This window comes from Pseudomonas sp. TE4620 (genome assembly GCF_056279045.1).
In genome coordinates this window covers 5,722,508-5,777,814 of record NZ_JBWBQO010000001.1, presented here as the reverse complement: position 1 = coordinate 5,777,814, position 55,307 = coordinate 5,722,508, and the positions used below count along the sequence as shown (strand labels likewise).

Below are 55,307 nucleotides of genomic sequence, written 5' to 3'. Positions count from 1 at the left end.
GCGGGAAAGAGGCGCACCGATCGTGATCAAGGCCGACGGCCTGGCCGCCGGTAAAGGCGTGATCGTCGCCATGACCCTGGGCGAGGCCGAAGACGCCGTACGCGACATGCTCGCCGGCAACGCCTTTGGTGACGCAGGTTCGCGCGTGGTGATCGAAGAGTTCCTCGACGGCGAGGAAGCCAGCTTCATCGTCATGGTCGACGGCCACAACGTGCTGCCAATGGCTACCAGCCAGGACCACAAGCGCGTCGGCGACGGCGACACCGGCCCCAACACCGGCGGCATGGGCGCCTACTCGCCAGCGCCAGTGGTCACCGCCGACGTGCACCAGCGCGTCATGGACCAGGTGATCTGGCCGACCGTGCGCGGCATGGCCGAGGAAGGCAACGTCTACACCGGCTTCCTCTATGCCGGCCTGATGATCGATAAAGCCGGTAACCCGAAAGTCATCGAGTTCAACTGCCGCTTCGGCGACCCGGAAACCCAGCCGGTCATGCTGCGCCTGGAGTCGAGCCTGGTGCTGCTGATCGAAGCCGCTTTCGCCAAGGCCCTGGACAAGGTCGAAGCGCAGTGGGATCCGCGTCCGAGCCTGGGCGTGGTGCTGGCTGCTGGCGGCTACCCTGGCGACTACAGCAAAGGCGCGGTCATCCACGGCCTGGATGCTGCAGCGCAGATTGAAGGCAAGGTGTTCCACGCCGGTACCGCGCTCAAGGACGGCCAGGTAGTTGCCACTGGCGGCCGCGTACTGTGCGCCACCGCCATGGGCAGCAGCGTCGAGTCGGCCCAGCAACAAGCCTACCGCCTGGCAGCCGAGATCAACTGGGATGGCAGCTTCTACCGCAAGGACATCGGCTACCGTGCCATTGCCCGCGAACGCGGTGAACACCAGGAGTAAACCGGTGCCTGGTGGCAGCGGCGCGACGAGCGCCCTGCCCCCGGCTCGTCGACAGGGCCCGCCATGGGCCTTGCCTTCGGCTTGGCGCGCCGCGCATAGTTACCATCCGGCATTTGGCTAAGAAGGGATTTCGTCTTGCGTTGGCTCAGGATTGCCATTGGTCTCACCGTCAGCTTGCTGACCCTGCTCTGCCTGTTCCCGGCCGTGGCCGAACAGGGCAGTGGTTGGGCGGTATTGCTTGACGACCAGGCCAGCCTGCAATTGAGCGATGTACGTTCCGAACGCTACCGCAACCAGTTCAGTCCCCTCGAACTCAACGAACTCAACGCTGCCACGCCCGACCAGGCGTTGTGGCTGCACTATCGGCTGGAACCCGGACAGCAGGAAAAACTGCTGCGGGTGTTCGCCCCCGACCTGTCACGGCTGGACCTCTACGCCCTGCAAGGCGACCGGCTGATCAAGCAGATCCACAACGGTCGCCAGAGCGACAGCGGCGACCCTTACCTGCGCAGCAGCGACCATGTCCTGGCCCTGCCCAACAGCACGCAACCGCTGGATGTGTACCTGCGCCTGGTGTCGGAACACCAGCTGCGTCCGGCCATCAGCCTCGAGCCTGCCGCCCAGGCCGCCGCCGACCAGCGCCAGCCGCTGTTCTTCGGCCTGTTGTTCGGCTGCCTGCTGATGCTGATGCTGCACAACCTGATCCGCTTCGCTTACTCACGCTCCAGTACCAGCCTGGCCCTGGCGGTCTACCACGCGCTGATGCTGCTCAGCGCACTGATTCTGCTCAACCTCAGCGGCCCCTGGTGGAGCCTCTGGCATTCGGCACAAACACCGGCGGCCTACCTTACTGCCCTGCTGGCATCGCTGGCCGGCCTGACCTTTACCCTGCGCTTCTTCACGCCTTGCGAGCAACCGCGCCTGAGCCGCCTGCTGCAGGGCGAGATGCTGCTGATCGCGCTGTGCGGCCTGTTGCTGTTGTTCGTCGATACCTTGCCGCTGAACCTGATGACCTATGCGCTGATGGCCGTCGGTAGCCTGAGCATGCTGCTGGTGGCCAGCTACCACTGGTACAAGGGGTATGCCCCGGCGCGGCTGTTCGCCCTGGCCATGCTGGCGTTCAACATCGGTTGCCTGGTGGTGTTGCCGGCCCTGCTCGGCCTGACCCGCACGCCGACCCAATGGCTGCTGTTCATTCTCCTCGGGCTCACCAGTTTCAGCGGCCTGCTGCTCAACCTGGCCGTCAGCGAGCGCTTGCGGCGCATCAGCGAAGAGCGCTTCAGCGCCAGCCGCGAACTGGCCGCCAGCAACGCCGAGATCAACGCCAAGGCCGAGTTCCTGGCCAAGATCAGCCATGAGATCCGCACGCCCATGAACGGCGTGCTGGGCATGACCGAGCTGCTGCTCGGCACCCCGCTGTCGGTCAAGCAACGCGACTACGTGCAGACCATCCACAGCGCCGGCAACGAGCTGCTGACCCTGATCAACGAGATTCTCGACATCTCCAAGCTCGAATCCGGGCAGATCGAGCTGGATGACGTGCAGTTCGACCTCAATGCCCTGATCGAGGATTGCCTGAGTATCTTCAGGGCCAAGGCCGAGCAGCAGAACATCGAACTGATCAGCTTCACCCAGCCGCAGGTACCGCGGGTCATCAGTGGCGACCCGACGCGTCTGCGCCAGGCCTTGCTGAGCCTTTTGGAAAACGCCCTGAAGAAAACCGACCAGGGCGAGATCCTGCTGGTGGTCGCCCTCGACCAGCGCGGCGACAGCCCGCGCCTGCGCATTGCCGTGCAGGACAGCGGCGAACCGATCCCGCCGGGCGAGCGCGAAGCGCTGCTGCAGGCAGAGCTGCACAGCAAGCACTTCCTCTCCAGCAACAAGCTCGGCGGCCACCTGGGGCTGGTCATCGCCAAGCAACTGATCACCCTGATGCAGGGCGAGTTCGGCATCAAGACCAGCCACAACATGGGCAACACCCTGTGGATGACCCTGCCGCTCGACCCGCACCGCCTCGAACAGCCACCCACCGACCTCGATGGCCCGCTGCGCGGCGCCCGGGTGCTGGTGGTGGACGACAACGACACCTGCCGCAAGGTCCTGGTCCAGCAGTGCAGCGCCTGGGGCATGAACGTCAGCGCCGTGCCGTCGGGCAAGGAAGCCCTGGCCCTGTTGCGCACCAAGGCGCACCTGCGCGATTACTTCGATGCGGTGCTGCTCGATCAGAACATGCCGGGCATGACCGGCATGCAACTGGCGGCGAAGATCAAGGAAGACCCGAGCCTGAACCACGACATCCTGCTGGTGATGCTCACCGGTATCAGCAACGCGCCAAGCAAGGTCATCGCCCGCAATGCCGGGGTCAAGCGCATCCTTGCCAAGCCGGTGGCCGGCTACACTCTCAAGACCACCCTGGCCGAAGAGCTGTCCCAGCGCAGCAAGGGCCAGCCGAGCATCCCGGTGCAGACCGGGCTGTCGGCGCCACTGAACCTGCCCAGCGATTTCCGCATCCTGGTGGCCGAGGACAACAACATCTCGACCAAGGTGATCCGTGGCATGCTCGGCAAGCTGAGCCTGGAGCCGGACACCGCCAGCAATGGCGAGGAAGCCCTGCAGGCGATGAAGGCCAACCATTACGACCTGGTGTTGATGGACTGCGAAATGCCAGTGCTCGATGGCTTCTCGGCCACCCAGCAACTGCGCATCTGGGAAGTCAGCAACCAGCGCCGGCGCACACCGGTGGTGGCCCTGACCGCGCACATCCTCGCCGAGCACAAGGAACGCGCACGCCTGGCCGGCATGGACGGGCACATGTCCAAACCGGTGGAACTGTCGCAGTTGCGCGAGCTGATCGAGCATTGGGTGGCGCATCGCGAAGCCGAATCAAGTCAGATTCCAACCCCGTAATTCGCATACACTTGCTCCACATCACCCTTGCCGCGAGCCTCGACCATGCTCCATGAGTTGTTCAGCGTCTACCTGAAAATGCTCGTGCTCTACAGCCCGTTCTTCGTGCTCTCGTGCTTTATCAGCCTGACCCGCGGCTACTCCAGCAAGGAGCGCAAGCAACTGGCCTGGCGCGTGGCAATCGCCGTGCTGATCGCCAGCGTATTGCTATACCTGTTCGGCAGGGTGATCTTCGGCATATTCGGCATCACCGTGGATGCATTTCGCATCGGTGCCGGCAGCGTGCTGTTCATTTCCGCGCTGGGCATGGCCCAGGGCAAGTCGGCGGTGCAGACCGACAACGTGCAGCAGGATGTAACCATCGTGCCGCTGACCATCCCCCTGACCGTCGGCCCCGGTACCATCGGTGCACTGCTGGTAATGGGGATTGGCCAGCCGCACTGGGACGACAAGCTGCTGGCCATCGTCAGTATTGCCATGGCCAGCTTTACCGTCGGCCTGGTGTTGTACCTGTCGAACCGTATCGAGCGGATTCTCGGCGACCAGGGCCTGCAGATTGTCAGCCGTTTGATGGGGTTGTTTGTCTGCGCCCTGGCGGCGCAGATCATCTTTACCGGAATCAAGGGTTACCTGGTGCCCTAAAGCTCCAGTTCAAGGATTTCCCGCAGGGCGATAGTCGCCAGGCTCCGCTCCACCTTGCTTCTGAACTGTTGATCGAACAGACGGGTGTTAAAGCGCACCAGCTCGGCCCTGACCTGCTGGTGCCGGCGTTTACGAAACAGAAAGCCGGCGGTGATTTGCGATTGCTCAAGCTCTTCGTAATACAGCACCATATCCACCGAGCCATTTCGGCCCGGCGCACACGGCAACAACTGAAACACGCCCTGCTCACGCGTACGCCGCTCAAACTGTACCAAGGCCCTGGCGTCCTGCTTGAGCCCCCGCATGGCCAATTCCGTCGAACTTGCATATTGGCTGCCGGCGACGGCCGAGATGGCCTTTAGCGCGCTATCGACAACATCCGAGCGCTCGTTGCCCGGCCAATGGACCTCGCTAGGCGGCACCGCGTCCCAGCCGTAGAACTTCAGTTTGTTCTTGTAATAGCTGAACCAGTCCTGAACCTGGCCCTGCTCGTGGACAAAGCGCGTTTCCTGCTCGGCCTGCAGTATTGCCAGCTGTACCGAGCTGCGCTGCCCCGGCGACAGGCCGGGCATGAACGACATCAGGCTTGCGCCCACTACGGCTACCTGTTGTTCACTCATGGATGCCTCCTGGCAGATTCCTGGTCAACGAAGGATGCTCTTGTTGCTTACGCTCGATCAAAGCTCGCAACTGAACACGCTGCGGCTCGTACTGCTGACCATCCAGATGCGCCACCAGCCCTTTGACCAACACCTCCCCCTGAAACCCCTTGGCAAGCAACGGCCCCTCGATACTGACCTGCTCTACCGGCTCCGACGCATGCAAGGCTATGCTGCACAGGCTGATGACAGGCCCTGGATGAACCAGGCCAATCTCAAGGGCAATACGCGTGCCACACTCGCGCCCCTCGAAAGTGAAGTCGCGAAATTCATCCAGGCTGCTCTGCGTGCCGTTGAGCCTGCCCAAGGCCGCTTCAATGATGCCGTCCGCCGTCTCGTACTGGCTGTCCAGCCACAGGCGCAACGGCTGAATGGGCGCCAGCAACGAGCCGGCGCTTGCAGACTGCGTATCGTGGTAGAACTGGGTGATGATCCACCCCCGCGCCGAGAGTTCCTTTCGGTAACTTCCAAACCAGGCTTGATAGTGCTCGAAGCGCGACCCGGCCAGCTTGTTGGCCCGTAACTGCGAATACAGCAGCGAGTCGAACACCGCCTGGCGCTGGGCAGGCGCCACTTGCGGGGCAATCAACAGCAAGGTGCCGCCCGCCGTGCATACCGAATAGTCATCCGTTTCCATGGTCTTTGCTCCTGCAAAGGCAGGATGGCCCGCCTGACGAGCCATCCCGAACAATCAGATCTCGTAGTCCAGTACGTTATTGATGCTGCGCTCGCCGAGTCTCCCTTCAATGGTGGCGCGTACGCCCTCATACACTGACTTGTTGAACGACAGTGCTGCAGAGCCGGTGTAGAACTCGGCAGAGCTGCTGTTCCATTCCAGAACGAAGACATCCAGGTCCTTGGCAGAGGTGTCCGAATGTAGGCAGCTCATGGCCAGGACCACTTCACCCTCAGAGGTTTCGATACAGGAGGCCAGACCGATGGTGGCGGTTTTTTTGTTTTTGACGTTGCGATCAAACAGCTTCTGCGCCTGCTCGACCTGCCCCAGCTTTGCCAGCGCATCGCCAGTCAGCTTTTTCAGCGCCACACCGACGGGGCCGCCCATCACCGCAGTGCCTATCGCGCCCAGCGCCTTGGAGGCGACGGCACCGACAGTCAACGTCTTGGAGGAAGTAAATTCGCGCTCATAGCTACGACGTGCGGTGACCCAGCCGCAGTCCTGCAGAACTTTAAGAAACTGCTTGAACCAGGCTTCACCCTGGCCTTCCTGGTCATACAGCTTGCTGGCCACCAGCGATGCGAACTGGTAAGAGTTTTTCACGTCGGTGCGGCTTTGCACGGACATGCCGGCACCAAACGCCATCAGCGATTGTTCCAGAACTGCAGCGGTATTGGTGCTCAGAATTTCGGCGGTGTCGTTCATCTCGAATAGTCCTTTTCATGAAGCCCCGGTCGCTATCGACGGGGGGCTTCACGCTATTCGAGACGGCCGCTTCAATCAGGATCGAAAGCCTTCCACGGCAGCATCAATGCTGCGGTGGATACCAACGCGGGGTATAGACCCACTGACCACCGTCTGCGCGGGCAAACTCGCAGGTCGTCGAGGATCCGACCAGCACCATGGTGCGCATATCGACCATGTCCGTTTGCAGCTCACCGAGACTGACCACCCTCAGTGTCTGACCCGGCCTACCGATGTCGCGGCCAAGGACTACAGGAGTCAGCTCGGCTCGATGCTGGCGGACAATTTCCAGGGCCCGCCCGAGCTGCCACGGCCGCGAGCGCGAGATCGGGTTGTAGAAGGCCAGCGCCAGGTCGGCCTGGCAGGCCAGGTCCAGGCGCTTCTCGATGATCGACCAGGGCTTGAGGTTGTCCGACAGCGACAGCACGCAGAAGTCGTGGCCCAAGGGAGCGCCGGCCTGCGCTGCAGTTGCCAGGGAAGCGGAAACGCCGGGCAGCATTTCCAGCTCCACTGCGTGCCAATCCGGATCGTTCGACTCGTGCAGCGCTTCGAGCACCGCCGCGGCCATGGCGAACACACCAGGGTCGCCCGAAGACACCACCACTACCGAACGCCCTTGCGCCGCCAGCTCGAAGGCATGCCGGGCACGCTGCATCTCTTCGCGGTTGTCGGTGCAATGTAGCACCTGATCGGCACGGAACGGCCCGGCCATGCGCACATAGGTTTCATAGCCGAGCACATCGTTGGCTCGAGCAAGCTCGGCCTTGACCGCAGGCACCATCAAGTCGGCAGCGCCAGGGCCGAGACCGATCACCGCCAGGCGACCGCGGGCGCGACCGATCTGCTGCGGGTCGATCGGCTGGTTCGAGACCACGATGGCCAGGCCGTCAGTCACTGGCTGCGGTGGCAGCAATTGCGGCATTACCTGAGCCGCCAGGGCACTGGCATCGCCGGCACCCGGGGCAAAGCGCAAGTCCACGCCCAGCTCGGCAGCAGCCGCGTGCAGGGCCGGGTTGGCCATGTGCTGCTCTGCGGCCAGCAGGCAAGCCAGCGCCGGCTCGGCAATCCGCGCCGCCTGCAGGGCATCGCGAATGGCCTGGGCCAGTTCCGGCAGCACTTCGCTGACCGCGACCATGACACAACGCGGGTAGATCACCAGCTCATTGGCCGAGGCTGCACGGGCATCACAACCAACATGAATCGCCAGGTGCGCCTGCTCGCTTTGCGGCAGCTGCGCCTGTTCAAGCCAGGGCGCAGCGCCGTCGATACGCACGCTTTCGCCGGCCAGCAGGTCGGAGACGAAACGCTTGCCCAGCTCAAGGTCGGCCAGGGCATAACCGCTGGGCGGGTTGAGCAGGCAGGTACCGAAACGTAGCTCGCCACTGGTGGTGATCGCCGCCGCCACACCCAGACCGGCGCCGATTTCCCGGGCCATGCGATTGACCCCGCCGAGCCCGCCGAGCAGCGGCACCACAGCGCTGCCATCCTCGGCCACCGCCAGCACCGGCGGCTCGGCGCCCTTCTCCAGCAACAGGCCGGCCAGGGTGCGGATGACGATACCGGCAGCGCACAGGGCGATGATCGGCGTGTCTTGCTGATAGAGCTGGCGCACGGTGGCGCCGAATTCCTGGTAACTGCGGTCGGCGCCTTCGACCCGGCCCTCAAGGCCATGGATCAATGCGTCCGGGTACAACTGCTGGATCTTGCGGGCAGTGGCCAGGCTGCCGTTGCCAAGGATGACAATGGCCGGGGCTTTACGGGTCATCAACCTTGCCACCTTTCACCGGGCACGATGATCAGCGAGAAGTACGGCGAGGACTGCGGATCGACCTGGTCCAGGGCGACGATCTTCTGGTTGGCCATGGTTGCCCGCTCCACATACAGGGCACGCTCGGCCAGGCCGAGCTCGGCCAGCACATCGCGAACCTTGGGGAAGTTACGCCCAAGTTTCATGATCACCGCGGCATCGGCATCGGCCAGGCGGCGCTTGAGTTCGTCATACGCCAGCACGCCGGAGAGTACCGACAGGCTCTGGTTGCGATACACCAGCGGCGCACCGAGCACAGAGGCGCCGCCGAGCATCGAGCAGACCCCCGGGATCACTTGCGCATCGTAGCGCTCGGCGAGGCGGTCGTGCAGGTACATGTAGGAGCCGTAGAAGAACGGATCGCCTTCGCAGATCACCGCCACATCGCGGCCGGCATCCAGGTGCGCGGCAACCTCGAGGCTGGCGGCATCGTAAAAGTCGCTGATGACCTGTTCATAAGACAACGGCGCCGGCAGCACCTCGGTGGTCACCGGGTACACCAGCGGCAGCAAGGTCTGGGCTTCCTGCAGATGGCTTTCGATGATGCCGAAGGCGTTGCCGCGCTTGCCCTTGGCGACAAAGTAGGCCACCACCGGCGACTCGCGCAGCAAACGCAGCGCCTTGACGGTAATCAGTTCTGGATCGCCGGGGCCAACGCCCAGGCCCAGCAAACGTCCACGAGCCTGCATCATTCGACCTCCGTGGCCAGGGCATTGACCGCGGCGGCGGCCATGGCGCTGCCGCCCAGGCGCCCTTGCATGATCACGAACGGCACGCCACGGCTGTCGGCAGCGAGCATCGCCTTGGACTCGGCGGCGCCAACAAAGCCCACCGGGAAGCCGAGAATCAACGCCGGTTTAGGCGCGCCAGCGTCGAGCATTTCCAGCAGGTAGAACAGCGCAGTCGGCGCGTTGCCGATAACTACCACGCTGCCTTCCAGGTGCGGCCGCCACAGCTCCAGGGCCACCGCCGAGCGGGTGTTGCCCAGCTCGCGGGCAAGTTCCGGCACCTGCTCGTCGCGCAGGGTGCAGATCACCGGGTTGTTGGCTGGCAGGCGTGCACGGGTAATACCCTCGGACACCATCCGCGCATCGCAGAGGATCGGCGCGCCGGCGGCCAGGGCATCACGCCCGGCCTTGCCGGCACCCGGGGAGAACTGCAGGCCATCGATTGCATCGACCATGCCGCAGGCGTGTATCACGCGGACCGCAAGCTTTTCCAGGTCGGCCGGGATGCGATCGAGCCGGGCTTCCTCTCGAATGATCGCGAAGGAATTGCGATAGATCTCCTGACCATCGCGGATGTAATCAATCATCAAGGGTGCTCCGTGAGCAGGCGTCTAGCAGTGCGCCGGCTTCTTTTAGTGTGAGGTTGCGTGCGCGCAGGCGGCCGAAGCCAGGCTCGGTTGCGTCACGCAGGTACAAGTCGTAGTGGCCCGGGCTTTGCGCCAGCAAGGTGGCGGGCGCCACGTGGGCCATGGCGCACGAGCGCAGGCAGCCGCTCAAGTGCACGCTGGCCGGTGCTCCGGGCGCCAGCATGGTGGCCAGCAGGCGCGCATCGCCCTTGGTTTCGGCCTGGCCTTTGGCGCAGCCGGCGCAACCGGTGCAGGCGACCAGGCGCGCCAGTCGATCATGGGTCGAGACCAGCAGCCCCAATCGGGCCAGGCCGTCGACCACCTGCCCGGCATGATGCTGGCCAATGTTGGGCAGCAGCACGCCCTGCCAAGGGGTCATGCGCAAGGTGCCGTCGCCCTGCTCCCGGGCCAGCCGGGCCGCAGCGCGCAGCATCGAAGGGTTCAGACGCCCCAGGGGCGCTGCCGAACCGACGGCGCTCAGGCCGTGTTGCAGCTGTGGATAAATCCCCAGATAGCCCGCCGTTACCGGCGAGCGACGCCACTGGCAAACCGCCGCATCCGCCCGCACCGGCAAAACCAGCCCGGCGATAAACGCCTCGGGCGTATGTTCGCTGAGCAACTGGCGCATCCGCGTCTGCTCTGGCCGGGCCAGATCGAGAAAGCGCTTGAGTACCGCCAGTACCAGTTCGTGCCCGCGCGTCAGGGGTACAGCACCCAACGGCGCATCCGCGGCCGGGCAACCGGCAAGGCCGAATGCCAGCCACAGTTCGTCGTCAAGCTTCAGCGGGCTGAGCCACAGGTCATGGGGGTGTTCAAGCATCGCCAGGGCCTCGCCGCCATCCAGCTGCACGGCGAACTTGGCCGAGAGCTGATGAAAACGCGGGGTGGTTTCCAGCGACTGCAGCACCTGCTGCGCCAAAGGACGGGTATCGAACAGCATCTGCCGATCAAGGCCGGCGACGGGACTGAGCATCAGGTTGCGCACATCGTCGCCGGCGGCCTCGCGCGGGCCCAGGCCTGCGGCCAGCAGCCCTTCGATCAGCCCGGCGTGGTCGCCGCCGATGCCGCGAATCTGCAGGTTGCCACGGTTGGTGACTTCGATTTCACCACCGGCATAACGCTCGGCCGCAGCGCCCACGGCCTCGGCCTGAGCCGCCGTCAGCGCCCCGCCGGCCAGCTTGATCCGGCAGATGCCGCCGTCCAGCGCCTGGACGATGCGCCACAACCCCGGACAGGCCGAGGGACGCAGCGAAGCTTGGGGCTGGTGGGCCGATACAGGCTGGTTCAAAAGGTCACCCGGCAATCGTGAAAAGGCACTTCAGTGTAGAAGGCGCGGTATTATGCCTGCTTTGTCCGAAGGCATGAAAAGCCTGCCGGTCGGATTGCGTTGAATTGAGGAAATCCATGTCGCCCTGGCTGACAATAGTAGGTATCGGTGAAGACGGCTTCAGTGGCCTGGGCAAGCAGGCCCGGCGCGCGCTGCTGGGCGCTTCACGGGTGTTTGGCGGCCAGCGCCAGCTGGACCTGCTGCCGCACTGCATCAGCGGCGAACGCCTGCTGTGGCCCAGCCCGTTTTCCCTGGCGCCGGTACTGGCCCTGCGCGGCGAGCCGGTGTGCGTGCTGGCCAGCGGCGACCCGATGTTCTATGGCGTAGGCGCAAGCCTTGCGCGCCAGCTCGATGTCAGCGAAATGAACGTGTTGCCGATGCCCTCCTCTTGCGCCCTGGCCGCCGCCCGCCTGGGTTGGCCACTGCAGGAGGTGCTGACGCTCTCGCTGGTGGCGCGGCCGATCGCTGCACTCAACGCCCACCTGTACAGCGGCGTGCGCCTGCTGGTGCTGAGCAACGATGGCAGCAGCCCGGCCGCGATCTCCGCCCTGCTGCGCGAACGCGGATTCGCGCTGAGCCGCCTGCAGGTCTTCGAGCACCTGGGCGGCAGCGCCGAGCGTCGACTCGAGGGCACTGCCGCGCACTGGCCGCACCCGCAAGTTGCCGACTTGAACCTGGTCGCCATCGAATGCCTGGCCACGCCCGATGCACCGCGCCTGTCGCCGCTTGCCGGTCTGCCAGACAGCGCCTTCAGGCACGACGGCCAGCTGACCAAGCGCGATGTGCGCGCCATCACTCTGGCGCGCCTGGCCCCGCAGCCGGGCGAACTGCTCTGGGATGTCGGCGCCGGCAGCGGCTCGATCGGTATCGAGTGGATGCGCGCCCACCCCAGTTGCCGGGCGTTGGCGATCGAGTCAGACGAGGGCCGCCAGCAACTGATCGAACACAACCGCGATGCCCTTGGCGTGCCTGGCCTGCAGTTGATTCGAGGTCGTGCGCCGATGGCCCTGCAGGGCCTGGAACGCCCGGATGCGATCTTCATCGGTGGCGGCGTGACCCGCGAAGGCGTGCTGCAACACTGCTGGCAGCAACTGCGCCCGGGTGGCCGCCTGGTGGCCAATGCCGTGACCCTGCAAAGTGAACTGGCGCTGGTCAACTGGCGCGAGCAGCATGGCGGCGAGCTGACCCGCATCCATATCGCCCAGGCCCACCCCCTGGGCGAGTTCGACACCTGGCGCCAGGCCCTGCCGATCACCCTGCTAGACGCGGTCAAGCCTGCCGATGCGTGACGAAACCCGCGAACAACCCGCGCCACTGCGCAGCGGCCTGACCACTGGCAGTTGCGCCACCGCCACTAGCCTGGCGGCGGCGCGGCTGCTGCTGGGCGGCCAGAGCAACGATGCGGTGCAGATCACCTTGCCCAAGGGCAAGGTGGTGCAGATGCGCCTGGAGTTTTGTCGCCTGCACGAGAACGGCGCCGAAGCCGGCACCCTCAAGGATGCCGGCGATGACCCGGACGTGACTCACGGCGCCCTGCTCTACAGCCGCGTGCGCCTGCAGGCCGAACCCGGTGTGCGCTTTGTTGCCGGCCACGGCGTCGGCACGGTGACCCGCCCAGGCCTGGTGCTCGGCGTGGGTGAACCGGCGATCAACCCGGTACCACGCAGGATGATGACCGAGCACCTGCTGCGCCTGGCCGCCGAATTCGCCTACAGCGGCGGCTTCGAGGTCACGGTAAACGTGCAGGACGGCGAAAGCCTGGCGCTGAAGACCATGAACCCGCGTCTGGGCATTCTTGGCGGCCTGTCGATCCTCGGCACCAGCGGCATTGTCCGGCCGTTCTCCTGCTCGGCCTATATCGCCTCGATCCACCAGGGCATCGACGTGGCCAAGACCAACGGCTACCAGCACATCGCCGCCTGCACCGGCAATGCCAGCGAAGACACCATGCGCCGGGTCTACAACCTGCCGGAAATCGCCCTGATCGAAATGGGCGATTTTGTCGGCGCGGTGCTCAAGCACCTGCGCAAGGTGCCTGTGGATAAACTCAGCCTGTGCGGCGGCTTCGGCAAGATCAGCAAGCTGGCCGCCGGGCACATGGACCTGCACAGCCGCCATTCGAGCATCGACCTGCCGCAACTGGCCGACTGGGCTGCAGCCATTGGTGCCGACCCGGCGTTGCAAGACGCTATTCGCCAGGCCAACACCAGCCAGCAGGCCCTGGCCCTCGCCAGTGCCGCCGGCATTGCCCTGGGTGATGCGGTCTGCGCCCACGCCCTGGCCTTTGCCCGCAGCGTGGTGCCGGCGCAGGTGCAGGTGGAAGTGTTCGCCATTGATCGTCAGGGCGGCATCGTAGGCCATGCGGGGGGCTTTGCATGACGCGCATCCTGTTGCTCGGCGGCGTCACCGAGGCGCTGGCCATTGCCCGCACCCTGGGCCCACAGCACGTCTACAGCCTGGCCGGGATCGGCCGGGTGCCTACTAACCTGGACTGTCAGGTACGGGTCGGCGGGTTTGGCGGCGCCGAGGGCCTGGCCGCTTACCTGCGCGCAGAACGCATCGACCTGCTGATCGACGCCACCCACCCCTATGCCGCCCGCATCAGCGCCAACGCCGCCCACGCCGCGCAACTCACCGGTGTGCCGTGCTGGGCGTTGCGCCGCCCGGCCTGGCAAGCCCAGGCCAGCGATGACTGGCGCGAGGTGAGCGACTGGGCCGAACTGATCGACGCCCTGCGCCCGTTCCAGCGCCCGCTGTTCACCCTCGGCCGTGAGCCGTTGCAGCATCTGCACGAAATTCCCGCCCATCAATTCTGGACCTTGCGCGCCCTCGAAGCCTGCCCCGGCAATGCACGCTGCGAAGTGATCGGCGCCCGCGGGCCATTCCACCTGGAAGACGAACGCACGCTGTTCGAGCGTCGGCAGATCGATGTGCTGATCAGCAAGAACAGCGGCAGCGGGGCGACCGAGCCTAAATTGCAAGTGGCACGTGAGCGCAGCCTACCGGTACTGGTGCTTCGCAGGCCTGACCTCCCTCCCGCCACTCGCAGTTTCTCGACGGTTCAAGCACTGCTGCAAGCACTTCAGTGAGTATTTTCCAAGGGCAAAGGCATATCCCGTTGACAGATGTCGGCGCTCTTTTAAACTTGGATATACATTTGGCATATACAACGAGGTGGATCATGGAGCAAGGTGCCGTCTTCAAGAGCAACCGCAGCCAAGCTGTGCGCCTGCCCAAGTCCGTAGCCCTGCCAGAGGATGTCAAACGCGTGGATATAGTCGCAGTGGGGCGAACCCGAATTATTTCTCCCTCCGGTGAAGCCTGGGACAGCTGGTTCGAAGGTCAGGATGTCAGCCCGGACTTCATGGCCGAACGTGAGCAAGACACCGATCAGGAGCGTGAGGGGTTCTGATGCTCAAGTACATGCTCGATACCAACATCTGCATCTTCACCCTCAAGAACAAGCCTCTGGTCGTACGTGAAGCATTCAATCGCCATTACGGCCAACTGTGCATCAGCACAGTGACGCTGATGGAATTGATGTATGGCGCTGAAAAATCCGCTGCACCTGAACGCAATCTTGCCGTAGTCGAAGGATTCGCCGCACGCCTGGAGGTCCTCAGTTACGATGACCGTGCTGCGGCTCACAGCGGTCAGTTGCGTGCAGAGTTGGCCCGAGCCGGAACACCGATTGGCCCCTATGACCAGATGATTGCCGGACATGCGCGTTCATTGGGGTTGCTACTGGTAACCAACAACATCCGCGAATTCCAGCGTGTTCCTGGGCTGCGCGTGGAAGACTGGCTCACCCCCGCTCAATAGCCCATCGCCCTCTGAGTGCCTTAAACTACCCCCTCCTCCCCCCGGAAGACCTCACCCATATGGAAATGCAATGGTGGATCTGGCTGGTATTCGGTTTCGGCCTCGTAGTGCTCGAACTGGTCCTGCCAACCTTCTTCATCCTCTGGTTCGGCATTGGTGCCGTGCTGGTTTCGTTCATTGCCTTCCTGGCGCCGAGCCTGCAGCTCGATATGCAGGTGCTGCTGTGGGTGGTGTTCTCGTCGATCACCACGCTGCTGTGGTTCAAGGTGTTTCGCAGGAAGCAGCCGGACACCCGCTGGACTGCCGATAGCGTGATCGGCGAAGTCGGCCTGCTCACTGCCACGGTTTCCGAATTCCACAAGGGCCGCGTGCGCTTTCAAAAGCCGATTCTCGGCAATGAAGAATGGGTGTGCGTCGCCGATGCCGAGATCCCGGCCGGCGAGCGCGTGCGCCTCACTGCCATCGAAGGCAATACCGCCCGGGTTGCCCGGGCCTGATCAGTAAAAGGAAGCATTGACTCATGACCAGCCTTATCGTCGTCGGCACCATCGCCGCATTCGCCCTCATCACCCTGTTCAAGGGCGTGCGCATCGTGCCCCAGGGCGAGGAGTGGATCGTCGAGCGCCTGGGCCGCTACCACAGCACCCTCAAACCGGGCCTGAACCTGCTGATCCCGTACATGGACGTGGTCGCCTACCGCCTGCCGACCAAGGACATCATCCTCGACGTGCAGCAGCAGGAAATCATCACCCGCGACAACGCGGTGATCGTCGCCAACGCGCTGTGTTTCGCCAAGGTCGTCGACCCGCAAAAAGCCGCCTACGGCGTGCAGGACTTCAGCTTCGCGGTCACCAGCCTGACCATGACCTCGCTGCGTGCCATCGTTGGCGCCATGGACCTCGACGAAGCGCTGTCGAGCCGCGAGCAGATCAAGGCGCGCCTGCGCGAAGCGATGTCCGAGCAGACCGAAGACTGGGGCGTGACCGTGCGCTCGGTAGAGATCCAGGACATCAAGCCGTCGCAGAACATGCAGGCGGCCATGGAGCGCCAGGCCGCCGCCGAGCGTGAACGCAAAGCCGACGTCACCCGCGCCGAAGGCGCCAAGCAGGCCGCCATTCTCGAAGCCGAAGCGCGCCAACAGGCGGCCAAGCTCGACGCTGAAGCGCAGATCAACCTCGCCGAAGCCTCGGCGCGTTCCATCACCCTGGTTCGGGACGCGGTCGGCACCGAAATCACCCCGGCCATGTACCTGCTCGGCGAGCGTTACATCGGCGCCATGGAAAGCCTTGCCAGCAGCGACAACGCCAAGGTCGTGGTGCTGCCGGCCGACCTGCAGGAAACCGTGCGCGGCCTGATGGGCCGCAACAAACAGGCCTGATGCGAACCGGGAGTGCGGCACTTCACCGCACCCCCGGTAATTTTTCCTATACTGGGCGCTACAATAGCCACCTCTGATTCCTGACCGGATCTTTCCATGTCCCCATATCGGCCCGCCATCGCCTGGATCGCCTGCTTCGCAGTGCTGTTCAATCTGCTGGCCATGCCGTTGGCGTCCGCAGCCCCCAAGGGCCCGGCCGAACAACTGCTGTGGGGGGCCTTCTGTTCGAGCGTCGGGGCCAAGGCCAATCCGGCAATCATGGCCCTGGGCAAGATCGACCTCGGCCAGCAAGGCGATGACCATTCGAACATGCAGCACTGCTGGTGCTGCTCGGGCGCCGCGCCGTTGCTGGCGCTTCCCGGGCATGCGCCGCAACTGAGCAAACCGCTAGCCCTGTCGATCGGGCTCGAACCGCTGCTCACCGCCTATCAACCCACGCCACGCCAACAGTGGCCGGCCCTCAACCCCCGCGCCTCCCCTCTGGTCTGAGTTCACTACGCTACCTGTTGCGAACCTGAATCGACTGGAGAATCACCATGTTCAAGAACGCCCTGCTGCTGGCTGCGCTGATGCTGCCGGCGACCTTTGCCACTGCCCATGAATACACCGTTGGCGAGCTGCATATCGCTCACCCGTGGTCGCAGGAGTTGCCGCCGAACGCGCCCAACGTTGCCGCCTATTTTGTCGTGCATAACAACGGCAAGAGCGCCGACACCCTGACCGGCGTCGACAGCCCGATCAGCGACGATGCCCAGCTGCACGAGCATGTGCACAAAGATGGCCTGATGAAAATGCAGCAGGTAATGAGCGTCGAAGTGCCTGCAGGCGGCGAGCTGAAATTCGCCCCCGGCGCCTACCATGTGATGCTGATGCAGCCCAAGGACCGCAGCCTGCTGGCTGATGGCAAGCGCTTCCCGCTGACCCTGCATTTCAAGCACGCCGGTGACATCACCGTCGAGGTCGCGGTGCAGAAACAGGCACCCGACGAGGCAGCCGCTCACAATCACTGATCGCTGAAGGCTGCCCGGCGTGACTAGCGCCCGCAGCAGGTTCACCCGCCCCGCACGTCCTGGTTCCAGGACGCTTCGCGGCAGCTGGCTGAGCCTGTTTGCCATGTTGATGATCTTTATCGGCCCACTGGTTTCCCAGTCGATGCCGATGGATCACCGTGCCATGCCGCCAGGCATGAACATGAGCATGGCCATGGACAGCGCCGCCGATTGCCATGCCGACAACCATCACGGCGGCAGCCCGGCGCTGAAGGTGATCTGGGAGAAGTGCGGTTACTGCAGCCTGTTCTTCCATTGCCCGGCGCTGCCCCAGGCCCTGAGCCTGCTCAACACCGAAGCCGTACCCGCCAGCAACCGGCTGATCGTCTACCCGCGCCAGGGCCATGCCCGGCAAACGGTATTCCCCGGCGCCCGCAGCCGCGCGCCGCCACCCTTCATCGTCGTCTGAGTTCACTCCCTGCGCCCGAAGTCCGGCATCAGCCGTCGACTGCGCGCCCCCTTATGACTGATCGATGTTGGAATCATTATGTCCGGCTGCACCGCTGTTTTTCGTCTGTCCCTGCAAGGGACCATCGCCGTGATCTGCGGCACCCTGCTCAGCCCTCTGGCCCTGGCCGCAAGCCAGGCCGAAGACGCACATGTCCATGACCAGGCCGAGCTGAGCCCGACGGTGATCACCGCCGTGGCCCCGAGCTCGCCGCTGACTATCGTCACCAACCCCAAGGACCCACGCCAGCCGGTGCCGGCCAGCGATGGCGCCGACTACCTGAAAACCATCCCCGGCTTCTCGGCCATCCGCGCCGGCGGCACCAATGGTGACCCGGTGCTGCGCGGCATGTTCGGCTCGCGCCTGAACATCCTCACCAACGGCGGCGTGATGCTCGGCGCCTGCCCCAACCGCATGGACGCCCCGACCTCGTACATCTCGCCGGAGACCTACGACCGCCTGACCGTGATCAAGGGCCCGCAAAGCGTGATCTGGGGCCCGGGCGCATCGGCCGGGACCATCCTTTTCGACCGCGAGCCGGAAAAATTCGGCGAGCTGGGCAGCCGCGTCAACGCCAGCCTGCTGGGCGGTTCCAACGGCCGCTTCGACAAGGTTCTGGATGCCGCCGCCGGCAATCGCTACGGCTATGCGCGCTTCGTCGGCAACCAGTCGCGCTCGGACGACTATGAGGACGGCAATGGCGACACCGTGCCGTCGCGCTGGGACAAGTGGAACGGTGACGTCGCCCTGGGCTGGACCCCGGACGCCGACACCCTGGTGGAACTGACCGCCGGCAAGGGCGACGGTGAAGCGCGTTATGCCGGGCGCGGCATGGACGGCTCGCAGTTCAAGCGCGAAAGCCTTGGCCTGCGCTTGGAGAAGTCCAACATCGGCGAGGTCTTCGACAAGCTCGAAGCCCAGGTCTACTACAACTACGCCGACCACGTGATGGACAACTACAGCCTGCGCACGCCCTCGGGCATGGGCATGATGGGCATGCCGATGGTCAGCAACGTCGACCGCCGCACCCTTGGCGGGCGGATCAAGGGCACCTGGCGTTGGGATGACCTGCAACTGATCAGCGGCATCGACGCACAAACCAACGAACACCGCCAGCGCAGCGGCATGGGCGTCGATGTGCACAAGCACATGGCCTGGACCAAGGACGCCGACTTCCACAACTACGGGGTGTTCGGCGAGCTGACCTGGTACGCCGCCGAACAGGACAGGCTGATCACCGGCGCGCGCCTGGACCGCGCCTCGGCCAAGGATTACCGCGCCACCAGCGCCACCCGTGGCGACACCCGCGCCGATACCCTGCCCAGCGGTTTTATCCGCTACGAGCACGACTTGGTAGATGTCCCCGCCACCACTTACGTCGGCCTCGGCCACGCCCAGCGCTTCCCCGACTACTGGGAGCTGTTCTCGCCCAAGTCCGGCCCGGCAGGTTCGGTCAATGCCTTCGACAGCATCAAGCCGGAGAAAACCACCCAGCTCGACTTCGGCATCCAGTACCAGACCGAAACCGTCGACGCCTGGGCCTCGGGCTATGTCGGGCAGATCCGCGACTACATCCTCTTCGACTACCGGCCGGGGATGATGGGCATGCCAAGCTCCCAGGCGCAGAACATCGACGCGCGGATCATGGGCGGCGAACTGGGCGCGGCGTACAAATTGACCAGCAACTGGAAAGCCGACGCTACCCTGGCCTACGCTTGGGGCAAGAACAGCAGCGACGGCAAGGCACTGCCGCAGATGCCACCGCTTGAAAGCCGCCTGGGCCTGACCTACAGCCGTGATGTGTGGAGCGCCGGGGCCTTGTGGCGCCTGGTGGCGGCGCAGAACCGCATTGCCGAAAACTCCGGCAACGTGGTGGGCAAGGACTACGAGAAGAGCGGCGGTTTCGGCGTGTTCTCGCTGAACGGCGCCTACAAGGTCAGCAACAACCTCAAGCTCAGCGCCGGGGTCGACAACCTGTTCGACAAAGCCTACGCCGAGCACCTGAACCTGGCGGGCAACGCCGGCTTCGGCTACCCGGCCACCGACCCGCAGCCGATCAACGAGCCGGGGCGTACGTTCTGGACCAAGGTCGACCTGAGTTTCTGATCCAACCCGGGCGCGATCGTTGATCGCGCCTTACCCAGGCAACACGGGAGCGCTGCATGAGCAAACCGCACATATCCTTCTACAACCTGGCGTGGCGCTGGCATTTTTACGCCGGGTTGTTCGTCGCGCCGTTCATGATCCTGCTGGCGATCACCGGGATCATCTACCTGTTCAAACCGCAGCTAGACCCATTGCTGTATCGCGACTTGATGGTGGTCGAGGCCGGGCATCACCGGCACAACGCCGACAGCCTGCTGCAACAGGTGCAGCAGGCTTACCCCAAGGGCCAGGTCAGCCAGTACCTGCCGGCAATCGCCAGTGATCGCAGTGCCCAGTTCGTGGTGCACAACGCTGGCCGTGAATTGAATGTGTTCGTCGACCCCTACAGCGGCCAGTTGCTCGGCGAACAGGACGCGAAAAACAACCTGCAGGCCGTGGCCCGTGCGCTGCACGGTGAACTGATGATCGGCACCACTGGCGATCGCCTGGTGGAACTGGCCGCCGGCTGGGGCGTGGTGCTGGTGGTCTCGGGCCTGTACCTGTGGTGGCCGCGCGGCAAGCGCAGCGCCGGTGTGCTGTGGCCGCGCCTGAACGCCCGTGGGCGCCTGCTGTGGCGCGACCTGCATGCGGTCACAGGCTTCTGGGGCGCGGCGCTGTTGTTGTTGATGCTGCTCAGCGGCATGACCTGGACCGGCTTCTGGGGCAAGCAGTACGCCGACCTGTGGAACCGTTTTCCGGCGGCAATGTGGAACGACGTGCCGCAGTCCGACCAGCAAGCCCGGGCGCTCAACAGCGCCAGCCGCCAGACCGTGCCCTGGGCCATGGAAAACACACCGATGCCGCAATCCGCCGCCCACGCCGAGCATGCCGGCCACAGCATGGGCTCCAGCGCCCCGGCGGCGCCGCAGGTCAGCCTGCAACAGATCGAAGAGCTGGCCACTACCCGCCGCGTCGAACCTGGCTACAGCATTACCCTGCCAACCAGTGCCGAAGGCGTGTACACCATTGCCGTGTTCGCCGACGACCCGCGCAACGACGCCACCTTGCATGTCGACCAGTACACCGGCCAGGTGCTGGTGGACGTACGCTGGCAGGATTACAGCAACGTCGCCCGCGCCACCGAGCTTGGGGTGATGCTCCACGAAGGCAAGATGTTCGGCACACTGAACCAGCTTATTGTCCTGCTGATCTGCCTGATGATCCTGCTCGGCTCGGTCAGCGGCCTGGTGATGTGGTGGAAACGCCGCCCCGAAGGTGGCCTCGGTGTACCGCCGCTGCGCCATGACCTGCCGCGCTGGAAGACCGCGACCGTGATCATGCTGATTCTGGGGGCGGCCTTCCCGCTGGTGGGCGGCTCGATGCTGCTGGTGTGGCTGGTGGATCGTTATGCACAACCGCTGGCGCGGACAAATCCGCTAACATGAGCGCCCGTTTTCGATACGGGCCTGTTTTTGGCGTCATCGCCCGCAGGCCCGCAGGACCTTGATGAGCACCCTGAGTATCAGCGACCTGCACTGGTCGCCCCTGGGCCACGGCCATTGCCACCACCAGTTCCAGCTGCGCGACGTCGAGTTGCAGGTCGGCGCCGGCGAGTTCGTCGGCCTGATCGGCCCCAATGGCAGCGGCAAGACCAGCCTGCTGCGCTGCGCCTACCGTTTCAACAAGCCGGAACGCGGCCAGGTGCGCCTGGGCGAGCATAACCTGTGGCAGCAGTCGCCGCGCTGGTGCGCCCAGCGTATCGCCGTGGTGCTGCAGGAGTTTCCCGATGCCTTCGGCCTGAATGTCGAGGAAGTCGTGGCCATGGGCCGCACGCCGCACAAAGGCCTGTTCGACGGCGACAGCCCGGCCGATCGCCAACGGGTCCAGGACGCCTTGCAGGCAGTCGGCCTGCAGGGCTTTGACGACCACACCTTCGCCAGCCTGTCCGGTGGCGAGAAACAGCGGGTGATCCTAGCCCGGGCTCTGGTCCAGCAACCGCAGGTGCTGATCCTCGACGAGCCGACCAATCACCTTGACCCGCGTTACCAGCTGGAGCTGCTGCAGCAGGTGCGGCGCCTGGGCATCGGCACCTTGGCGAGCATCCATGACCTGAACCTGGCGGCGGCCTTTTGCGATCGCCTGTACGTGCTCGACCACGGCCGCATCGTCGCCAGCGGCACGCCAGACCAGGTGCTGACCGCCGAATTGCTGCAGGCGGTGTTCGGCGTACAAGCGCTGATCGACCGCCACCCTCTGGCTGACCACCCTCGCCTTACCTGGATAACCCAGCGATGATTCGATCCATCCTGTTGCTCGGCCTGGCCTTGCTGCTGGCCAGCCCCGGCGCTTTCGCCGAGGCCACCCAATACCCGTTGACGGTGCAAAGCTGTAACCGCCAGGTGACTTTCACCAAGGCCCCGGAGCATGCCCTGAGCCACGACATCAACATGACCCAGATGATGCTCGCCCTCGGCCTGCGTTCGCGCATGGTCGGCTATAGCGGTGTCAGCGGCTGGAAGGCGGTCACCCCGCAGCTGCGCAAGCAACTCGACGGCCTGCCGGAACTGGCGGCCAAGTACCCGTCGGTGGAAACCCTGCTCAACGCCAATGTCGACTTCCTGTTCGCCGGCTGGGACTACGGCATGCGCGTCGGCGGCGACCTCACCCCGCAAAGCCTGGCGCCGCTGGGCATCCCGGTGTACGAGCTGACTGAATCCTGCGCCTTTGTCATGAAGCGCCCGGCAGCCAGCCTCGATGACACCTACACCGACCTGCGCAACCTGGGCAGGATCTTCGACGTGCAGGCGCGTGCCGAGCAGTTGATCGGCGACATGCAAGCGCGCGTTGCCGTGGTCCAGCAGCAGTTGCCGGCCGAGCGTCCACGGGTGTTCCTCTACGACAGCGGTGAAGACCGGGCCATGACCTCCGGGCGTCTGGGCATGCCCGAGGCACTGATCGCCGCCGCCGGCGGGCGCAATGTGCTCAATGACATCGAAGCCAGCTGGACCCGGGTCAACTGGGAGAGCGTGGTCGAGCGCAACCCCGAGGTCATCGTCATCGTCGACTACGGCGAAGTCAGCGCCGCGCAGAAACAGGCGTTCCTCGAACAGCATCCGGCCCTGCAATCGGTGGAGGCGATCCGCAACAAGCGCTTCGTGGTCATTCCCTACGTGGCGGCCACGCCGAGCCTTGAGAACGTCGAAGCCATCGAGACCATCGCCAAGAGCCTGCACGGCGCATGAGGTCGGCAAACTCCCGGCAGCGGTTGTTGCTGCTCACGCTGCTGGCCCTGCTGCTGGTGTCCTGCGTGGTGTCCCTGGGCTTTGGCTCGGCACCGGTGCCGGTCGAGGTGGTGTGGCGCGTACTGCTGTTCAAGCTGTTCGGCGTTACCCCCGAGACACCGGCGTGGACCACGGGCCAGGAACATATCGTCTGGCTGATCCGCGTGCCGCGCATGCTTCTGGCGGCGCTGGTGGGCGGAGGGCTGGCGATGATCGGCGCGGTGCTGCAGGCGGTGACGCGCAACCCGCTGGCCGACCCGCACTTGCTCGGCGTCACTTCCGGGGCAACCCTGGGTGCGGTGCTGGTGGTGCTGCATATCGGCGAGCTGCTCGGCGTGCTGACCTTGCCCCTGGCCGCCTTTATCGGCGCGCTGTGCAGCATGCTGCTGGTGCTGGCCATTGCCAGCCGCCACGGCCGCCTGGACAGCGACCGCCTGCTGCTGTGCGGCGTGGCCGTGGCTTTTGTGATGATGGCGGCGGCCAACCTGCTGCTGTTTCTCGGTGACCACCGGGCAAGCTCGGCAGTGATGTTCTGGATGCTCGGTGGCCTGGGCCTGGCGCGCTGGGAGCTGCTGCCGATTCCGGCGATCAGCGTATTGCTCGGCCTGGCCTTGTTGCTGGGCATGGCCCGCTCGCTGAATGCGTTGATGGCCGGCGAGCAGACCGCCGTGACCCTTGGCCTGAACGCGCGCAAGGTGCGCCTGCTGGCGTTTCTGATCTGCTCGCTGCTGACCGGCGTGCTGGTGGCGATCAGCGGCTCGATCGGCTTTGTCGGCCTGATGGTGCCGCACATCGCCCGGCGCCTGGTCGGCGCCGAGCATAGCCGCCTGCTGCCGGTGTGCCTGCTGCTGGGCAGCCTGTTCCTGATCTGGGTCGACGTCGCCGCACGTACGCTGATTTCGCCCGAGGACCTGCCGATCGGCATCGCCACTGCCGCCATTGGCGGTCTGTTCTTTATCGGCCTGATGCGCCGACGTTGACCACGGTCAACACCGCCCCCGCGTTGAGACGTATTGTCGCGCTAGCGCCAGGAAGGCGCGTGTTAGCCTAGCGGCGCACAACAAGACTGAACTCAACGGAATGCCTGCCTATGACCGCGAACCTGCCCCCGCAACACCCCACGCCGGAAAACCATGACCACCTGCAACGCAGCCTGTCCAACCGCCATATCCAGCTGATCGCCATCGGTGGCGCCATCGGTACCGGGCTGTTCATGGGCTCGGGCAAGACCATCAGCCTTGCCGGCCCGTCGATCATCTTCGTCTACATGATCATCGGCTTCATGCTGTTCTTCGTCATGCGCGCCATGGGCGAGTTGCTGCTATCGAACCTCAACTACAAGTCGTTCATCGATTTTTCGGCCGACCTGCTCGGGCCCTGGGCCGGCTACTTCACCGGCTGGACCTACTGGTTCTGCTGGATCATCACCGGCATCGCCGACGTCATCGCGATATCGGCCTATTCGCAGTTCTGGTTCCCCGACCTGCCGCAGTGGGCGCCGGCGATTGCCTGTGTCGGCCTGCTGCTGTCGCTGAACCTGATCACGGTGAAGATGTTCGGCGAGATCGAATTCTGGTTCGCCATGATCAAGATCATCGCCATCGTCGCCCTGGTCGGCACCGGCCTGTACATGGTCATGGCCGGCTTCCAGTCGCCGGCCGGACGCACCGCGGACCTTGCCAACCTGTGGAACGACCAGGGCATGTTCCCCCATGGCCTGATGGGCTTCTTTGCCGGTTTCCAGATTGCCGTGTTCGCCTTTGTCGGCATCGAACTGGTGGGCACCACCGCCGCCGAAGCGAAGAACCCGGAGCGCAACCTGCCACGGGCAATCAACTCGATCCCGATCCGCATCATCGTCTTCTACGTGCTGGCGCTGATCACCATCATGGCGGTGACGCCGTGGCGTGACGTGGTGCCGGGCAAGAGCCCGTTCGTGGAGCTGTTCGTGCTCGCCGGCCTGCCGGCGGCGGCCAGCATCATCAACTTCGTGGTGCTGACCTCGGCGGCCTCGTCGGCCAACAGCGGCGTATTCTCCACCAGCCGCATGCTCTTCGGCCTGGCCCAGCAGGGGGATGCACCCAAGCGTTTCGAGCAGTTGTCCAAGCGCAGCGTGCCGGCCAGCGGCCTGCTGTTCTCGTGCACCTGCCTGTTGGCCGGGGCGCTGCTGATGTACGTGATTCCGGACCTGGTCGAAGCCTTCACCCTGGTGACCACGGTGTCGGCGATCCTGTTCATGTTCGTCTGGTCGCTGATCCTGCTGTCGTACCTGAACTACCGCAAACAGCGCGCCGCGCTGCACCAAGCCTCGAAGTACAAGATGCCTGGCGGGCGCCTGATGTGCTGGGTGTGCCTGGCGTTCTTCGCCTTCATCCTGGTGCTGCTGAGCCTTGAGCACGACACCCGCCAGGCGCTGATCGTCACGCCGTTGTGGTTCGTGCTGCTGACCGTCACTTACCAGTTCGTGCGGCGCAATCGCGCGCTGCTGACCGCCAACGCCGACAACTGATCAGTCGAACTTCAAGCCTTCTTGTTCGTACGCCGACGCCGCACGGTCCCACTGCTGTTCCAGTGCGGCGTCGGCTTCGGCTCGTTGCGCCTCGCTCGGGCCGTCGATGAACACACTGCGGCCCTGGCCAAGGCTCAGGCAGGCATTGATGTCACCTCCCCAGATGTAAGGAAGGATAACTAGAAAACTGTCCGAGTCGACTTCGGCGTAGTGCGCCAGTTGCCGCAGCGGCGCCAGCAGTTGCAGCATCTCGCCATAATTGTCGGTGAACTCCAGCACGGCGAACGTCCACACCCCAGCCTGCTCATCGTAATGACTGCTGTTGCCCGCAGAAAACTCAACCCAGCCTTCGATCAGATCACCCAGGCTGCAGGAGGCGGTACGATCCAGGTCCTCGGCGGGGAGTTCGCCCGGGCCGTACGCGTCTTTGCTGTCATACCAGCATTGCCAGTCGTCGAACTGCCGCGGGTTGGCTACCGGCGCGCTCATCGCGGCCTGATAGGCAGCGGGGTTGAGGTTACAGCGAATGTACAGCGACGAAGCTTCCATCGGGTCTTTCCTTGTTCCGTGGGTGAATACTGATCAAACCGAGCTCAGAGAGGCTCAGCCTTCTGCTGCCTTGAGCAGTTCGGCCAGCACGGCATCGGCCTCGGCGCGTTGCGCTGGGGTCGGTGCCTCGGCAAACTGGCTGCGGCCGTTGAGGGTCAGGTAGGCGTTGTCGCCGTCACCCCAGATGTACGAATAGACCAGCATGAAGCTGTCGGAGTCGGCGGCGCAGTACGGCGCGACACTGCGCAGTGGCGCCAGCATGGAGATCATCGCCCCGTAGTTTTCGCTGAACTGCAGCAGGGCGAAGCGCCACACGCCGGTTTTTTCGTCGTACTCCGATAGCGAGCCGTAACGGCTGCCGCCGGCGATCTGGCTAAGGGTCTCGGCCGGCATCGGCCGCAGGTCGTCTGTATCGACCTTGCCGCCACCGTACATTTCCTTGCTATCGAACCACTGCTGCCAGTCAGTGAATGCCGCGGCCTCGCCCGGCCGGGCGGCCATGACCGTGGCGTACTGCGCCTTGGTCATGCTGCAGCGAAAATACAGCGAGGACGGCTCACTGGCCTGTACCTGCCCCATCGCGGCCCACACGCCGGCCATCACCATCCCTGCACGGGCGAATCTGTTCACTGTCGTCATCCCTGAACTGCGTTCAAAGGCGGCGATGATACCTGCACGAACCAAAGCTGTGCAGACTTGTTTGCCGCGCACCGGGCACAGCGCCATCACGGTGCAAGCATGCTCGCCCGCCATCGCCAATCGCCGTGCAAACCCCGCCCCAGACAGCTGCGCGCCACTCGGCACAGCCCTTGCTAACGCTCTTGGGCGAAGTCGCCATCTGCCCAACAGAACATCCGATTCCATGGAGAGAGCACTATGAAGCGTCGCAGTCTGATCAAGGCCTTTACCCTCAGCGCGTCCATCGCGGCGATGGGCCTGAGCTGGAGCATCCAGGCCGCCGAGACCATCAAGGTCGGCATCCTGCATTCGCTGTCGGGGACCATGGCGATTTCCGAGACTTCGCTCAAGGACATGGCCCTGATGACCATCGAGCAGATCAACGCCAAGGGCGGGGTCAACGGCAAGCTGCTGGAACCGGTGGTGGTCGACCCGGCGTCGAACTGGCCGCTGTTCGCCGAAAAGGGCCGCCAGTTGCTGACCCAGGACAAGGTCGCGGTGGTATTCGGCTGCTGGACCTCGGTGTCGCGCAAGTCGGTGCTGCCGGTGTTCGAAGAGCTCAACGGTCTGCTGTTCTACCCGGTGCAGTACGAAGGCGAAGAGATGTCGCCGAACGTCTTCTACACCGGTGCCGCGCCCAACCAGCAGGCGATCCCGGCAGTGGAGTACCTGATGAGCGAAGACGGCGGCGCCGCCAAGCGCTACTTCCTGCTCGGTACCGACTACGTCTACCCGCGCACCACCAACAAGATTTTGCGCGCCTTCCTGCACAGCAAGGGCGTGGCCGACAAGGACATCGAAGAGGTGTACACGCCGTTCGGCCACAGCGACTACCAGACCATCGTCGCCAACATCAAGAAGTTCTCTGCTGGCGGCAAGACCGCGGTGATCTCCACGGTCAACGGCGACTCCAACGTGCCGTTCTACAAGGAGCTGGCCAACCAGGGCCTGAAAGCCACCGACGTGCCGGTGGTGGCCTTCTCGGTAGGCGAGGAAGAACTGCGCGGCATCGACACCAAGCCGCTGGTGGGACACCTGGCGGCGTGGAACTACTTCGAATCGGTGGATAACCCGGTCAACAGCCAGTTCGTCGCCGACTGGAAAGCCTACGCCAAGGCCAAAAACCTGCCGGGCGCCGACAAGGCAGTAACCAACGACCCGATGGAGGCCACCTACGTCGGCATCCACATGTGGGCCCAGGCGGTCGAGAAAGCCAAGTCCACCGATGTCGACAAAGTCCGCGAAGCCCTGGCCGGGCAGACCTTCAAGGCGCCATCGGGCTACACCCTGACCATGGACAAGAGCAACCACCACCTGCACAAGCCGGTAATGATCGGCGAGATCCAGGATGACGGCCAGTTCAGTGTGGTCTGGGAAACCGAGCAACCGCTGCGAGCGCAGCCGTGGAGCCCGTTCATTCCAGGTAACGACAAGCGGCCGGATTATGCGGTGAAGGGCAACTGAGCCCATCGCGGGTCAAGTCGGGGCGTCGCACCGCCGCTCCCACTGTAGGAGCGGCGGTGCGACGCCTCGACTTGACCCGCGATGCGGCCGTACAGCACACCACAAGGAAACCGTCATGTCCAAGGCCCTCCTGTGCCTTTTCCTCAGCCTCCTGCTGTTGCCCCTGACTGCCCAGGCCAGCGACGCAGACTACTTCATCGCCGCCAAGGCCAATGAGCAGGCGCGCCTGCTCCAGGACTGGGCGGCGCAACCGGACCCGGCCCGTCTTGAGCTGCTAAGCGCCCTGCAACAAGGCCGCATCGCCGCCGGCGACACCCGCAAGCTGCGCCTGAACAACCGCCTGCGCGGGCTTGTGGATAACGCCCTGGCCAGCCATCAGTTGCTCAGCGCAGATAGCACAGTGCGCCTGGCGGCTGCCCAGCAACTGCAAAAAAGTGCGCAGCCGGCCCAGGTCGCCTTCCTCGACCGGCGCTTCGCCAGCGAAGCAGACGCCGCCGTGCATGCCGCCCTCGGCCTGGCCCTGGCCAACCTGCAACTGGTCGACAGCGACCCGGCGGTACGCCTGGCCGCGGTGCGCCTGCTCGGCGAAACCGGCGATCCCATGGCCCGCACGCGCCTGGAGGCCTTGCTCACACCCGGTGTCGAAAACAACGCTGGGGTGCGCACCGCCGCCGAAACCAGCCTGGCCCAGGTCAAGCGCAAGCTGTTGTTCGGCGAGTTGCTCGGCCAGGCCTTCAGCGGCCTGTCGCTAGGCTCGATTCTGCTGCTCGCGGCCTTGGGCCTGGCGATCACCTTCGGCCTGCTCGGGGTGATCAACATGGCCCACGGCGAGATGCTCATGCTCGGCGCCTACGCCACTTACGTGGTGCAGATACTGGTGCAGCGCTACGCCCCCGGGGCCATCGAGTTCTACCCGCTGATCGCCCTGCCGGTGGCCTTCGCTGTCAGCGCCGGGGTCGGCATGCTGCTGGAGCGCACGGTGATCCGCCACCTGTACGGGCGGCCGCTGGAAACCCTGCTGGCGACCTGGGGCATCAGCCTGATCCTGATCCAGGCCATCCGCCTGCTGTTCGGCGCGCAGAACGTCGAAGTGGCCAACCCGGCCTGGCTTTCCGGTGGCCTTCAGGTGCTGCCTAACCTGGTGCTGCCCTACAGCCGCCTGGTGATCATCGCCTTCGCCCTGTTCGTGGTGCTGCTGACCTGGTTGCTGCTCAACCGCACGCGCCTGGGCCTGAACGTGCGCGCGGTCACCCAGAACCGCAACATGGCCGCCTGCTGCGGGGTGCCCACCGGGCGGGTGGACATGCTCGCCTTTGGTCTCGGCTCGGGGATCGCCGGGCTCGGCGGCGTGGCCCTGAGCCAGATCGGCAACGTCGGTCCGGACCTGGGCCAGAGCTACATCATCGACTCGTTCCTGGTGGTGGTGCTCGGCGGCGTCGGCCAGATGGCCGGCAGCCTCTGGGCGGCCTTCGGCCTGGGCATCGCCAACAAGCTGCTGGAGCCGCAGATTGGTGCGGTGCTCGGCAAGATCCTCATCCTTGCGCTGATCATTCTGTTCATCCAGAAACGCCCGCAAGGCCTCTTCGCGCTCAAGGGACGGGTAATCGACTGATGAACCAGCCTCTGCTTGTAACCGCCAGCCAGAAGGCCGGCCCGCGCTGGACCCTGGCCATCGGCGCCGCTGTGCTGCTGGTGCTGCTGGCCCTGCCCTTGTTGTCGCTGCTGCCCGCCGGGCACAGCCTGCAGGTCTCGGCCTACACACTGACCCTGGTCGGCAAGATCCTCTGCTACGCCATCGTCGCCCTGGCCCTGGACCTGGTCTGGGGCTACGCCGGGCTGCTGTCGCTGGGCCATGGCCTGTTCTTCGCCCTCGGCGGCTATGCCATGGGCATGTACCTGATGCGCGAAGCGGCCGCTGATGGCTTGCCGGCGTTCATGACCTTCCTGTCGTGGAGCGAGCTGCCCTGGTACTGGGCCGGCACCCAGCACTTTGCCTGGGCCCTGTGCCTGGTGGTGCTGGCGCCCGGTTTGCTGGCGCTGGTGTTCGGCTTTTTCGCCTTCCGCTCGCGGATCAAGGGCGTGTACTTCTCGATCATGACCCAGGCCCTGACCTTCGCCGGCATGCTGCTGTTCTTTCGCAACGAAACCGGCTTTGGCGGCAACAACGGCTTCACCAACTTTCGCAGCATCCTCGGCTTTGAAATCACTGCGCAAAGCACCCGCGCAGTATTGTTCCTGCTTACCGTCGCCTTGCTGGTGGCCAGCCTGTACCTGGGCTGGCGCCTGGCCCGGAGCAAGTTCGGCCGGGTATTGACCGCGCTGCGCGATGCCGAGAACCGGCTGATGTTCTGCGGCTACGATCCGCGTGGTTTCAAGCTGTTCGTCTGGGTCTTGAGTGCGGTGCTGTGCGGCCTGGCCGGGGCCCTGTACGTGCCGCAAGTAGGCATCATCAACCCCAGCGAAATGTCGCCGACCAACTCCATCGAAGCTGCGGTGTGGGTGGCCCTCGGCGGGCGCGGCACGCTGATCGGGCCGCTGCTGGGCGCCGGGCTGGTCAACGGCATGAAAAGCTGGTTCACCGTGGCCTTTCCCGAGTACTGGCTGTTCTGCCTGGGTGCGCTGTTCATCCTGGTGACCCTGTACCTGCCACGGGGCGTGGTCGGTCTGCTGAAGAAAAGGGGCGAACAATGAGAGCCATCCCGCTAGCGCCGGTGCACCCGGAATTCATGCTCGAACCGATCCTCGACGCCGGCAGCGGCCGCGATGCCATCGGCCTTGGCCAGCGCCGCGGCGAAGGCCTGGATGTGCGTCACGGCACGGTGCTGACCCTGGAAGACATCAACGTCAGCTTCGACGGCTTCAAGGCGCTCAACAGCCTCAACCTGTACATCGGCGTCGGTGAACTGCGCTGCATCATCGGCCCCAACGGCGCTGGCAAGACCACGCTGATGGACGTGATCACCGGCAAGACCCGCCCCACCAGCGGCAAGGCCTGGTTCGGCGACACCCTGGACCTGACGCGCATGAGCGAAGTGCAGATCGCCCAGGCTGGGATCGGCCGCAAGTTCCAGAAGCCGACAGTGTTCGAGGCGCTGAGCGTGTTCGAGAACCTGGAGCTGGCGCAGAAGGCCGACAAGTCGGTGCTGGCCAGCCTGGTTGCGCGCTTGAGCGGCGAGCAGCGCGACCGTATCGACGAGATCCTGCAGACCATTCGCCTGAGCGGCTCGGCCCAGCGCCAGGCCGGGTTGCTCTCCCATGGCCAGAAGCAGTTCCTCGAGATCGGCATGCTGCTCATGCAAGACCCGCAATTGCTGCTGCTCGATGAGCCGGTGGCGGGCATGACCGATGCTGAAACCGAGTTCACCGCCGAACTGTTCAAGCGCCTGGCCGGCAAGCATTCGCTGATGGTGGTCGAGCACGACATGGGCTTTGTCGGCAGCATCGCCGACCACGTCACCGTGCTGCACCAGGGCAGTGTGCTGGCCGAAGGCTCGCTGGAGCAGGTACAGGCGGATGACCGGGTAATCGAGGTTTATCTCGGACGATGAGGCCAACACAGGACGACAACATGCTGAAAATCGATTCCCTGCACCAATACTACGGCGGCAGCCACATCCTGCGTGGCTTGTCGTTCGAGGCCAAAGTTGGCGAGGTCACCTGCCTGCTCGGGCGCAACGGCGTCGGCAAGACCACCCTGCTGCGCTGCCTGATGGGCCTGCTGCCCACCCGTGAAGGCAGCGTGCACTGGGAAGGCCAGGCAATCACTACGCTCAAGCCGCACCAGCGGGTGCACGCCGGGATCGCCTACGTGCCCCAGGGCCGGGAGATCTTCCCGCGCCTGACGGTCGAGGAGAACCTGCTGATGGGCCTGTCGCGCTTCGGCGCCGGCCAGGCCAAGAGCGTGCCGGCGTTCATCTACGAGCTGTTCCCGGTACTGGAGCAGATGAAGCAGCGCCGTGGCGGCGACCTCTCCGGCGGCCAGCAACAACAACTGGCCATCGGCCGTGCCCTGGCCAGCCAGCCGCGGCTGCTGATCCTCGACGAACCCACCGAGGGCATCCAGCCTTCAGTGATCAAGGAGATCGGCGCGGTGATCGCCAAGCTGGCTGCCCGTGGCGACATGGCGATCCTGCTGGTCGAGCAGTTCTACGACTTTGCCGCCGAGCTTGCCGACCAGTATCTGGTGATGTCACGCGGCGAAATCATCCAGGCCGGGCGTGGCGAAAATATGCAAGCCGAGGGTGTGCGCGGCCTGGTAACCATTTAACCTGAGCCGATCACTGTGCCCCTGTTCGAGACCCTGCCATGACCTACCTGCTGCGCGATGCTGTGCCTGCCGACCTGCCGGGCATTCGCGAGATCTACAATGATGCCGTGCTCAACACCACGGCGATCTGGAACGAGCAAGCGGTCGACCTCGCCAACCGCCAGGCCTGGTTCGACGCCCGCCAGGCCCAGGGCTACCCGATCCTGGTGGCGGTCGACGCTGGCGGGCAGGTACTGGGCTATGCTTCGTTTGGCGACTGGCGGCCGTTCGAAGGCTTTCGCCATACCGTCGAGCACTCGGTGTACATCCGCAGCGACCAGCGCGGCAACGGCCTGGGCCCCAGGCTGATGCAAGCGCTGATCGAACGGGCCCGCGCCTGCAACAAGCATGTGATGGTCGCCGCCATCGAAAGCGGCAACAGCGCCTCGATTCGCCTGCACCAGCGCCTGGGCTTCACCCTCAACGGGCAGATGCCCCAGGTCGGGGTGAAGTTTGGCCGCTGGCTGGACCTGACCTTCATGCAGTTGATCCTCAACCCCGATGCCCCGCCGCCGACAATGGAGTGACGCCTGTGAATGCTGCGCAGCTCAACCGTGTAACCCATGAAAGCTTTGCCTATTACCGCGACGGCCTGGTGGCGTTGCTGCTCGATGCCGTGCAACACGGAGCTTCGGTGGGGTTTCTGGCGGATATCGATGCGCAGCAGGCCGAGCACTACTTCGAAGAAGTGCGCCAGCGCCTGGTCAGCGGCGAGCTGTTGCTGTGGGTGGTGGGCAAGGACAAGGAAGTGCTCGGCAGTGTGCAGTTAGGGCTGTGCCTGAAACCCAACGGCTTGAACCGCGCCGAAGTGCAAAAGCTGCTGGTGCACAGTGCCGCGCGGCGTCGCGGCCTCGGCCAGCAACTGATCCAGGCGCTGGAACTGACGGCGCGGCAAAAGCAGCGCGGCATGCTTTACCTGGATACCGAGGCCGGCTCCGGGGCCGAGGACTTTTACCGCTCGCTGGGGTACAGCAAGGCCGGCGAGCTTCCCGACTACGCCTGTGGGCCGGATGGGGTTTATCGGGCGACGGCGTTGTACTACAAATTGCTTTAGGGACTCATCGCGGGGCAAGCCCGCTCCCACAGAGATTGTGTGATCCTGTAGAAGCGCCCCGCGATCAGCCCTGCACAAACCGCCCCAGGCGCTGCCTGAGCATGCTGTTCTCGCTGCGCAGCTGCTGCACTTCCTCCAGCAGCTCCAGCGCCAGCGCCACCCCTTCCCACTCCAGTTGCAAATCGTGATGCAGTTTGGCCGCGCGCTTGGCCAGCACCGGCGCCTGATCGTCAAACAGCCAGTCTTCCGGCGTTCGCCCGGAAGGCTCGACAATGCCGTGTTCGACGATTTCGATCACGTAGGCCGCCGGCAGATCGGCTTCCTGACAGAGGGTCTGCATGTCCAGTTGAACGATCAGGGTACTGCTCATGATCAGCTACTCCATTGTGTCCTCGGGTTGAACGCAGCCTTTTCCGACAACTTGCTCCACAGCTCACGGGCAGCGGCATCGGACTGGCTCGGCATCACCACCTTCAATTGCGCATACAGGTCGCCACGCTGGCCCTGCTTGTTGCTCAGGCCCATGCCCTTGATCCGCAGGCGCTGGCCGTTCTGGCTGTCCGGACGGATGGTCAGGTTGACCTTGCCGGTCAGGGTCGGCATCTCGACCTTGGTGCCCAATGCGGCTTCCCACGGTGCCAGCGGCACGGTGATGATCAGGTCATGACCTTCGACATCGAACAGCGGGTGCGGTGCCATGCGAATGGTCAGGAACAGGTCGCCATTGGCGCCGCCACCAACGCCCGGGGCACCCTGGCCCTTGAGGCGGATCTTCTCGCCGTCGCTGACGCCGGCCGGGATCTTCACGTTCAAGGTCTTGGTGGTGAAGCCGGTGCGCTGGCCGCTGGCGTTGTGCTGCGGCACCTGGAAGCTGATCTGCTTGGATTCGCTGGACAGGGTTTCCTCAAGGAAAATCGCCAGTTCCATTTCCACGTCCTGCCCCCGCCGTCCGGCACTGCGTTGCTGGCCGCGGCCAAAAGGATTGCCGTTGCCACCGCGCGAACCGAAGATCGAGCTGAAGAAATCGGAAAAATCTCCACCGTCGCCGAAGCCCTCGGCACCTGCCGAACCACGGCTTTGCCAGCCCGGCGGGCCCTGGAACGGCCGGCCATGCTGGCCGTACTTGCGCAGCTCGTCGTACTCGGCGCGTTTTTCCGGGCTGCTCAGGGCTTCATAGGCCTCGTTGGCCTCCTTGAATTTCTCCTCGGCGTCACGCTCTTTGCTGACGTCGGGGTGATACTTGCGCGCAAGCTTGCGGTAGGCGGTCTTGATCGCCTTGTCATCCGCAGTGGGCTCAACGCCAAGAATCTTGTAATAGTCTTTGAAGTCCATCTAAGGAATCACCATGGGTTAATCGAATGCTTGTGTAGATTGGGGTCAAGCATAGCCTTTCAAGGTGCCCATGGGTTTGCCGCAAAGCAGATAATCGGTCTTGATTCTGCTGCCAGCTGGCATAAACTGCGCGGCCGTTTTTCCCCGGAAGTACAATCCATGAGTCAAGCATCCCCGGCCCGTGCCTGCGGCATCGACTTCGGCACCTCCAACTCCACCGTCGGCTGGCACCGCCCGGGCGTGGAGTCGTTGATCGCCCTGGAAGACGGCAAGATCACCCTGCCGTCGGTGGTGTTCTTCAACATCGAGGAGCGCCGCCCGGTGTACGGCCGCCTGGCCCTGCACGAATACCTCGAAGGCTATGAAGGCCGCCTGATGCGCTCGCTCAAGAGCCTGCTGGGTTCCAAGCTGATCAAGCACGACACCAGCGTGCTGGGCACCGCGCTGCCGTTCAAGGACCTGCTGGGCATGTTCATCGGCGAGCTGAAAAAGCGCGCCGAGGCCAATGCCGGCCGCGCCTTCGACGAGGTAGTGCTGGGCCGCCCGGTGCATTTCGTCGATGACGACCAGGCCGCCGACCAGGAAGCCGAGGACACCCTGGCAGAAGTGGCGAAGAAAATCGGCTTCAAGGACGTCTCGTTCCAGTACGAACCGATTGCCGCCGCATTCGACTACGAGTCGAGCATCCAGGGCGAAGAGCTGGTGCTGATCGTCGACATCGGCGGTGGTACCTCGGACTTCTCCCTGGTACGCCTGGCCCCGGAGCGGCACATGCTCGACGACCGCCAGCAGGACATCCTCGCCACCGGCGGCGTGCACATCGGCGGTACCGACTTCGACAAGCAGCTGAGCCTGCAGGGCGTGATGCCGCTGTTCGGCTACGGCAGCCGGATGAAAAGCGGTGCCTTCATGCCCACCAGCCACCACATGAACCTGGCCACCTGGCACACCATCAACTCGGTGTACTCGCAAAAATCCCAGCTGGCCCTGGGCAGCATGCGCTACGACATCGAAGACACCGACGGCATCGACCGCCTGTTCAAGCTGATCGAACAGCGCGCCGGGCACTGGCTGGCGATGGAAGTGGAAGAGACCAAGATCGAACTGACCCACAACGACCGCCGCCTGGTCGACCTCAAGCGGGTGCAGCCGGGGCTCAGCGTCGATCTGACCCGGGCGCTGTTCGAAGAGTCGATCGACAACCTGCTCGAGCGCGTGCGCGGCAGTGTCAGCGAGCTGCTGGCCAAGGCCGGCGTGGGTGTGGCGCAGGTCGATACGGTGTTCTTCACCGGCGGCTCCAGCGGCATTCCGGCGCTGCGCCAGAGCGTGGCGGCGATGCTGCCCAATGCCCGGCATGTCGAAGGCAACATCTTTGGCAGCATTGGCAGCGGCTTGGCAATCGAGGCGCGCAAGCGGTACGGCTGAAAAACTATCGCGGGGCGGTGCGACGCCTCGACTTGCCCCGCGATCAGGCTTCACACCAGCTCTTGCTGGCGCAACTCACTCTTCAGGTAGGCGTAGTAAATCGGCCCCGCCACCACCCCCGGCAGCCCGAACGCCGCCTCACACACCAGCATCGCTAGCAGCAACTCCCACGACTTGGCACTGATCTGCCCGCCAACGATCCGCGCGTTGAGGAAGTACTCGACCTTGTGGATAACGATCAGATAACCCAGCGCCGCCATCGCCACCCAGATCGACAACGACAGGCCGACGATGGTGATCAGGGTGTTGGACATCAGGTTGCCGATCACCGGCAGCAGGCCGAGCAGGAAGGTCAGCACGATCAGGGTCTTGGTCAGCGGCAGGTGCACACCGAACAGCGGCAGCACCACGGCGAGGAAGATGCCGGTGAAGAAGGTGTTGAGCAGGGAAATCTTGATCTGCGCAAAGACGATGTTGCGAAACGCCTGCACCAGCAGCGCCAGGCGGTTGAACAGCGCCGCCGCCAGGGGCTTGCGCTTGGAGATGTCGGGAATGCGCTGCAAGGCGACGATGGCGCCGAGGATCATGCCGATCAGCAAGGTGACGAACATGTGCGCCGCGCCCTTGCCCACCAGTTGCAGCTCGCCCAGGTGGGTCTTGAGCCATTCGCCGATGGCCACCTTGAACTCCGAGGCACTGGCCGGCAGGTAGGCGTCGATGAACGGCGGCAGTTGCCCGCGCGCCTGGTCGACCAGGAGCATGAACTTGTCCAGCGATGCCCCGGGGTTTTCAGCCTCGTGCAGCAAAAAACTGATGGCACCGGCAAACAGCAAGGTCAGGGTGCTGACCACCAGAGTGCCGAGCAGCGCGACCGCCAGCCAGCGCGCCCGTTGCCCGGCAATCAGGTGCTGCAGCTTGGGCGTGAGCATGTTGACCAGTTCGAACACCAGCAGCCCGGCCAACAGGCTTGGCAGCAACTTGAGCGGCAACACCAGCAACAGGCCGGTGAAGACGATGATCCAACTGGCCAGGGTGATCTGGCGCTGAGTAAAGGTCATACAACCTCGAAAGGCGACGGCATGGAAAACCGGCAGTCTGCCAGCCTTCGCCCGGCAGGCATAGTGGCACGCAGCGGCGTTGCGGCTGGTAATGCCGCCCTGATGTTTCTATGATTGCCGCCCCCAATGGAATGGCGGCGCCGCGCTGGCGCATTCGCAGGCAGGCGAAACAGGAATCCCTCTGTGCCTTCCCACCTTCAAGGCACAGAGTTCAAAACCATGCGCAAACTGCTTGTCCTGCTTCCCCTGTTGCTGCTTGGCGGCTGTTCGGAAGATTTCGCCACCCTGCATTTCGCCCAGCCGGTAAGCGCCTACTATGGCGACCTCAAACAGCAGTACGGCGATGACCTGTACCAGGCCATCCTGAAACTGGGTATCGACCCGAAGGACATCGAGGTCGAACTCGACAATGACCACCGCCAGGACTTGCTCATCAGCGTCTCGCGCTCGCTCGATGCCGGTAAGCGTCAGGCCCTGCGCGAGTTGTTCGACGAAATTCCCCGGGCCCGAGCGGCCACGTCCTGGGAAGTCGACGTCACCCTTGAACCGCAGTCACTGGAGCCCCAGTACCAGGTCTGGCGCGAGGCGCTGGAAAAGATCAAGGGCCCGGTCACCCTCGAGATCAAGCTTGGCAGCCGTATCGAAGCGCTTTCCACCGCCACCCTCATGGACAGCATCCAGGCCGCCGAGAAAAAAAGCGAAGTGTCGAGCATCATCACCTGCCACGTGCTGGCCGAAGTCTCGCGCGGGCCATTCAAGCTCAGGTCGATCGTGCAGCTCGAGGAAGGTCCGTCGGAACGTGCGCAGGTGGTCATCGAGTACGGTCAGATGCGTTATGCCACGGTGCCTGCACAGTTCGACTTCAAGGACCCGGTCCTGAAGGAACGAATCCGCAACGGGCAGATCAAGGCCTGGCAAGCCGAACGGACGCTGCAGCGCAATCCGTACGGCCCGTTCGAGATGGCCTTCGAAATCGGCTCGCTGGGCAAGCAGAGCGTTAACCTCTACTCAGGCACCGACCAGCGCATCAGCATGCTCCAGAGTGACTGCCGGGAGCTGGCCGACCACGCCGGCCGGCCGTTCTCGCTGTTTATCGGCCAGGGCCTGGACCGGCTGGAGTCGGTGACTTACGCCAACTGACGCAGGTTACTTTTTCTTCAGGCAGTCGCTCATGTACGCCTTGCGCTCATCACCCTTGAGCGCTTTGGTGGTGGCGTCGGCGTTGCAGGTTTTCATTTTGTCCTGCTGGGTCGCAGGCTTGGCTTTCAGGCAGGTGCTCATGAACGCCTTGCGCTCGTCGCCCTTGAGCGCCTTGGTGGTGGCATCGGCGTTACAGGTTTTCATTTTCTCCTGTTGCGCCGTGGCGGCAAATCCTTGGGAACACATCAGCAAACCGAGCAACAGCAACGGCACACGCACCATCTTCATGGCGTTTTCTCCTGGTCGCTGCGCACCACGCGCAGCCTTGGCCGAAGTGTAGACAAATATTCTTACAAACCTCCAGCGCGAGCCTGCCGCCGGTACTGCTCCGGGGTGCAATGGGCCTGGCGCTGGAACATGGCGATAAATGCCGAGGCGCTGCTGTAGCCCAGGTCGAAAGCAATCTGCTGGGTCGGCAGGTTCTGCTCAAGGGCCTCGATGGCACGCAAAAAGCGCAGGCGCAGGCGCCATTCGCCAAAGCTCATGCCCAGCTCGCGAATGAACTGCCGGGCCAGGGTGCGTTCACTGACATGCACGCTGGCCGCCCAATGGCCGAGCGGGCGATTGTCGCCAGGCTCGGCGTGCAGCGCCTGCAATACTTCAGCCAAACCGGCGCTGCGGGCGTAGGGCAGGTAACAGGTCTGGGCCGGGGCGCGGCGCAGTTGGTCAACCAGCACCTGGGCCAAACGCTGGTCGGCTTCATCTTCAGGCACCTTGACGTCACGGGCGGCAAAATCGCCGAGTATGGCTTTGAGTATGTCACTGATCACCAAGGTGCAAGGCTCGCCTGGCAGCCCTTTGCACATCTCGCGATCCAGGTACACCGAGCGATAGACAATGGCCTGGGGGTTGTAGCAGCTGTGCTCGGTATCGGGCGGCACCCACACCGCATAGTGCGGCGGCGAGATGAAGCGCTGGCCGGCGATCTCCAGGTGCATGATGCCGTGGGCCGCATAGTTGAGCTGGCCCCAGGCGTGCCGGTGGGCGGCACTGTGGGTGTCGGCGCCGAATTCGTCATAGCGAAAGTACACCGGGGCCGGCAAGGTCTCGAATTGCGGGATGTTCAGGTACTTTATCGGCATGCTGTCTGGATCTATGCGCAGGTTGTCTGGATACAAGTATAAGCAACGGGACAGACAAGTGGATAATTGCCGCCTGTATCCTCAAGAGTTCCCGTTTCATGAATTATGCGTTTCCGTTGCTGGCAATCTTCATCTGGGCCGGCAATACCGTGGTCACCAAGATGTCCGCCGGGGCGATCTTCCCGGCCGAGATCGGTTTCTATCGCTGGCTGCTGGCCGGCCTGCTGTTCACCCCCTTCCTGCTGCGCCCGGTGTTGCGCAACTGGTCAGCCATCGGCCCGAACCTCGGCAAGATCTTCATCCTCGGCGTGCTCGGCATGGCGGTGTACCAGAGCCTGGCCTACTTCGCCGCCGCCATCACCAGCGCCACCAACATGGGCATCATCCTCTCGCTGATGCCGTTGATGTCCCTGGCCCTGGCGATCATCAGCCTCGGCCAGCGGCTGACCATCGGCGCGCTGATTGGCGCCGTGGTGTCGTTCGTCGGTGTGCTGGTGGTGGTCTCGGCCGGTGATCTGGCGGCGTTGGTGCAACACGGCGTAAACAGTGGCGATGCGCTGATGCTGATTGCCACCCTGGCCTATGCGGTGTACAGCACCCTGCTGAAAAAGTGGCAGTTGCGCATCGCGCCGCTGCAACTGCTGTACCTGCAGGTGCTGGTGGCGATCATCGTGCTGTTTCCGCTGTTCGTGTTTTCACCGAAGACCGGCCTGGGCGCTGGCAATATCGGCCTGGTGATCTATGCCTGCGTACTGGCCTCGATGATCGCGCCGCTGGCCTGGATGCAGGCGGTCAGCCGCCTCGGCCCGAGCCGCACGACGCTGTTCTTCAACCTGCTACCGGCAGTCACGGCAGTGATCGCCGCCATGGTGCTGGGCGAGCAACTGGCGCTCTATCACCTGGTCGGCGGGGTGATGACCCTGGTCGGGGTGATCCTCGCCGAACGCTGGAAAACACCCCTGCGCCGCCGCGCTACAGCCCCGCAGCCTTGAGCCTGGCGGCATGCTCGGTGAACAGCCGCACCGGCTCCGCGCCCTTGCCTACCGCCCCTAGCGACTGGTTGACGATGTCCAGGTGATCGAGCGGATAGTCATCGCCGATCACCTGGCCCAGGTGCGAACTGAAGCGCCCGACCATGCCGTCGCACTGGCCCTTTTCCCGTACGAAGGTGCGGGCGAACAGGCGGCAGAAGCGGTTGCTGCCATCCAGGCGGTTGAGACCGCGATCGGTCAGGCCCGGCTGCAAGGTGCCGGACCAGGAGTAGTAACGCACACCATTGACCTGGGCCGGGCCCTCGCCGCCCCAGGTCGTCGGCAGACCCTGTGGATAAGCCTGGTTGAAGCGCGCCACGCCGGCACTGGTGAGCGACTGGTGCGAGGCGTGCACGTCGATCGGCAGTTTCGGTCCGCGCCAGCCGGTTTCCAGCCAACCCATCAATACCGCCAACCCGTGCAGCAAAGCCTTGAGCACACGGCCGCGGGCAGAGTGGGCGGGGTAATAGTCATGCAGGTGATCGGCCAGCTCCGAGCCGTGATTGGGCCCGGCAATCGAGGTGACCGAGGCCACCCATTCCGGCCGTTTGGCCGCCGCATAACGCGCGGTCAGGGCGCCCTGGCTGTGGCCGAGCAGGTTGACCTTGTCGGCGCCGGTACGCTGGCGGATATCGGCGATGATCAGCAGCAACTGCTCGCCGCGCACTTCGCAGGAGTTCAGCGGCGAAACCTGCACGGCAAACACCTGGGCACCGCCCCGGCGCAACGCCGAAACGATCCCGAACCAGTAGGGATACAGCAGCAAGCGGACAAACCCGAGCATGCCCGGCACCAGCAGCAGTGGATAACGCGTGGCGAGCCCTTGGGCCATGGCTGCATTCCCCGTTCCGTGGACAGTCGGCCAACCCTACAGGCAATTCGATGGCAATCGCAATCGAACTCCCGCCGCTCGCTGGGGTTCCAAGCCAATAGACCCTCAGCAAGGAGCTCAACCATGTACAAGCATACCCTGGCCATTCTGCTGACCACCGCCACCCTGGCCGCCTGTGGCAGCCGGCCGGAGAACCCGGTGGACTACGTCACCTACCACGAAGAACCGCTGGTCAAGCAGGTCGAGAACGGCATGACCATGCAGCGGGTGATTGCCATTGGCGGCAGCCCCTCGACGGTGATCGACCTGCCCCATGGCGGTACCTGCAACAACTACATCCTCAACCGTGACGGCAAGCAGCAGGCCTACTACGTGCGCTTCGACGCCACCGGCCATGTCGACGCCAAGGGCTTCAAGACCTGCGAACAACGCCAGGTCGACGACGATGCCGTCGACAAGGCCAAGGCCAAGCTATAAAACTTTTCCGCGTGCCGGGGACTCACAGCTTAAGTAACCAGCGCGCCGACAGAGCGTGAAGATCGATCCGTTTTCAGCCTGGAGATGATGATGAGCAACGTTGAACTGACCGATGTTAAAACCTTGCGCGAACGCGCCCGCCAGCATGTCGAGCAGGGCGCGGTGACCGAGGGTTACAGCGCCGACCGGGAGAAAATCCTGCGCCTGCTCAACGAGTCGCTGGCCACCGAGTGGGTCTGCGCCCTGCGCTACAAGCGCCACTACTACATGGCCAGCGGGATCAAGGCCAGTGTCGCCGCCGACGAATTCCTCGAACATGCCACCCAGGAGCTGCAGCATGCCGACAAGCTGGCCGAGCGCATTGTCCAGCTGGGCGGCGAGCCGGACCTGAACCCCGACAACCTGAGCAAGAACTCCCATGCCCAGTACGTCGCTGGCAACAACCTCAAGGAAATGGTCCTGGAAGACCTGATCGCCGAGCGGATCGCCATCGATAGCTACCGCGAGATCATCCAGTACATTGGCGAAAGCGACCCGACCACCCGGCGCATCTTCGAAGATATCCTGGCCCAGGAAGAAGAGCACGCCGACGACATGGCGGATTTACTGCAAGGTCTGTAGACCTTATCGCGGGTCAAGTCGGGTCGCCACACCGCCGCTCCCACAATGGAACTGAGTGCACCAGACCTGTGGGAGCGGCGGTGCGACGACTCGACTTGACCCGCGATTGCTTCCCCTCAACCCCTCTTCACCGCCCGCGGCGCCTTGCCAGCCTTCATCTGCTCCAGCAACGGTGTGCACTGGTTGGGCACATCACCACTCGGCGCAATCAACGCCAGCAACCCCGCTGCCGGCCCGGCAACCACGCCCAACGCCACCATCCCCGCACCCCGCAGCGCCAGCGGCAGCGCCTGCACGCCGGCACTGGGCTTGGCAAACGGCCCGCGCACATACAGCGGCGAGCGCAACGAGAACAGGCGCACGCCCTTGGATTCGGGGTTGATCTTCAGGTCCAGTTGCTCGCTGGCAAAGTTGGCCGTGCCATCGATGTAGATGATCGCGTTCTCGGTATCGAAGACGAACACCCGGGTCGTGGCCAAACCGTCCTTGATGCCGAAATCGGCTGCCGCGCAGTTGATCTTCACTTCCTTGTCGCCAAACAGCTTGCCGACCACGTAGTTGCCGACGTTGAGCCCGGCGATTTCCATCAAGCCACGACTGATCGCACCGTCATTGATGAGCATCTTCAGGTCGCCATTGGCGGTGGCCAGCAAGGCTGCGACCGAGTTGCCGCGCCCACTGATGTCCGCGTCGCCATTGAGCTCGCCGAAGCTGGTCTTCATCGGCTCGAAGGTCGGGAACAGTTGCTTGAGCTTGAAGTTGCGCGCACTCAATTGCGCCCTGCCCTGCAACGGCACGCTACGGCCATCGAGGCGTACCTGGGCGTCGAGTTTACCGCCGGCGATGCCAAAGCGCAGCGGCTCCAGGCGCAGCACACCGTCATCGAGGACGAAGTGGCTGGACAGGTCAGTGAACGGCAGCTCGGCACTGTGCACGATGCGCTTGCCGCTGAAGGTCACGTCGGCGTCCATGGTCCGCCAGCGTTCGGTACGAAACTCCTCGACCGGCAACACCTTGCCTGCCGGTTGCTTGCTGGCACCGCCGCGAGCTTTCTGCTGGGCATTGGAGTCGGCGCCGATCAGCGGTGCGAGGTCTTTGAACAGCAACTGGTTGGAAACCAGCTTGCCGGTCAGCTTCGGCCTTGGCTGGCTGGAGACGAACGCCAGGTCGCCATGGATATCGCTGTCGCCGATCTTGCCGTTGAAGCCTTCATAGCGAAACACCGCGCCACCGGGTTCATGCAGCTTGGCGGTCAGATGACCGTCGGTGGCGTAGGGCGGCGAATCGGGCAGGGTCACGCCGGTCAGCGGATACAGGTTAGCGAGGCTTGCGCCCGACAGGCGCAGGCGCAGGTCGAGGGCACCGAGGTTGCGTGGGTCGGTGAGGGTGCCGGCCACGGCGATGCGGGTATCGCCAATGGCCATGTCGGCCTGCAGCGGGAACGGTTGCGAGGCGTCCTGCAGGGCCAGCAAGCCGCCGATCTTGCCGGTACCGGCCAATGCCTGGCCTTTGTAGCGACCCTTGAGTTTGAGGCCGAAGGCGTAGTCCTGGGCGGCACCGGCCTTTTGTGCCGAAGCCTTGCCGACGATATCGCTGAAAGGGATCGGCTTGCCCAGCGGGTCGATGAGCACGTCCAGCCGGGTCTTCAGGGTCTGGTCATCGAGGCTGACCTGGCCCTTGTCAAAGCCGATGGCGCCGATGTCCAGCACCCACTTCGACGGCTCTGCCTGCTCATCCTTGGGGCCGAAGTCGAAGGTCCAGTTGGCGCGACCATCGGCCAGGCGCTTGAGGCTGGCGGTCGGCTGGTTGAGGTCGATGCGCGGAATGACGATCTGCTGCAGCAGCAGCGGCAGCGGCGCCAGGCGGAACTCGACGCGCTTGAGGCCGACCATCTGCGGCTCTTTGAGCCAGTCGGGGTTGCCCAGGGTCAGGTCTTCGGCGATGAAGTGCGGCCATGGCAGCCAGGCGCGCCAACCACCCTGCTCCGGCTCGCGCTGCCAGCGCACCGCCAGGTTGCCGTTGATGGCGAAGGGCCGGTGCAGCGCTTCGGACACCTTGGCATTAAGGGTGGGCTTGACCCGGTTCCAGTCGAAGGTGGCGATGACGACCACCAGCACCGCCAGCACCAGCAGCAGGCTGGCGAGGGTCCAGGTGATGATTTTGGCGGGGCGCGTCATTGCACGATTCTCCTGATGACTGCATGGCAAAAAGCGGGCGCGTTGAGGGCACTTATCTGTTCGGACTGATGAAACGCCGAGGGGTTTAATCGATTGGCCATGATAACCAGGTTTTTTCTGACCTTTTTCTCAACTTTTGTCGATTGTTAGCGTGTTCGCCGACCTCGGTAACGGCTCCGCCGCAGTTGCTCATGGCGCCACAAACCACGTTCTAGAGCGGCTGGCGCGAAGCATCAATTGCGTTGATTGTTACCATTATCTTTATGAACTTTTATCTGGCGTTTCCCGGCGTAGCATTGGTTCCGTACCCACTTTCCAGCCCCGCCGAGGAGCACCGAATCATGAAACGCCAATTACTGCTGAGCCTGTCCCTGTCCATCCTGGCCGCCAACGCCTTTGCCGTACCTGCCGCCGACCAGGCGCTGACCGCCGAAGCGCGTTCGAGCTCGACGGTCATTTCGCAACCGCTGAACCCGCTGGCCGAAGGTGGTTCCGATCGCCTGCTGGAACGTAACAACCGCGTTGCCGAAGGCGGTGCTGATCGCCTGAATGACCGGGTCAAAGTCGCCGAGGGTGGTGCTGATCGCCTGAAACAGTATTACAAAGTAGCCGAAGGTGGTTCTGACCGTCTGAAAGCACGCTTCGAGGTCGCAGAAGGTGGCTCTGATCGCCTGATCGAAAACCAACGCGCGAGCTGAAGCCTATGCCAGACAACAAGACACACCAGCGCTGTAGCAGCTCCCCTCCCAGCCCGGTCCATTGACCGGGCTTTGTTTTTCTGGCGCCAGGCTATTAGAGTGCAGGGCTGTTTCACTGCCTGCCGATACTTGCCATGCTGCCGCGCGCCGAACAAAAGCAACAGACCCGCCACGCCCTGCTGGATGCCGCCCGCCACCTGATGGAGAGCGGTCGAGGCTTCGGCAGCATCAGCCTGCGCGAAGTGGCAAAAACCGCAGGCATCGTCCCTACCGGTTTTTACCGGCACTTTACCGACATGGACCAACTGGGCCTGGCCCTGGTCAATGAAGTGGGCGAAACCTTCCGCCAGACCATCCGCCTGGTGCGCCAGAACGAATTCGAGCTGGGCGGCATCACCGACGCCTCGGTGCGGATCTTTCTCGATGTGGTGGCGGCCAACCGTGCCCAGTTCCTGTTTCTCGCCCGCGAGCAATATGGCGGTTCGCAACCGGTGCGCCAAGCCATCGGTACCCTGCGCCAGGGCATCAGCTCGGACCTGGCCACCGACCTTGCGCGCATGCCGCGCTGGCAGCATCTGGACGCCGCGGCCCTGGCGGTGATGGCTGACCTGGTGGTGAAAACCGTGTTCGCCACCCTGCCGGAGCTGATCGACGAGCCAAGCGACAACGCCGGTGAACCGATCAGCGCCCAGGAGAAGATCACCCAGCAGCTGCGCTTCATCTTTGTCGGTGCCAAGCACTGGCAGGGGCTCAGTGCGCTGTAGGCAGTCTGCTGTGCTGGCTGTACTGGCCTCATCGCGGGGCAAGCCCGCTCCTAGCCCGCGATGAGGCCGGCAAAGTCAGCGCCTTTTCCTGCTACCATTGCGCGCAAACGCACCGACCGCGACGAAATTTTCCATGCCCGACCTTCGTACTGCCCAGCCTGAACTGCCCGCCCTGCTCGCCGAGGTCCAGGCGCACTTTGACCAGCGCATCGTGCCGCTGTGGCAAGGCCCGGGCTGGAATGCAGAGATGGCCCTGCCCTTCGAAGCCCTCGACCCGCAGCAGCAACCCATGCCGGTGCAACGCTACCGGGCCATGGCCTGCGCGCGCCAGCTGTACCTGTTCAGCAGCCGCATCGAGCAACCCGGCGCCAGCGAACGCGCCGCCGCGCTGTTTCGCTCGTTGCAGCGGCATTTCCATGATGCCGAGCACGGCGGCTGGTTCTACAGCATCGACGCCCAGGGCAAGCCGCTGGACCGGCGCAAAGACCTCTACACCCATGCCTTCATCGTCTTTGCCTGCGCGCATTACTGGGGCAAGGTGCATGAGCCACTGGTCGAATCGGCCCTCAATGCCGCGCTGGAAGTGGTAACCGAGCAGTTCTCCCGTGATGACGGCCTGTACGAGGCGAGCCTTGGCGAAGACTGGTCGGACCTGGCCAGCGGCCCGCTGCAGAACCCGCTGATGCATCTGGCCGAAGCCTTCCTCGCCACCCTCTCGGTGCGTGACGACAAGGCTGTCGAACAAGCCCTGCAAAGCCTGGCTGCGGCGATGCAGACACACTTCATCGACCCCGTACACGGGGTGATGCTGGAGAAACCACGCGGGGCTGTGGATAACTGGTTCGAACCCGGTCACCAGTTCGAATGGTTCTACTTGCTGGAGTCTTCACCGCTGCTACGCGGTAGCGAGCTGCATGCCTCGCTCAGCCGCGCATTTGCCTATGCCGAACAGTGCGGTGTGAAGGACAGCGCCGTGCTGGCCATGCTCAGCGCCGAGGGCCAGGTGCGCGACGCCACCCAGCGCATCTGGGCCCAGGCCGAATACCTGCGCGCCCTGACCTTGCGCCCGGCCAGCGCCGCCACGGTGCTGGCCCAGCTCAAGGCGCTGCAGCAGAACTTCCTGCATGACGGTGGCTGGCATGAGTGCCGCGATGCCAGTGGCAAGGTCAGCCGCGCCGATATGCCGTCGACTACGCCTTACCACCTGGCGACTTGCCTGGAAGGACTGCAGCGTCAGGTTTGACGCTGTCGCGGGTCAAGCCTTGCCTGAACGATCGATCGAGAACCCTGCCCACGCCTGGCTCACCGGCATCAGCTCAAGGCTGTTGATGTTGATGTGCGCCGGCTGGTTCATGATCCAGAAGATGGTCTCGGCGATATCCTGCGGCTGGATCGCCTCGGCGCCGGCATAGGTGGCATCGTAACGCGCCTGGTCGCCAGCGAAACGCACCAGCGAGAACTCGCTCTCGCACAGGCCCGGCTCGATATTGCTAACCCGCACGCCAGTGCCCTGCAGGTCGCAGCGCAGGCTCAGCGAGAACTGCCCGACGAACGCCTTGGTGCCGCCATACACATGGCTACCCGGATAGGGGTAGTTGCCGGCTACCGAGCCGACGTTGAGGATGGTCGCGCCACGGCCGTGGGCGATCAGCCGCGGCAGCAGCAGGCGGGTGCTGTACATCAGGCCCTTGATGTTGGTGTCGACCATGGTTTCCCAGTCGTCCAGATCGCACTTGGGCGCCGGGTCGGCGCCCAGGGCCAGGCCTGCATTGTTGATCAGCCCGCGCAGCTTGGCGAACGACGGTGGCAGGTTGTTGATGGCTTCTTCCATGGCCTTGCGGTCACGCACGTCGAGTACCAGGCCGTGCACTTCGGTTTGTTGCGACAGCTCGGCACACAGCGCTTCCAGGCGCTCCTGACGGCGACCGGTCAGCACCAGCGACCAACCGGCTTGCGCAAAACGACGGGCGCAGGCTTCGCCGAAGCCGGAAGTTGCGCCAGTGATGAATACGGTAGAGGTCATGCGGGTCTCCTTGATGAGGCTGATCACAGGGGTTGCAGCATGCCCGCGGCCGCGTTCGGCAGCAAGCAATTCGCATCACTGTACAAAAAACGATCAAAGCTGTGAAAGCCCCGGTATAGAAGGCCTGCGGCAAGCTTTACGCATGTTATCCACAAGCCCTTCCACAAAATCCGGGGGCAACTCGAAAACCCTGCAAGCCGCGTAATCCGGGGCTTGCGCAAGTATTTCCCTTGACCTCTGGCGCAGGCCTTGACCTAAGGCCGGCAACAGGCGTCGAAGGCGTGGATTTCCATGATGGCTCCAGGCCTGTAACGACGCTGTCTTCGCCGATCTTTCCAAGGCTTGCCCACAGAGTTATCCACAGGCCGGAAGCGCACTTTAATCGCCATTTGCGCTAAGGACAAAACACTTGACAAACCCCGATGCGAAAGCCGCGAAAAAACCTGATCAAAAAACAACCACAACCCTGGAAGCCTTGTTAACAAAGGGCTTCAGCAAGCTGCACCCAAGTTACCCACAGTCGGTTCCACACCAATGGTGGACAACTCAAACCTCTATGAAAACGCCCGCTGAAGCGACGTTCTGTCGCGCCCAAAAGAATGTCTGGACAATGTTTTCCACAAAACTGTGGACAAAAAAACGCCCCGTCAGCCGGGGCGCTTTTTTTCACCAACGATCAGTGCCCGCCCAAGTAAGCGTTGCGCACCTCCTCGTTGACCAACAGCTCCTGGCCAGTACCGGTCATGCGGATATGACCGTTGACCATTACATAGGCGCGGTCCGAGAGCTTCAGCGCATGGTTGGCGTTCTGCTCCACCAGGAAGATGGTCATGCCGGTCTGCGCCAGCTCGCGCAAGGTGGCGAAGATCTGCTTGACCACGATCGGCGCCAGGCCCAGCGACGGCTCATCGAGCAGCAGCAATTTGGGCCGGCTCATCAAAGCCCGGGCGATGGCGAGCATCTGCTGCTCGCCGCCGGACATGGTCATGGCGCGCTGGTTGCGCCGCTCCTTGAGCCGCGGGAACAGTTCGAACATGCGCTGCATGTCCTCGCTGGCGAACTTGTCGCCGATCGGGATGGTGCCCATCATCAGGTTCTCTTCCACCGACATGTCGGGGAACACCCGGCGACCTTCCGGCGACTGGGCAATGCCGTTGGAAGCGATGTAGTGCGACGATTTGTGAGTAATGTCGGTGCCACGGTAGATGATCTGCCCGGCTGCCGCCCGCGGCTGGCCGAAGATCGACATCAGCAGGGTCGACTTGCCGGCACCGTTGGAGCCGATCAGGCTCACCGTTTCGCCTTCATCGATGTGCAGCGAGACTTTCTTCAGGGCCTGGATCGGCCCGTAGAACACGTCGATCTCTTTCAGTTCGAGGATCGGTGTACTCATACCAGTTCCTCTTCATCGGCGCCCAGGTAGGCAGCAATCACCGTCGGGTTGTGACGGATGTCCTGTGGCGCGCCTTCGGCGATCACGTTGCCGTGGTCAAGCACCACGATATGGTCGGAGATGCTCATGACCATGCCCATGTCGTGCTCGATCAGCACCACGGTCAGGTCATGTTCGTCGCGCAGCACGCGGATCATTTTGCTCAGCGCTTCGGTTTCCTGCGGGTTGAGGCCGGCAGCCGGTTCGTCGAGGCAGATGATCTGCGGCCGCGTGCACATGGCCCGGGCAATCTCCAGGCGCCGTTGCTGGCCGTACGACAGCTCACCGGCCAGGCGGTTGGCGCAGTCGACCAGGTCGACCACTTCCAGCCAGTAGAAGGCATGGTCGAGGGCATCGCTTTCGGCCTTGCGGTAGCCCTTGGTGTTGAGCACGCCGGCCAGCAGGTTGCGGTTGACCCACATGTGCTGGGCCACCAGCAGGTTCTCGACCACCGACATTTCCCGGAACAGGCGAATGTTCTGGAAGGTCCGCGCCAGACCTGCGCGGTTGACCAGGTGAGTACCGCCAAACATCTTGTAGTGCAGGCGGTTGATGAAGCGCTTGGGCGAGACGAAATCGCCCAGCTGAAAGCGTTCGCCCAGCAGCTGGATGACATTGGTGCGGGTGCCGCGCAGGTTCAGTTCGATCTTGCCGCCACTGGCTTTGTAGAAGCCGGTCAGGCAGTTGAACACCGTGGTCTTGCCGGCGCCGTTGGGGCCGATCAGGGCGAAGATCTGGTTGCGTCTGACCTTGAGGCTGACATCGCTGAGCGCCTTGATGCCGCCAAACTGCATCATCAGGTTTTCAACCGAGAGAATCACGTCATCGCTCATGGCGCCACTCCTTTACGCGGGACTACACCGGTACGGCTGATACGAATCAGGCCGCGCGGTCTCCAGATCATCATCAACACCATCAGCACGCCGAACAGCAGCACCCGGTACTCGGAGAAGCTGCGCAATAGCTCCGGCGCCACGGTCAGCACGAACGCAGCAATCACCACGCCGACGGTCGAGCCCATGCCGCCGAGCACGACGATGGCAAGGATCAGCGCCGACTCGAAGAAGGTGAACGACGACGGGTTGACGAAGCCCTGGTAGCTGGCAAAGAACACCCCGGCAAGGCCGGCGGTAGAGGCGCCGAGGGTGAAGGCCGAGAGCTTCACCAGCACATGGTTCAGGCCCATGGACCGGCAGGCGATCTCGTCTTCGCGCAGCGCTTCCCAGGCGCGGCCGACCGGCATGCGGGTCAACCGGTGCTTGATGTACAGCACCGCCAGCACCACCAGGAACAGCACGATGTAGATGAACAGGAATTTAACGTTGGGGTTGTAGGCAATGCCGAAGAACTCGTGGAACGGCACCCCGCCGTCCTTGGCCCGACGGCCGAACTCCAGGCCCATGAAGGTTGGCGACGGCACCGGCATGCCGTTGGGACCGCCGGTGAACGACAGCCAGTTGTTGAGCACCAGACGGATGATCTCACCAAAGCCGAGGGTAACGATGGCCAGGTAGTCGCCATGCATCCTCAGCACCGGAAAGCCCAATATGCACCCGGCCAGCGCCGCAGCGATTGCCGCCAGGGGCAACACGGTCCAGAAGCCCAGGCCCAGGTACTGGTAACCCAGGGCCAGGCCGTAGGCGCCGATGGCGTAGAAGGCCACGTAACCCAGGTCGAGCAGGCCGGCAAGACCTACCACGATGTTCAGGCCCAGGCCCAGCAGTACGTAGATGAGGCCGAGGATGACCACGGTCAGCAGGTACTTGTTGGCGAAGAACGGGAAGACGATGGCAATCACGATCAGTGCCGGAATGATCCAGCGCAGCCGCGACTTGTAGTCCGGCGCCAGCACGTGCACGCCGGAACCACTGCCCTCGAAGCCCTGGAGAATCGACTGGCCCTTGGGCGTCTGCAGGAACAGGCTGAGGAAAAACCGCCCGACCATCACCCCGGCCACCAGCCAGGCGACACGGGTCGGTTCAAGGTTGAAGCTGTAGCCGTCGAGCACCACGCCGACGATGGGCCCGAAAACGATCAGGGAAATCAGCCCGGCGAGGACCGTATCGATCAGGCTGCGCTTGATATCGAATGTAGTTGTTTTGGCAGCAGACATACTTACACCTTCGCCACGAGTGGGCGACCCAGCAGGCCTTGGGGACGGAAGATCAGGATCAGCACCAGTAGCGAGAAACTGAACACGTCTTTGTAGTCGGAGTTGATCAGCCCGGAGAACAGCGACTCGGAAATCCCGAGGATGATCCCGCCGAGCATGGCGCCCGGCAGCGAGCCAATGCCACCGAGCACCGCGGCGGTGAAGGCCTTGATGCCGATGATAAAGCCCGCGTAGAAGTCGAAGGTGCCGTAGTTCATGGTGATCAGCACGCCGGCCAGGGCCGCCATGACAGCACCGATGACAAACACATAGGAGATCACCCGGTCGGTGTTGATACCGAGGATCGAAGCCATCTTGCGATCCTGCTGGGTGGCCCGGCACATGCGCCCGAGCTTGGTGAACTTGATGATGTAGGTAAGCGCCGCCATGCCGACGAAGGCCGCCACCAGGATGAAGATCTTGGTGTAGGTCAGTTGCACGAAACCGGTGCCCACTTCGACGCGCCAGGCGCCTTCAAGCAGGGTCGGTACGCCTTGCTGGCGTGCGCCCTGGCTGATCTGCGCGTAGTTCTGCAGGATCAGCGAGATGCCGATGGCACTGATCAGCGGCGCCAGGCGGGTGGAGTTGCGCAGGGGTTTGTAGGCGATGCGTTCGATGGTCCAGCCGTAGACTCCGGTGACCACCACCGTGAAGATCAGCGTCCCGAGCATCAGCAAGGGGAAGGATTCGATACCGAAATACGCCAGCAATGCCAGGCTGATTGCCGCCAGGTACGCGGAAATCATATACACCTCGCCGTGCGCGAAGTTGATCATGCCGATAATGCCATAGACCATTGTGTAGCCGATGGCGATCAGGCCATAGACGGACCCGAGGGTCAGCCCGTTGACCAGTTGCTGCAGGAAAATACCATCCATAACGCAATCTCACGTATTTGAGATTGCACAAGCGCCGACTACGGTGAGCCCCGGATGAAGCGGCCCTCGCAGCGCAGGGTTGTGCAGATCTACGAGAAAAGACAGGTACGGCGCAAAACCGGGTAGCGACCCGGGCTCAGGCCCGGGTCGCCTACCGTTGTTATTTTTGTTTTTCCAGTTGGTGGTACTTGCCGTCCTTGTCCCACTGGTAGACCACATAGTCAGAGACCGTCAGGTCGCCCTTGCTGTCCCACTTTTTCTCGCCCATCACGGTTTGCACCGGGTTGGCCTTGAGCCACTTGGCAGCGTCTTCGCCCTTGTTCGACTTGGCGCCGTTGAAGGCTGCAGCCAGGGCCTGGACCGAAGCGTAGGCATACAGGGTGTAGCCTTCTGGCTCGGTGCCGCCTTTGCGGAACTCCTCGACCACCGCCTTGCTGTCTGGCAGCAGGCGCGGGTCGGCGCCGAAGGTCATGTACACGCCATCGACGTATTGCGCGCCACCAGCGGTGGAGACCAGTTCGTCGGTTACGATGCCGTCGTCGGACATGAACTTGACGTCTTTCAGGCCTTGCTCGCGGAGCTGCCGTACCAGTGGACCCGCTTCAGGATGCAGACCACCGAAGTAGACCACGTCTGCCCCGGTGGAGCGGATTTTGGTGACAAGGGCGCTGAAGTCTTTCTCGCCACGAGTCAGGCCTTCGTAGAGAACAGGTTTCACGCCGCGTTTTTCAAGCTGGGCCTTGGTGGCATCTGCCAGGCCCTGGCCGTAGGTGTCCTTGTCGTGCACTACTGCAACCTTCTTGCCTTTGAGCACATCGACAATGTAGTCGCCGGCGACAATGCCCTGCTGATCGTCACGCCCGCACATACGGAACATCGCACCGAGGCCGCGCTCGGTCACCTGCGGGTTGGTCGAGCCCGGGGTGATGGCGATGACACCGGCTTCGTCATACACCTCAGACGCCGGAATGGTGTTGGACGAGCAGAAGTGCCCGACCACACCGATCACCTTGTCCTGGTCGACCAGGCGGTTGGCCACCGCCACGGCCTGCTTCGGCTCGCAGGCATCGTCGCCCTTGACCAGCACGATCTTCTCGCCGTTGACGCCGCCCGCGGCATTGACCTTGTCAGCCGCTGCCTGTGCACCTTTCATGTACTGCTCGCCAAACGCTGCGTTGGCACCGGTCATCGGGCCTGCTACGCCGATCTTGATGTCGGCCTGAACATACGAAGAAACGCCCAGCGCCGTAGCTACGGCGAGGGCCAGAAAGCCTTTCTTGTAAAACGTCTGCGACATGAGGTGGTGCTCCTGGAGTTTTTTTGGTTGGCACTACAACTTTCAGCAATTGCTCTGAGCAAGGGCCGTGCCATTGGTTTTTTATTCTGGAAAAACTCGTGAACAAGTTGCGCAGCCAGGATTCACGGCCTTTTTTTACTGGTCGTGCAACCGTCTGCCTCACGACAAGCGCCACCGGACACGAGAAAAAAGAGCAACCGCGAAGTGCCATCATTGCAACCCTGGGTTGTGGTTACGTGCAACCAGCCTGTAACAGGATGCGTAACCGAACTGCACATCCTTGGTGCGCGACTGCTACAGCGGGCACCATTACAGGCTAGCCGCTGCCCGACAAAAGCGCCGCTACCTGTAGCCTGCTACCGAATTACCCCGGCCTCGGCCTGCCCGCGTGGCGGCAAAGGCTGGCACAATGTGCAGGTCTGTGCGCCGTCGCTGGCGGTGATGGCGCGCGCCCCCTTTGGAGCCCCCTATGAGCGAGAGTGCATTTGCCGATCGCATCGTGCAGAACCTGCTCGACACCGATTTCTACAAGCTGACCATGATGCAGGCCGTGCTGCACAACTACCCCAACGTCGACGTGGAATGGGAGTTCCGCTGCCGCAATGGTGAAGACCTGCGCCCTTATCTGGCGCAGATCCGCGAGCAGATCGAGCAGTTGTGCGAACTGAGCCTGGGTAATGGCCAGTTGGGCTTCCTCGAGCAGATCAGCTTCATGAAGCCGGACTTCCTGCGCTTTCTCGGCCTGTTCCGCTTCAACCTGCGCTACCTGCAACTGGGGGTCGAGAACGACCAGCTGTACTTGCGCCTGCGCGGCCCCTGGCTGCACGTGATCCTGTTTGAAGTACCTTTGCTTGCGATCATCAGTGAGGTGCGCAACCGCCATCGCCACCCCCAGGCCAAACTCAGCGACGCCCGCGACCAGCTGTACCGTAAGTTCGACTGGCTCAAGGCCAATGCCAGCAGTGAGGAGCTGGCCGAATTGCAGGTCGCCGACTTCGGCACCCGCCGACGCTTCTCCTACAAGGTTCAGGAAGAAGTGGTACGGGTGCTCAAGGAAGATTTCCCCGCGCGTTTCGTCGGCACCAGCAACGTGCACCTGGCACGGAAACTGGATATCAAGCCACTGGGGACCATGGCCCACGAGTGGATCATGGCCCACCAGCAACTGGGGCCGCGGCTGATCGACAGCCAGAT

57 protein-coding genes (2 of these 57 running past the window's edge) are annotated in these 55,307 nt (G+C 63.6%); 35 read left to right on the top strand and 22 right to left on the bottom strand.

Going from position 1 to position 55,307, the window contains the following annotated elements:
- The 3 genes from purD to ACZ9A3_RS26780 form a co-directional block, all read left to right on the top strand.
- Positions 1-895, top strand: partial view of a phosphoribosylamine--glycine ligase gene (gene purD / locus ACZ9A3_RS26790; RefSeq protein ID WP_476253292.1) — the 3' portion only. 401 nt of this gene lie to the left of the window's left edge; only the last 895 of its 1,296 coding nucleotides appear in the window; its start codon lies beyond the left edge, outside the window; its stop codon occupies positions 893-895.
- Positions 896-1,030: 135 nt separating this feature from the next.
- Positions 1,031-3,802, top strand: a complete 2,772-nt coding sequence (locus ACZ9A3_RS26785) for a hybrid sensor histidine kinase/response regulator (protein ID WP_045196995.1) — start codon at positions 1,031-1,033, stop codon at positions 3,800-3,802.
- Positions 3,803-3,847: 45 nt separating this feature from the next.
- On the top strand, positions 3,848-4,444 hold the full coding sequence (locus ACZ9A3_RS26780) for a MarC family protein (RefSeq protein ID WP_093376541.1): 597 nt from the start codon (positions 3,848-3,850) through the stop codon (positions 4,442-4,444).
- On the opposite strand, the gene ACZ9A3_RS26775 is transcribed toward ACZ9A3_RS26780, so the two are convergent.
- The 7 genes from ACZ9A3_RS26775 to cobG all read right to left on the bottom strand — a co-directional run bounded on the left by ACZ9A3_RS26775 (position 4,441) and on the right by cobG (position 10,972).
- The gene (locus tag ACZ9A3_RS26775) at positions 4,441-5,064 is read right to left on the bottom strand and encodes a hypothetical protein (protein WP_093376545.1); all 624 of its coding nucleotides are present in this window, start codon (positions 5,062-5,064) and stop codon (positions 4,441-4,443) included. The genes ACZ9A3_RS26780 and ACZ9A3_RS26775 overlap by 4 nt on opposite strands.
- Entirely contained in the window at positions 5,057-5,740 is a 684-nt protein-coding gene (locus ACZ9A3_RS26770) for a hypothetical protein (RefSeq protein WP_213602569.1), read from the bottom strand. Before ACZ9A3_RS26770 ends, ACZ9A3_RS26775 begins: the two co-directional genes overlap by 8 nt.
- A gap of 54 nt (positions 5,741-5,794) precedes the next feature.
- Positions 5,795-6,484, bottom strand: a complete 690-nt coding sequence (locus tag ACZ9A3_RS26765; RefSeq protein ID WP_476253291.1) for a hypothetical protein — start codon at positions 6,482-6,484, stop codon at positions 5,795-5,797.
- A gap of 103 nt (positions 6,485-6,587) precedes the next feature.
- A complete protein-coding gene (cobJ, locus tag ACZ9A3_RS26760; protein ID WP_476253290.1) occupies positions 6,588-8,288 on the bottom strand; it encodes a precorrin-3B C(17)-methyltransferase in 1,701 nt (566 codons plus the stop codon).
- The gene (locus tag ACZ9A3_RS26755) at positions 8,288-9,019 is read right to left on the bottom strand and encodes a precorrin-2 C(20)-methyltransferase (protein WP_213604495.1); all 732 of its coding nucleotides are present in this window, start codon (positions 9,017-9,019) and stop codon (positions 8,288-8,290) included. Before ACZ9A3_RS26755 ends, cobJ begins: the two co-directional genes overlap by 1 nt.
- Entirely contained in the window at positions 9,019-9,645 is a 627-nt protein-coding gene (locus ACZ9A3_RS26750) for a precorrin-8X methylmutase (RefSeq protein WP_123565000.1), read from the bottom strand. Before ACZ9A3_RS26750 ends, ACZ9A3_RS26755 begins: the two co-directional genes overlap by 1 nt.
- A complete protein-coding gene (gene cobG / locus ACZ9A3_RS26745) occupies positions 9,638-10,972 on the bottom strand; it encodes a precorrin-3B synthase (protein ID WP_476253289.1) in 1,335 nt (444 codons plus the stop codon). The genes ACZ9A3_RS26750 and cobG overlap by 8 nt, the downstream gene beginning before the upstream one ends.
- A gap of 116 nt (positions 10,973-11,088) precedes the next feature.
- On the opposite strand from cobG, the gene cbiE reads away from it, so the two are divergent.
- The 16 genes from cbiE to cycA all read left to right on the top strand — a co-directional run bounded on the left by cbiE (position 11,089) and on the right by cycA (position 25,583).
- On the top strand, positions 11,089-12,300 hold the full coding sequence (gene cbiE / locus ACZ9A3_RS26740; RefSeq protein ID WP_476253288.1) for a precorrin-6y C5,15-methyltransferase (decarboxylating) subunit CbiE: 1,212 nt from the start codon (positions 11,089-11,091) through the stop codon (positions 12,298-12,300).
- On the top strand, positions 12,293-13,390 hold the full coding sequence (locus ACZ9A3_RS26735) for a cobalt-precorrin-5B (C(1))-methyltransferase (protein ID WP_476253287.1): 1,098 nt from the start codon (positions 12,293-12,295) through the stop codon (positions 13,388-13,390). Before cbiE ends, ACZ9A3_RS26735 begins: the two co-directional genes overlap by 8 nt.
- Positions 13,387-14,100: a cobalt-precorrin-6A reductase gene (locus ACZ9A3_RS26730; RefSeq protein ID WP_476253286.1), complete on the top strand. Its 714-nt coding sequence runs from the start codon at positions 13,387-13,389 to the stop codon at positions 14,098-14,100. Before ACZ9A3_RS26735 ends, ACZ9A3_RS26730 begins: the two co-directional genes overlap by 4 nt.
- A 92-nt stretch (positions 14,101-14,192) precedes the next feature.
- On the top strand, positions 14,193-14,423 hold the full coding sequence (gene vapB / locus ACZ9A3_RS26725) for a type II toxin-antitoxin system VapB family antitoxin (RefSeq protein ID WP_093387177.1): 231 nt from the start codon (positions 14,193-14,195) through the stop codon (positions 14,421-14,423).
- Complete coding sequence (vapC, locus tag ACZ9A3_RS26720) at positions 14,423-14,833, top strand: type II toxin-antitoxin system tRNA(fMet)-specific endonuclease VapC (RefSeq protein ID WP_093376584.1); 411 nt, start codon at positions 14,423-14,425, stop codon at positions 14,831-14,833. The genes vapB and vapC overlap by 1 nt, the downstream gene beginning before the upstream one ends.
- A gap of 59 nt (positions 14,834-14,892) precedes the next feature.
- Positions 14,893-15,330 (top strand): NfeD family protein, encoded by a 438-nt coding sequence (locus ACZ9A3_RS26715; RefSeq protein ID WP_045196974.1) that lies wholly within the window; start codon positions 14,893-14,895, stop codon positions 15,328-15,330.
- A 23-nt stretch (positions 15,331-15,353) separates the two neighbouring features.
- Positions 15,354-16,211 carry an SPFH domain-containing protein gene (locus tag ACZ9A3_RS26710; RefSeq protein ID WP_045196972.1) on the top strand — a complete coding sequence of 286 codons (858 nt, stop codon included), beginning with the start codon at positions 15,354-15,356 and terminating at the stop codon, positions 16,209-16,211.
- Between the two features lie 96 nt (positions 16,212-16,307).
- The gene (locus tag ACZ9A3_RS26705) at positions 16,308-16,700 is read left to right on the top strand and encodes a DUF2946 domain-containing protein (RefSeq protein WP_045196971.1); all 393 of its coding nucleotides are present in this window, start codon (positions 16,308-16,310) and stop codon (positions 16,698-16,700) included.
- 47 nt (positions 16,701-16,747) lie between these two features.
- Complete coding sequence (locus ACZ9A3_RS26700) at positions 16,748-17,221, top strand: copper chaperone PCu(A)C (RefSeq protein WP_045196966.1); 474 nt, start codon at positions 16,748-16,750, stop codon at positions 17,219-17,221.
- A gap of 19 nt (positions 17,222-17,240) precedes the next feature.
- Positions 17,241-17,669, top strand: coding sequence for a DUF2946 domain-containing protein (locus tag ACZ9A3_RS26695; RefSeq protein ID WP_093376587.1), 429 nt, complete (start codon positions 17,241-17,243; stop codon positions 17,667-17,669).
- A 78-nt stretch (positions 17,670-17,747) separates the two neighbouring features.
- Positions 17,748-19,814, top strand: a complete 2,067-nt coding sequence (locus ACZ9A3_RS26690; RefSeq protein WP_093376590.1) for a TonB-dependent copper receptor — start codon at positions 17,748-17,750, stop codon at positions 19,812-19,814.
- A 56-nt stretch (positions 19,815-19,870) separates the two neighbouring features.
- Positions 19,871-21,238: a PepSY-associated TM helix domain-containing protein gene (locus tag ACZ9A3_RS26685; protein WP_093376594.1), complete on the top strand. Its 1,368-nt coding sequence runs from the start codon at positions 19,871-19,873 to the stop codon at positions 21,236-21,238.
- Positions 21,239-21,299: 61 nt separating this feature from the next.
- Positions 21,300-22,088: an ABC transporter ATP-binding protein gene (locus ACZ9A3_RS26680; RefSeq protein WP_093376599.1), complete on the top strand. Its 789-nt coding sequence runs from the start codon at positions 21,300-21,302 to the stop codon at positions 22,086-22,088.
- Positions 22,085-23,035 (top strand): ABC transporter substrate-binding protein, encoded by a 951-nt coding sequence (locus ACZ9A3_RS26675; RefSeq protein WP_045196954.1) that lies wholly within the window; start codon positions 22,085-22,087, stop codon positions 23,033-23,035. Before ACZ9A3_RS26680 ends, ACZ9A3_RS26675 begins: the two co-directional genes overlap by 4 nt.
- Positions 23,032-24,054, top strand: coding sequence for a FecCD family ABC transporter permease (locus ACZ9A3_RS26670; protein ID WP_093376609.1), 1,023 nt, complete (start codon positions 23,032-23,034; stop codon positions 24,052-24,054). Before ACZ9A3_RS26675 ends, ACZ9A3_RS26670 begins: the two co-directional genes overlap by 4 nt.
- Before the next feature lie 110 nt (positions 24,055-24,164).
- Entirely contained in the window at positions 24,165-25,583 is a 1,419-nt protein-coding gene (gene cycA, locus ACZ9A3_RS26665; protein WP_045196950.1) for a D-serine/D-alanine/glycine transporter, read from the top strand.
- On the opposite strand, the gene ACZ9A3_RS26660 is transcribed toward cycA, so the two are convergent.
- Positions 25,584-26,132: a hypothetical protein gene (locus ACZ9A3_RS26660; protein WP_038997400.1), complete on the bottom strand. Its 549-nt coding sequence runs from the start codon at positions 26,130-26,132 to the stop codon at positions 25,584-25,586.
- A 54-nt stretch (positions 26,133-26,186) separates the two neighbouring features.
- Complete coding sequence (locus ACZ9A3_RS26655; protein WP_256326692.1) at positions 26,187-26,762, bottom strand: hypothetical protein; 576 nt, start codon at positions 26,760-26,762, stop codon at positions 26,187-26,189.
- Positions 26,763-27,008: 246 nt separating this feature from the next.
- Here ACZ9A3_RS26655 and urtA point away from each other — a divergent pair, with 246 nt between their 5' ends.
- The 7 genes from urtA to ACZ9A3_RS26620 all read left to right on the top strand — a co-directional run bounded on the left by urtA (position 27,009) and on the right by ACZ9A3_RS26620 (position 33,634).
- On the top strand, positions 27,009-28,274 hold the full coding sequence (gene urtA / locus ACZ9A3_RS26650) for an urea ABC transporter substrate-binding protein (RefSeq protein WP_195885576.1): 1,266 nt from the start codon (positions 27,009-27,011) through the stop codon (positions 28,272-28,274).
- 115 nt (positions 28,275-28,389) lie between these two features.
- Positions 28,390-29,886, top strand: coding sequence for an urea ABC transporter permease subunit UrtB (gene urtB, locus ACZ9A3_RS26645; RefSeq protein ID WP_476253285.1), 1,497 nt, complete (start codon positions 28,390-28,392; stop codon positions 29,884-29,886).
- Positions 29,886-30,965 (top strand): urea ABC transporter permease subunit UrtC, encoded by a 1,080-nt coding sequence (gene urtC, locus ACZ9A3_RS26640; RefSeq protein WP_258596183.1) that lies wholly within the window; start codon positions 29,886-29,888, stop codon positions 30,963-30,965. Before urtB ends, urtC begins: the two co-directional genes overlap by 1 nt.
- Positions 30,962-31,822, top strand: a complete 861-nt coding sequence (gene urtD / locus ACZ9A3_RS26635; RefSeq protein ID WP_371128632.1) for an urea ABC transporter ATP-binding protein UrtD — start codon at positions 30,962-30,964, stop codon at positions 31,820-31,822. Before urtC ends, urtD begins: the two co-directional genes overlap by 4 nt.
- A 20-nt stretch (positions 31,823-31,842) precedes the next feature.
- Complete coding sequence (gene urtE / locus ACZ9A3_RS26630; RefSeq protein ID WP_093376637.1) at positions 31,843-32,541, top strand: urea ABC transporter ATP-binding subunit UrtE; 699 nt, start codon at positions 31,843-31,845, stop codon at positions 32,539-32,541.
- 38 nt (positions 32,542-32,579) lie between these two features.
- Positions 32,580-33,107, top strand: a complete 528-nt coding sequence (locus ACZ9A3_RS26625; protein ID WP_093376640.1) for a GNAT family N-acetyltransferase — start codon at positions 32,580-32,582, stop codon at positions 33,105-33,107.
- A 5-nt stretch (positions 33,108-33,112) separates the two neighbouring features.
- Positions 33,113-33,634 (top strand): GNAT family N-acetyltransferase, encoded by a 522-nt coding sequence (locus tag ACZ9A3_RS26620; RefSeq protein WP_093376645.1) that lies wholly within the window; start codon positions 33,113-33,115, stop codon positions 33,632-33,634.
- 64 nt (positions 33,635-33,698) lie between these two features.
- On the opposite strand, the gene ACZ9A3_RS26615 is transcribed toward ACZ9A3_RS26620, so the two are convergent.
- The gene (locus ACZ9A3_RS26615) at positions 33,699-34,004 is read right to left on the bottom strand and encodes a chaperone modulator CbpM (RefSeq protein WP_045196932.1); all 306 of its coding nucleotides are present in this window, start codon (positions 34,002-34,004) and stop codon (positions 33,699-33,701) included.
- A gap of 2 nt (positions 34,005-34,006) precedes the next feature.
- Entirely contained in the window at positions 34,007-34,966 is a 960-nt protein-coding gene (cbpA, locus tag ACZ9A3_RS26610) for a curved DNA-binding protein (protein ID WP_045196930.1), read from the bottom strand.
- Between the two features lie 159 nt (positions 34,967-35,125).
- On the opposite strand from cbpA, the gene ACZ9A3_RS26605 reads away from it, so the two are divergent.
- Positions 35,126-36,391, top strand: coding sequence for an Hsp70 family protein (locus ACZ9A3_RS26605; protein WP_195885570.1), 1,266 nt, complete (start codon positions 35,126-35,128; stop codon positions 36,389-36,391).
- Between the two features lie 50 nt (positions 36,392-36,441).
- On the opposite strand, the gene ACZ9A3_RS26600 is transcribed toward ACZ9A3_RS26605, so the two are convergent.
- Positions 36,442-37,449 (bottom strand): AI-2E family transporter, encoded by a 1,008-nt coding sequence (locus ACZ9A3_RS26600; RefSeq protein ID WP_045196927.1) that lies wholly within the window; start codon positions 37,447-37,449, stop codon positions 36,442-36,444.
- Between the two features lie 219 nt (positions 37,450-37,668).
- Here ACZ9A3_RS26600 and ACZ9A3_RS26595 point away from each other — a divergent pair, with 219 nt between their 5' ends.
- The gene (locus tag ACZ9A3_RS26595; RefSeq protein ID WP_143013252.1) at positions 37,669-38,589 is read left to right on the top strand and encodes a hypothetical protein; all 921 of its coding nucleotides are present in this window, start codon (positions 37,669-37,671) and stop codon (positions 38,587-38,589) included.
- A 6-nt stretch (positions 38,590-38,595) separates the two neighbouring features.
- On the opposite strand, the gene ACZ9A3_RS26590 is transcribed toward ACZ9A3_RS26595, so the two are convergent.
- Both ACZ9A3_RS26590 and ACZ9A3_RS26585 read right to left on the bottom strand, forming a co-directional pair.
- Positions 38,596-38,877 carry a PsiF family protein gene (locus ACZ9A3_RS26590; protein ID WP_045196923.1) on the bottom strand — a complete coding sequence of 94 codons (282 nt, stop codon included), beginning with the start codon at positions 38,875-38,877 and terminating at the stop codon, positions 38,596-38,598.
- 62 nt (positions 38,878-38,939) lie between these two features.
- Positions 38,940-39,731 carry an AraC family transcriptional regulator gene (locus tag ACZ9A3_RS26585; protein WP_093376659.1) on the bottom strand — a complete coding sequence of 264 codons (792 nt, stop codon included), beginning with the start codon at positions 39,729-39,731 and terminating at the stop codon, positions 38,940-38,942.
- Between the two features lie 98 nt (positions 39,732-39,829).
- Here ACZ9A3_RS26585 and ACZ9A3_RS26580 point away from each other — a divergent pair, with 98 nt between their 5' ends.
- On the top strand, positions 39,830-40,723 hold the full coding sequence (locus ACZ9A3_RS26580; protein WP_476253284.1) for a DMT family transporter: 894 nt from the start codon (positions 39,830-39,832) through the stop codon (positions 40,721-40,723).
- On the opposite strand, the gene ACZ9A3_RS26575 is transcribed toward ACZ9A3_RS26580, so the two are convergent.
- Complete coding sequence (locus ACZ9A3_RS26575) at positions 40,704-41,594, bottom strand: lipase family alpha/beta hydrolase (protein ID WP_045196917.1); 891 nt, start codon at positions 41,592-41,594, stop codon at positions 40,704-40,706. The two genes, ACZ9A3_RS26580 and ACZ9A3_RS26575, sit on opposite strands and share 20 nt — an antisense overlap.
- Positions 41,595-41,717: 123 nt before the next feature.
- Between ACZ9A3_RS26575 and osmE the strand changes: the two genes are divergently transcribed.
- Both osmE and ACZ9A3_RS26565 read left to right on the top strand, forming a co-directional pair.
- A complete protein-coding gene (gene osmE / locus ACZ9A3_RS26570) occupies positions 41,718-42,071 on the top strand; it encodes an osmotically-inducible lipoprotein OsmE (protein WP_045196915.1) in 354 nt (117 codons plus the stop codon).
- Between the two features lie 90 nt (positions 42,072-42,161).
- On the top strand, positions 42,162-42,692 hold the full coding sequence (locus ACZ9A3_RS26565) for a ferritin-like domain-containing protein (RefSeq protein ID WP_045196913.1): 531 nt from the start codon (positions 42,162-42,164) through the stop codon (positions 42,690-42,692).
- Between the two features lie 116 nt (positions 42,693-42,808).
- Here the strand turns inward: ACZ9A3_RS26565 and ACZ9A3_RS26560 are convergent, their stop codons facing one another.
- The gene (locus tag ACZ9A3_RS26560; protein ID WP_476253283.1) at positions 42,809-44,869 is read right to left on the bottom strand and encodes an AsmA family protein; all 2,061 of its coding nucleotides are present in this window, start codon (positions 44,867-44,869) and stop codon (positions 42,809-42,811) included.
- A 341-nt stretch (positions 44,870-45,210) separates the two neighbouring features.
- Between ACZ9A3_RS26560 and ACZ9A3_RS26555 the strand changes: the two genes are divergently transcribed.
- The 3 genes from ACZ9A3_RS26555 (at position 45,211) to ACZ9A3_RS26545 (ending at position 47,574) form a co-directional block, all read left to right on the top strand.
- The gene (locus ACZ9A3_RS26555) at positions 45,211-45,567 is read left to right on the top strand and encodes a hypothetical protein (protein WP_258596162.1); all 357 of its coding nucleotides are present in this window, start codon (positions 45,211-45,213) and stop codon (positions 45,565-45,567) included.
- Between the two features lie 134 nt (positions 45,568-45,701).
- On the top strand, positions 45,702-46,331 hold the full coding sequence (locus tag ACZ9A3_RS26550) for a TetR family transcriptional regulator (protein ID WP_045196907.1): 630 nt from the start codon (positions 45,702-45,704) through the stop codon (positions 46,329-46,331).
- A 133-nt stretch (positions 46,332-46,464) separates the two neighbouring features.
- On the top strand, positions 46,465-47,574 hold the full coding sequence (locus tag ACZ9A3_RS26545; RefSeq protein ID WP_476253282.1) for an AGE family epimerase/isomerase: 1,110 nt from the start codon (positions 46,465-46,467) through the stop codon (positions 47,572-47,574).
- 12 nt (positions 47,575-47,586) lie between these two features.
- On the opposite strand, the gene ACZ9A3_RS26540 is transcribed toward ACZ9A3_RS26545, so the two are convergent.
- From ACZ9A3_RS26540 to ACZ9A3_RS26515, 6 genes are all read right to left on the bottom strand, one after another.
- Entirely contained in the window at positions 47,587-48,354 is a 768-nt protein-coding gene (locus ACZ9A3_RS26540) for an SDR family oxidoreductase (RefSeq protein WP_093376681.1), read from the bottom strand.
- Positions 48,355-49,030: 676 nt separating this feature from the next.
- Entirely contained in the window at positions 49,031-49,747 is a 717-nt protein-coding gene (locus tag ACZ9A3_RS26535; protein ID WP_038997425.1) for an ABC transporter ATP-binding protein, read from the bottom strand.
- Positions 49,744-50,619 carry an ABC transporter ATP-binding protein gene (locus tag ACZ9A3_RS26530; RefSeq protein ID WP_038997426.1) on the bottom strand — a complete coding sequence of 292 codons (876 nt, stop codon included), beginning with the start codon at positions 50,617-50,619 and terminating at the stop codon, positions 49,744-49,746. The genes ACZ9A3_RS26535 and ACZ9A3_RS26530 overlap by 4 nt, the downstream gene beginning before the upstream one ends.
- Positions 50,616-51,899: a high-affinity branched-chain amino acid ABC transporter permease LivM gene (gene livM, locus ACZ9A3_RS26525; protein WP_045196897.1), complete on the bottom strand. Its 1,284-nt coding sequence runs from the start codon at positions 51,897-51,899 to the stop codon at positions 50,616-50,618. Before livM ends, ACZ9A3_RS26530 begins: the two co-directional genes overlap by 4 nt.
- A 2-nt stretch (positions 51,900-51,901) precedes the next feature.
- The gene (locus tag ACZ9A3_RS26520) at positions 51,902-52,816 is read right to left on the bottom strand and encodes an ABC transporter permease subunit (RefSeq protein ID WP_010221625.1); all 915 of its coding nucleotides are present in this window, start codon (positions 52,814-52,816) and stop codon (positions 51,902-51,904) included.
- Positions 52,817-52,976: 160 nt separating this feature from the next.
- Complete coding sequence (locus tag ACZ9A3_RS26515) at positions 52,977-54,113, bottom strand: branched-chain amino acid ABC transporter substrate-binding protein (protein ID WP_476253281.1); 1,137 nt, start codon at positions 54,111-54,113, stop codon at positions 52,977-52,979.
- Positions 54,114-54,582: 469 nt separating this feature from the next.
- On the opposite strand from ACZ9A3_RS26515, the gene pncB reads away from it, so the two are divergent.
- Positions 54,583-55,307 carry the 5' portion of a nicotinate phosphoribosyltransferase gene (pncB, locus tag ACZ9A3_RS26510; RefSeq protein WP_045196893.1) on the top strand. It continues 478 nt past the right edge of the window, so only the first 725 of its 1,203 coding nucleotides appear in the window; it begins with the start codon at positions 54,583-54,585; the stop codon falls past the right edge of the window.

Bases quoted from the DNA above. Each gene is read 5' to 3' on its own strand.
- ACZ9A3_RS26780 (WP_093376541.1), top strand. From the start codon at position 3,848: ATGCTCCATGAGTTGTTCAGCGTCTACCTGAAAATGCTCGTGCTCTAC.
- ACZ9A3_RS26775 (WP_093376545.1), bottom strand. From the start codon at position 5,064: ATGAGTGAACAACAGGTAGCCGTAGTGGGCGCAAGCCTGATGTCGTTC.
- ACZ9A3_RS26770 (WP_213602569.1), bottom strand. From the start codon at position 5,740: ATGGAAACGGATGACTATTCGGTATGCACGGCGGGCGGCACCTTGCTG.
- ACZ9A3_RS26765 (WP_476253291.1), bottom strand. From the start codon at position 6,484: ATGAACGACACCGCCGAAATTCTGAGCACCAATACCGCTGCAGTTCTG.
- cobJ (WP_476253290.1), bottom strand. From the start codon at position 8,288: ATGACCCGTAAAGCCCCGGCCATTGTCATCCTTGGCAACGGCAGCCTG.
- ACZ9A3_RS26755 (WP_213604495.1), bottom strand. From the start codon at position 9,019: ATGCAGGCTCGTGGACGTTTGCTGGGCCTGGGCGTTGGCCCCGGCGAT.
- ACZ9A3_RS26750 (WP_123565000.1), bottom strand. From the start codon at position 9,645: ATGATTGATTACATCCGCGATGGTCAGGAGATCTATCGCAATTCCTTC.
- cbiE (WP_476253288.1), top strand. From the start codon at position 11,089: ATGTCGCCCTGGCTGACAATAGTAGGTATCGGTGAAGACGGCTTCAGT.
- ACZ9A3_RS26735 (WP_476253287.1), top strand. From the start codon at position 12,293: ATGCGTGACGAAACCCGCGAACAACCCGCGCCACTGCGCAGCGGCCTG.
- ACZ9A3_RS26730 (WP_476253286.1), top strand. From the start codon at position 13,387: ATGACGCGCATCCTGTTGCTCGGCGGCGTCACCGAGGCGCTGGCCATT.
- vapB (WP_093387177.1), top strand. From the start codon at position 14,193: ATGGAGCAAGGTGCCGTCTTCAAGAGCAACCGCAGCCAAGCTGTGCGC.
- vapC (WP_093376584.1), top strand. From the start codon at position 14,423: ATGCTCAAGTACATGCTCGATACCAACATCTGCATCTTCACCCTCAAG.
- ACZ9A3_RS26715 (WP_045196974.1), top strand. From the start codon at position 14,893: ATGGAAATGCAATGGTGGATCTGGCTGGTATTCGGTTTCGGCCTCGTA.
- ACZ9A3_RS26710 (WP_045196972.1), top strand. From the start codon at position 15,354: ATGACCAGCCTTATCGTCGTCGGCACCATCGCCGCATTCGCCCTCATC.
- ACZ9A3_RS26705 (WP_045196971.1), top strand. From the start codon at position 16,308: ATGTCCCCATATCGGCCCGCCATCGCCTGGATCGCCTGCTTCGCAGTG.
- ACZ9A3_RS26700 (WP_045196966.1), top strand. From the start codon at position 16,748: ATGTTCAAGAACGCCCTGCTGCTGGCTGCGCTGATGCTGCCGGCGACC.
- ACZ9A3_RS26690 (WP_093376590.1), top strand. From the start codon at position 17,748: ATGTCCGGCTGCACCGCTGTTTTTCGTCTGTCCCTGCAAGGGACCATC.
- ACZ9A3_RS26685 (WP_093376594.1), top strand. From the start codon at position 19,871: ATGAGCAAACCGCACATATCCTTCTACAACCTGGCGTGGCGCTGGCAT.
- ACZ9A3_RS26680 (WP_093376599.1), top strand. From the start codon at position 21,300: ATGAGCACCCTGAGTATCAGCGACCTGCACTGGTCGCCCCTGGGCCAC.
- ACZ9A3_RS26675 (WP_045196954.1), top strand. From the start codon at position 22,085: ATGATTCGATCCATCCTGTTGCTCGGCCTGGCCTTGCTGCTGGCCAGC.
- ACZ9A3_RS26670 (WP_093376609.1), top strand. From the start codon at position 23,032: ATGAGGTCGGCAAACTCCCGGCAGCGGTTGTTGCTGCTCACGCTGCTG.
- cycA (WP_045196950.1), top strand. From the start codon at position 24,165: ATGACCGCGAACCTGCCCCCGCAACACCCCACGCCGGAAAACCATGAC.
- ACZ9A3_RS26660 (WP_038997400.1), bottom strand. From the start codon at position 26,132: ATGGAAGCTTCGTCGCTGTACATTCGCTGTAACCTCAACCCCGCTGCC.
- urtA (WP_195885576.1), top strand. From the start codon at position 27,009: ATGAAGCGTCGCAGTCTGATCAAGGCCTTTACCCTCAGCGCGTCCATC.
- urtB (WP_476253285.1), top strand. From the start codon at position 28,390: ATGTCCAAGGCCCTCCTGTGCCTTTTCCTCAGCCTCCTGCTGTTGCCC.
- urtC (WP_258596183.1), top strand. From the start codon at position 29,886: ATGAACCAGCCTCTGCTTGTAACCGCCAGCCAGAAGGCCGGCCCGCGC.
- urtD (WP_371128632.1), top strand. From the start codon at position 30,962: ATGAGAGCCATCCCGCTAGCGCCGGTGCACCCGGAATTCATGCTCGAA.
- urtE (WP_093376637.1), top strand. From the start codon at position 31,843: ATGCTGAAAATCGATTCCCTGCACCAATACTACGGCGGCAGCCACATC.
- ACZ9A3_RS26625 (WP_093376640.1), top strand. From the start codon at position 32,580: ATGACCTACCTGCTGCGCGATGCTGTGCCTGCCGACCTGCCGGGCATT.
- ACZ9A3_RS26615 (WP_045196932.1), bottom strand. From the start codon at position 34,004: ATGAGCAGTACCCTGATCGTTCAACTGGACATGCAGACCCTCTGTCAG.
- cbpA (WP_045196930.1), bottom strand. From the start codon at position 34,966: ATGGACTTCAAAGACTATTACAAGATTCTTGGCGTTGAGCCCACTGCG.
- ACZ9A3_RS26605 (WP_195885570.1), top strand. From the start codon at position 35,126: ATGAGTCAAGCATCCCCGGCCCGTGCCTGCGGCATCGACTTCGGCACC.
- ACZ9A3_RS26600 (WP_045196927.1), bottom strand. From the start codon at position 37,449: ATGACCTTTACTCAGCGCCAGATCACCCTGGCCAGTTGGATCATCGTC.
- ACZ9A3_RS26595 (WP_143013252.1), top strand. From the start codon at position 37,669: ATGCGCAAACTGCTTGTCCTGCTTCCCCTGTTGCTGCTTGGCGGCTGT.
- ACZ9A3_RS26590 (WP_045196923.1), bottom strand. From the start codon at position 38,877: ATGAAGATGGTGCGTGTGCCGTTGCTGTTGCTCGGTTTGCTGATGTGT.
- ACZ9A3_RS26585 (WP_093376659.1), bottom strand. From the start codon at position 39,731: ATGCCGATAAAGTACCTGAACATCCCGCAATTCGAGACCTTGCCGGCC.
- ACZ9A3_RS26580 (WP_476253284.1), top strand. From the start codon at position 39,830: ATGAATTATGCGTTTCCGTTGCTGGCAATCTTCATCTGGGCCGGCAAT.
- ACZ9A3_RS26575 (WP_045196917.1), bottom strand. From the start codon at position 41,594: ATGGCCCAAGGGCTCGCCACGCGTTATCCACTGCTGCTGGTGCCGGGC.
- osmE (WP_045196915.1), top strand. From the start codon at position 41,718: ATGTACAAGCATACCCTGGCCATTCTGCTGACCACCGCCACCCTGGCC.
- ACZ9A3_RS26565 (WP_045196913.1), top strand. From the start codon at position 42,162: ATGAGCAACGTTGAACTGACCGATGTTAAAACCTTGCGCGAACGCGCC.
- ACZ9A3_RS26560 (WP_476253283.1), bottom strand. From the start codon at position 44,869: ATGACGCGCCCCGCCAAAATCATCACCTGGACCCTCGCCAGCCTGCTG.
- ACZ9A3_RS26555 (WP_258596162.1), top strand. From the start codon at position 45,211: ATGAAACGCCAATTACTGCTGAGCCTGTCCCTGTCCATCCTGGCCGCC.
- ACZ9A3_RS26550 (WP_045196907.1), top strand. From the start codon at position 45,702: ATGCTGCCGCGCGCCGAACAAAAGCAACAGACCCGCCACGCCCTGCTG.
- ACZ9A3_RS26545 (WP_476253282.1), top strand. From the start codon at position 46,465: ATGCCCGACCTTCGTACTGCCCAGCCTGAACTGCCCGCCCTGCTCGCC.
- ACZ9A3_RS26540 (WP_093376681.1), bottom strand. From the start codon at position 48,354: ATGACCTCTACCGTATTCATCACTGGCGCAACTTCCGGCTTCGGCGAA.
- ACZ9A3_RS26535 (WP_038997425.1), bottom strand. From the start codon at position 49,747: ATGAGTACACCGATCCTCGAACTGAAAGAGATCGACGTGTTCTACGGG.
- ACZ9A3_RS26530 (WP_038997426.1), bottom strand. From the start codon at position 50,619: ATGAGCGATGACGTGATTCTCTCGGTTGAAAACCTGATGATGCAGTTT.
- livM (WP_045196897.1), bottom strand. From the start codon at position 51,899: ATGTCTGCTGCCAAAACAACTACATTCGATATCAAGCGCAGCCTGATC.
- ACZ9A3_RS26520 (WP_010221625.1), bottom strand. From the start codon at position 52,816: ATGGATGGTATTTTCCTGCAGCAACTGGTCAACGGGCTGACCCTCGGG.
- ACZ9A3_RS26515 (WP_476253281.1), bottom strand. From the start codon at position 54,113: ATGTCGCAGACGTTTTACAAGAAAGGCTTTCTGGCCCTCGCCGTAGCT.